65 protein-coding genes are annotated in these 43686 nt (G+C 40.0%); 50 read left to right on the forward strand and 15 right to left on the reverse strand.

Going from position 1 to position 43686, the window contains the following annotated elements:
• The 9 genes from BGC07_RS20945 to BGC07_RS17375 form a co-directional block, all read left to right on the forward strand.
• Positions 1-454, forward strand: a 454-nt coding sequence (locus tag BGC07_RS20945; RefSeq protein ID WP_158007011.1) for a hypothetical protein, incomplete at its 5' end; no start/stop codon positions are given.
• A 2-nt stretch (positions 455-456) separates the two neighbouring features.
• Positions 457-1074 carry a phage baseplate protein gene (locus BGC07_RS17340; RefSeq protein WP_069314318.1) on the forward strand — a complete coding sequence of 206 codons (618 nt, stop codon included), beginning with the start codon at positions 457-459 and terminating at the stop codon, positions 1072-1074.
• Positions 1075-1407 carry a phage baseplate plug family protein gene (locus BGC07_RS17345; RefSeq protein WP_069314319.1) on the forward strand — a complete coding sequence of 111 codons (333 nt, stop codon included), beginning with the start codon at positions 1075-1077 and terminating at the stop codon, positions 1405-1407.
• The gene (locus BGC07_RS17350) at positions 1394-2272 is read left to right on the forward strand and encodes a phage protein (RefSeq protein ID WP_069314320.1); all 879 of its coding nucleotides are present in this window, start codon (positions 1394-1396) and stop codon (positions 2270-2272) included. Before BGC07_RS17345 ends, BGC07_RS17350 begins: the two co-directional genes overlap by 14 nt.
• Positions 2259-3038, forward strand: coding sequence for a Gp138 family membrane-puncturing spike protein (locus BGC07_RS17355; RefSeq protein ID WP_069314321.1), 780 nt, complete (start codon positions 2259-2261; stop codon positions 3036-3038). Before BGC07_RS17350 ends, BGC07_RS17355 begins: the two co-directional genes overlap by 14 nt.
• Positions 3039-3161: 123 nt before the next feature.
• Positions 3162-3503 (forward strand): hypothetical protein, encoded by a 342-nt coding sequence (locus tag BGC07_RS17360; RefSeq protein WP_069314322.1) that lies wholly within the window; start codon positions 3162-3164, stop codon positions 3501-3503.
• Positions 3496-4953: a baseplate J/gp47 family protein gene (locus BGC07_RS17365; protein ID WP_069314323.1), complete on the forward strand. Its 1458-nt coding sequence runs from the start codon at positions 3496-3498 to the stop codon at positions 4951-4953. Before BGC07_RS17360 ends, BGC07_RS17365 begins: the two co-directional genes overlap by 8 nt.
• The gene (locus tag BGC07_RS17370; protein ID WP_069314324.1) at positions 4931-5488 is read left to right on the forward strand and encodes a DUF2612 domain-containing protein; all 558 of its coding nucleotides are present in this window, start codon (positions 4931-4933) and stop codon (positions 5486-5488) included. Before BGC07_RS17365 ends, BGC07_RS17370 begins: the two co-directional genes overlap by 23 nt.
• 10 nt (positions 5489-5498) lie before the next feature.
• Complete coding sequence (locus tag BGC07_RS17375) at positions 5499-7805, forward strand: pyocin knob domain-containing protein (protein WP_069314325.1); 2307 nt, start codon at positions 5499-5501, stop codon at positions 7803-7805.
• A gap of 12 nt (positions 7806-7817) precedes the next feature.
• Here BGC07_RS17375 and BGC07_RS17380 read toward each other — a convergent pair whose 3' ends face one another.
• The 9 genes from BGC07_RS17380 to BGC07_RS17420 all read right to left on the reverse strand — a co-directional run bounded on the left by BGC07_RS17380 (position 7818) and on the right by BGC07_RS17420 (position 12643).
• Complete coding sequence (locus BGC07_RS17380) at positions 7818-8705, reverse strand: ParB/RepB/Spo0J family partition protein (protein WP_069314326.1); 888 nt, start codon at positions 8703-8705, stop codon at positions 7818-7820.
• Complete coding sequence (locus BGC07_RS17385; RefSeq protein WP_069314327.1) at positions 8650-9363, reverse strand: AAA family ATPase; 714 nt, start codon at positions 9361-9363, stop codon at positions 8650-8652. The genes BGC07_RS17380 and BGC07_RS17385 overlap by 56 nt, the downstream gene beginning before the upstream one ends.
• Positions 9364-9482: 119 nt before the next feature.
• Complete coding sequence (gene csrA / locus BGC07_RS17390) at positions 9483-9662, reverse strand: carbon storage regulator CsrA (RefSeq protein WP_069314328.1); 180 nt, start codon at positions 9660-9662, stop codon at positions 9483-9485.
• A gap of 28 nt (positions 9663-9690) precedes the next feature.
• Positions 9691-10032 carry a hypothetical protein gene (locus BGC07_RS17395; RefSeq protein WP_139121835.1) on the reverse strand — a complete coding sequence of 114 codons (342 nt, stop codon included), beginning with the start codon at positions 10030-10032 and terminating at the stop codon, positions 9691-9693.
• Between the two features lie 8 nt (positions 10033-10040).
• The gene (locus BGC07_RS17400; protein ID WP_069314330.1) at positions 10041-10289 is read right to left on the reverse strand and encodes a hypothetical protein; all 249 of its coding nucleotides are present in this window, start codon (positions 10287-10289) and stop codon (positions 10041-10043) included.
• Positions 10290-10327: 38 nt separating this feature from the next.
• On the reverse strand, positions 10328-10954 hold the full coding sequence (locus BGC07_RS17405; protein ID WP_069314331.1) for a hypothetical protein: 627 nt from the start codon (positions 10952-10954) through the stop codon (positions 10328-10330).
• 1 nt (position 10955) lies between these two features.
• Positions 10956-11927 carry a PD-(D/E)XK nuclease-like domain-containing protein gene (locus BGC07_RS17410; protein ID WP_069314332.1) on the reverse strand — a complete coding sequence of 324 codons (972 nt, stop codon included), beginning with the start codon at positions 11925-11927 and terminating at the stop codon, positions 10956-10958.
• A gap of 37 nt (positions 11928-11964) precedes the next feature.
• On the reverse strand, positions 11965-12381 hold the full coding sequence (locus BGC07_RS17415) for a hypothetical protein (protein ID WP_069314333.1): 417 nt from the start codon (positions 12379-12381) through the stop codon (positions 11965-11967).
• A gap of 52 nt (positions 12382-12433) precedes the next feature.
• Positions 12434-12643 (reverse strand): hypothetical protein, encoded by a 210-nt coding sequence (locus BGC07_RS17420; protein WP_069314334.1) that lies wholly within the window; start codon positions 12641-12643, stop codon positions 12434-12436.
• On the opposite strand from BGC07_RS17420, the gene BGC07_RS17425 reads away from it, so the two are divergent.
• The 7 genes from BGC07_RS17425 to BGC07_RS17455 all read left to right on the forward strand — a co-directional run bounded on the left by BGC07_RS17425 (position 12642) and on the right by BGC07_RS17455 (position 16984).
• Entirely contained in the window at positions 12642-13076 is a 435-nt protein-coding gene (locus BGC07_RS17425; protein WP_069314335.1) for an RNA polymerase sigma factor sigma-70 region 4 domain-containing protein, read from the forward strand. The two genes, BGC07_RS17420 and BGC07_RS17425, sit on opposite strands and share 2 nt — an antisense overlap.
• 6 nt (positions 13077-13082) lie before the next feature.
• Complete coding sequence (gene trfA / locus BGC07_RS17430; protein ID WP_077217043.1) at positions 13083-13976, forward strand: plasmid replication initiator TrfA; 894 nt, start codon at positions 13083-13085, stop codon at positions 13974-13976.
• An 886-nt stretch (positions 13977-14862) separates the two neighbouring features.
• Positions 14863-15462, forward strand: coding sequence for a hypothetical protein (locus BGC07_RS17435; RefSeq protein WP_139121836.1), 600 nt, complete (start codon positions 14863-14865; stop codon positions 15460-15462).
• A gap of 331 nt (positions 15463-15793) precedes the next feature.
• Positions 15794-16009, forward strand: a complete 216-nt coding sequence (locus BGC07_RS17440) for a hypothetical protein (protein ID WP_069314338.1) — start codon at positions 15794-15796, stop codon at positions 16007-16009.
• The gene (locus BGC07_RS17445; protein WP_069314339.1) at positions 16010-16285 is read left to right on the forward strand and encodes a hypothetical protein; all 276 of its coding nucleotides are present in this window, start codon (positions 16010-16012) and stop codon (positions 16283-16285) included.
• 46 nt (positions 16286-16331) lie between these two features.
• The gene (locus BGC07_RS17450) at positions 16332-16724 is read left to right on the forward strand and encodes a hypothetical protein (protein WP_069314340.1); all 393 of its coding nucleotides are present in this window, start codon (positions 16332-16334) and stop codon (positions 16722-16724) included.
• Positions 16724-16984, forward strand: a complete 261-nt coding sequence (locus BGC07_RS17455; RefSeq protein ID WP_069314341.1) for a hypothetical protein — start codon at positions 16724-16726, stop codon at positions 16982-16984. Before BGC07_RS17450 ends, BGC07_RS17455 begins: the two co-directional genes overlap by 1 nt.
• A 37-nt stretch (positions 16985-17021) precedes the next feature.
• Here the strand turns inward: BGC07_RS17455 and BGC07_RS17460 are convergent, their stop codons facing one another.
• A complete protein-coding gene (locus BGC07_RS17460) occupies positions 17022-17264 on the reverse strand; it encodes a hypothetical protein (RefSeq protein ID WP_069314342.1) in 243 nt (80 codons plus the stop codon).
• 67 nt (positions 17265-17331) lie between these two features.
• Between BGC07_RS17460 and BGC07_RS17465 the strand changes: the two genes are divergently transcribed.
• On the forward strand, positions 17332-17748 hold the full coding sequence (locus tag BGC07_RS17465) for an NUDIX hydrolase (RefSeq protein WP_069314343.1): 417 nt from the start codon (positions 17332-17334) through the stop codon (positions 17746-17748).
• On the opposite strand, the gene BGC07_RS17470 is transcribed toward BGC07_RS17465, so the two are convergent.
• Positions 17735-18694 (reverse strand): L-rhamnose/proton symporter RhaT, encoded by a 960-nt coding sequence (locus BGC07_RS17470; RefSeq protein WP_069314344.1) that lies wholly within the window; start codon positions 18692-18694, stop codon positions 17735-17737. The genes BGC07_RS17465 and BGC07_RS17470 overlap by 14 nt on opposite strands.
• Positions 18695-18818: 124 nt before the next feature.
• Here BGC07_RS17470 and BGC07_RS17475 point away from each other — a divergent pair, with 124 nt between their 5' ends.
• On the forward strand, positions 18819-19460 hold the full coding sequence (locus BGC07_RS17475; RefSeq protein ID WP_069314345.1) for a TauD/TfdA family dioxygenase: 642 nt from the start codon (positions 18819-18821) through the stop codon (positions 19458-19460).
• Positions 19461-19467: 7 nt separating this feature from the next.
• On the forward strand, positions 19468-20088 hold the full coding sequence (locus tag BGC07_RS17480) for an HAD family hydrolase (protein ID WP_158007012.1): 621 nt from the start codon (positions 19468-19470) through the stop codon (positions 20086-20088).
• On the opposite strand, the gene BGC07_RS17485 is transcribed toward BGC07_RS17480, so the two are convergent.
• A complete protein-coding gene (locus tag BGC07_RS17485; RefSeq protein WP_069314347.1) occupies positions 20041-21168 on the reverse strand; it encodes a hypothetical protein in 1128 nt (375 codons plus the stop codon). The genes BGC07_RS17480 and BGC07_RS17485 overlap by 48 nt on opposite strands.
• Before the next feature lie 512 nt (positions 21169-21680).
• Here BGC07_RS17485 and BGC07_RS17495 point away from each other — a divergent pair.
• The 17 genes from BGC07_RS17495 (at position 21681) to BGC07_RS17570 (ending at position 31698) form a co-directional block, all read left to right on the forward strand.
• Positions 21681-22886: a hypothetical protein gene (locus BGC07_RS17495; protein WP_069314349.1), complete on the forward strand. Its 1206-nt coding sequence runs from the start codon at positions 21681-21683 to the stop codon at positions 22884-22886.
• Positions 22855-23382 carry a hypothetical protein gene (locus BGC07_RS17500; protein ID WP_069314350.1) on the forward strand — a complete coding sequence of 176 codons (528 nt, stop codon included), beginning with the start codon at positions 22855-22857 and terminating at the stop codon, positions 23380-23382. The genes BGC07_RS17495 and BGC07_RS17500 overlap by 32 nt, the downstream gene beginning before the upstream one ends.
• 19 nt (positions 23383-23401) lie before the next feature.
• Positions 23402-23623, forward strand: a complete 222-nt coding sequence (locus BGC07_RS17505) for a hypothetical protein (protein WP_069314351.1) — start codon at positions 23402-23404, stop codon at positions 23621-23623.
• Positions 23613-23990: a hypothetical protein gene (locus BGC07_RS17510; RefSeq protein WP_069314352.1), complete on the forward strand. Its 378-nt coding sequence runs from the start codon at positions 23613-23615 to the stop codon at positions 23988-23990. Before BGC07_RS17505 ends, BGC07_RS17510 begins: the two co-directional genes overlap by 11 nt.
• Positions 23978-24460: a hypothetical protein gene (locus BGC07_RS17515; protein WP_069314353.1), complete on the forward strand. Its 483-nt coding sequence runs from the start codon at positions 23978-23980 to the stop codon at positions 24458-24460. The genes BGC07_RS17510 and BGC07_RS17515 overlap by 13 nt, the downstream gene beginning before the upstream one ends.
• A gap of 2 nt (positions 24461-24462) precedes the next feature.
• On the forward strand, positions 24463-24627 hold the full coding sequence (locus BGC07_RS20950) for a hypothetical protein (RefSeq protein ID WP_158007013.1): 165 nt from the start codon (positions 24463-24465) through the stop codon (positions 24625-24627).
• 214 nt (positions 24628-24841) lie between these two features.
• A complete protein-coding gene (locus BGC07_RS22805) occupies positions 24842-25366 on the forward strand; it encodes a hypothetical protein (protein WP_069314354.1) in 525 nt (174 codons plus the stop codon).
• Positions 25332-25796: a hypothetical protein gene (locus BGC07_RS22810; protein ID WP_235603484.1), complete on the forward strand. Its 465-nt coding sequence runs from the start codon at positions 25332-25334 to the stop codon at positions 25794-25796. The genes BGC07_RS22805 and BGC07_RS22810 overlap by 35 nt, the downstream gene beginning before the upstream one ends.
• Positions 25793-26542: a hypothetical protein gene (locus tag BGC07_RS17530; RefSeq protein ID WP_069314356.1), complete on the forward strand. Its 750-nt coding sequence runs from the start codon at positions 25793-25795 to the stop codon at positions 26540-26542. Before BGC07_RS22810 ends, BGC07_RS17530 begins: the two co-directional genes overlap by 4 nt.
• 307 nt (positions 26543-26849) lie before the next feature.
• Positions 26850-27146, forward strand: a complete 297-nt coding sequence (locus tag BGC07_RS17535) for a phage holin family protein (protein WP_069314077.1) — start codon at positions 26850-26852, stop codon at positions 27144-27146.
• An 8-nt stretch (positions 27147-27154) separates the two neighbouring features.
• On the forward strand, positions 27155-27400 hold the full coding sequence (locus tag BGC07_RS17540) for a hypothetical protein (RefSeq protein WP_069314357.1): 246 nt from the start codon (positions 27155-27157) through the stop codon (positions 27398-27400).
• Positions 27401-27478: 78 nt separating this feature from the next.
• Positions 27479-27661 carry a hypothetical protein gene (locus BGC07_RS17545; protein WP_069314358.1) on the forward strand — a complete coding sequence of 61 codons (183 nt, stop codon included), beginning with the start codon at positions 27479-27481 and terminating at the stop codon, positions 27659-27661.
• A gap of 55 nt (positions 27662-27716) precedes the next feature.
• Positions 27717-28172, forward strand: coding sequence for a terminase small subunit (locus tag BGC07_RS17550; protein ID WP_069314359.1), 456 nt, complete (start codon positions 27717-27719; stop codon positions 28170-28172).
• On the forward strand, positions 28135-29526 hold the full coding sequence (locus tag BGC07_RS17555) for a DNA-packaging protein (protein WP_069314360.1): 1392 nt from the start codon (positions 28135-28137) through the stop codon (positions 29524-29526). The genes BGC07_RS17550 and BGC07_RS17555 overlap by 38 nt, the downstream gene beginning before the upstream one ends.
• A 95-nt stretch (positions 29527-29621) precedes the next feature.
• Positions 29622-30047: a hypothetical protein gene (locus BGC07_RS17560; RefSeq protein ID WP_069314361.1), complete on the forward strand. Its 426-nt coding sequence runs from the start codon at positions 29622-29624 to the stop codon at positions 30045-30047.
• Positions 30044-30508 (forward strand): hypothetical protein, encoded by a 465-nt coding sequence (locus BGC07_RS17565; protein ID WP_069314362.1) that lies wholly within the window; start codon positions 30044-30046, stop codon positions 30506-30508. The genes BGC07_RS17560 and BGC07_RS17565 overlap by 4 nt, the downstream gene beginning before the upstream one ends.
• Before the next feature lie 314 nt (positions 30509-30822).
• Positions 30823-31698 carry a hypothetical protein gene (locus tag BGC07_RS17570; RefSeq protein ID WP_158007014.1) on the forward strand — a complete coding sequence of 292 codons (876 nt, stop codon included), beginning with the start codon at positions 30823-30825 and terminating at the stop codon, positions 31696-31698.
• A 59-nt stretch (positions 31699-31757) separates the two neighbouring features.
• Here the strand turns inward: BGC07_RS17570 and BGC07_RS17575 are convergent, their stop codons facing one another.
• Entirely contained in the window at positions 31758-32105 is a 348-nt protein-coding gene (locus BGC07_RS17575) for a hypothetical protein (protein WP_069314364.1), read from the reverse strand.
• Positions 32106-32198: 93 nt separating this feature from the next.
• On the opposite strand from BGC07_RS17575, the gene BGC07_RS17580 reads away from it, so the two are divergent.
• Both BGC07_RS17580 and BGC07_RS17585 read left to right on the forward strand, forming a co-directional pair.
• The gene (locus tag BGC07_RS17580; protein ID WP_069314365.1) at positions 32199-33524 is read left to right on the forward strand and encodes a phage portal protein family protein; all 1326 of its coding nucleotides are present in this window, start codon (positions 32199-32201) and stop codon (positions 33522-33524) included.
• Positions 33514-34377 (forward strand): phage minor head protein, encoded by an 864-nt coding sequence (locus BGC07_RS17585; RefSeq protein ID WP_069314366.1) that lies wholly within the window; start codon positions 33514-33516, stop codon positions 34375-34377. The genes BGC07_RS17580 and BGC07_RS17585 overlap by 11 nt, the downstream gene beginning before the upstream one ends.
• Here the strand turns inward: BGC07_RS17585 and BGC07_RS17590 are convergent.
• A complete protein-coding gene (locus BGC07_RS17590) occupies positions 34374-34637 on the reverse strand; it encodes a hypothetical protein (RefSeq protein WP_069314367.1) in 264 nt (87 codons plus the stop codon). The two genes, BGC07_RS17585 and BGC07_RS17590, sit on opposite strands and share 4 nt — an antisense overlap.
• A gap of 105 nt (positions 34638-34742) precedes the next feature.
• Between BGC07_RS17590 and BGC07_RS17595 the strand changes: the two genes are divergently transcribed.
• The 6 genes from BGC07_RS17595 (at position 34743) to BGC07_RS17625 (ending at position 38767) form a co-directional block, all read left to right on the forward strand.
• On the forward strand, positions 34743-35882 hold the full coding sequence (locus tag BGC07_RS17595) for a head maturation protease, ClpP-related (protein ID WP_077217047.1): 1140 nt from the start codon (positions 34743-34745) through the stop codon (positions 35880-35882).
• 52 nt (positions 35883-35934) lie between these two features.
• Positions 35935-36312 (forward strand): hypothetical protein, encoded by a 378-nt coding sequence (locus BGC07_RS17600; protein ID WP_069314369.1) that lies wholly within the window; start codon positions 35935-35937, stop codon positions 36310-36312.
• 46 nt (positions 36313-36358) lie between these two features.
• A complete protein-coding gene (locus BGC07_RS17605) occupies positions 36359-37375 on the forward strand; it encodes a hypothetical protein (RefSeq protein ID WP_069314370.1) in 1017 nt (338 codons plus the stop codon).
• Between the two features lie 195 nt (positions 37376-37570).
• Positions 37571-37993 (forward strand): hypothetical protein, encoded by a 423-nt coding sequence (locus BGC07_RS17615; RefSeq protein WP_069314372.1) that lies wholly within the window; start codon positions 37571-37573, stop codon positions 37991-37993.
• Positions 37971-38438 carry a hypothetical protein gene (locus tag BGC07_RS17620; RefSeq protein WP_069314373.1) on the forward strand — a complete coding sequence of 156 codons (468 nt, stop codon included), beginning with the start codon at positions 37971-37973 and terminating at the stop codon, positions 38436-38438. The genes BGC07_RS17615 and BGC07_RS17620 overlap by 23 nt, the downstream gene beginning before the upstream one ends.
• Positions 38438-38767 carry a hypothetical protein gene (locus BGC07_RS17625; protein ID WP_069314374.1) on the forward strand — a complete coding sequence of 110 codons (330 nt, stop codon included), beginning with the start codon at positions 38438-38440 and terminating at the stop codon, positions 38765-38767. The genes BGC07_RS17620 and BGC07_RS17625 overlap by 1 nt, the downstream gene beginning before the upstream one ends.
• On the opposite strand, the gene BGC07_RS17630 is transcribed toward BGC07_RS17625, so the two are convergent.
• Positions 38756-39232 (reverse strand): hypothetical protein, encoded by a 477-nt coding sequence (locus tag BGC07_RS17630; protein WP_069314375.1) that lies wholly within the window; start codon positions 39230-39232, stop codon positions 38756-38758. The genes BGC07_RS17625 and BGC07_RS17630 overlap by 12 nt on opposite strands.
• Positions 39233-39258: 26 nt before the next feature.
• On the opposite strand from BGC07_RS17630, the gene BGC07_RS17635 reads away from it, so the two are divergent.
• The 6 genes from BGC07_RS17635 to BGC07_RS17660 all read left to right on the forward strand — a co-directional run.
• A complete protein-coding gene (locus BGC07_RS17635; protein WP_069314376.1) occupies positions 39259-39645 on the forward strand; it encodes a hypothetical protein in 387 nt (128 codons plus the stop codon).
• Positions 39635-40162 carry a phage neck terminator protein gene (locus BGC07_RS17640; protein ID WP_069314377.1) on the forward strand — a complete coding sequence of 176 codons (528 nt, stop codon included), beginning with the start codon at positions 39635-39637 and terminating at the stop codon, positions 40160-40162. Before BGC07_RS17635 ends, BGC07_RS17640 begins: the two co-directional genes overlap by 11 nt.
• The gene (locus BGC07_RS17645) at positions 40149-41174 is read left to right on the forward strand and encodes a DUF3383 family protein (protein WP_069314378.1); all 1026 of its coding nucleotides are present in this window, start codon (positions 40149-40151) and stop codon (positions 41172-41174) included. The genes BGC07_RS17640 and BGC07_RS17645 overlap by 14 nt, the downstream gene beginning before the upstream one ends.
• An 8-nt stretch (positions 41175-41182) precedes the next feature.
• Entirely contained in the window at positions 41183-41605 is a 423-nt protein-coding gene (locus tag BGC07_RS17650) for a phage structural protein (protein WP_069314379.1), read from the forward strand.
• A gap of 3 nt (positions 41606-41608) precedes the next feature.
• Positions 41609-42061, forward strand: coding sequence for a hypothetical protein (locus BGC07_RS17655; protein WP_069314380.1), 453 nt, complete (start codon positions 41609-41611; stop codon positions 42059-42061).
• Between the two features lie 108 nt (positions 42062-42169).
• Positions 42170-43686 (forward strand): tape measure protein (locus BGC07_RS17660; RefSeq protein ID WP_158007015.1); only part of this gene is annotated, 1517 nt, incomplete at its 3' end.

Here is a 43686-nt window from a genome sequence, read left to right on the forward strand (position 1 = left end):
TAAAGGTGTTGAGCTTGGCTTAGCTAGATTTCCTTTGTTCGCTCTCCCTACCGCAGGCGCAGCAATGGAGGTATCTACTGCAAGCCCAACGCCTGAAAATGTTCAACTATTTGGAGCAGGGCCACAGAGTCAAAAAATATACGATATTACAACCCCACAGCAAAGATTAAAGAAATTGCACGAGGCAGCATTAAGTCATGTTGCACACCTTCAACAAAATGCTGTTTCATTAAGTACGCCTCGTTTATTACAACAAACAACATCCCACAATACACACTCAACTCAAGCCATTAGCTTAGCACCGCAAAACACGTTTAATTTTAGCTTCAATGTTGCTGCAGGAACGACACAAGAGCAATCAAGGTCAATGGCTGAAATAATAGAGGACACTGTGAATCAAATGCAGAACAAGCAACACTCACAATTATTATCACGATATACAAATAAGGAGTAACGATGGGGGCGACATTACTTTTAGATAAGAAATCAATTTACATTGACTTTCTAGATTCCAAGCACAAAAAATATCGAAATAAGGTGACAAAGTTTCCTGTTGAGGACGGTTCGCCGATCACCGATGATATTATCAATGAAAACCCAGTGATTAATATCAAAGGGATTGTATCAGCCTCTCCAATCACCTTTTTATCTAGTCTAGCCCCTTATTCAATCGACATTACCAGCAGCCTTAAGAAAGGTGAAGTTGTCACACATAAATACACATCACCACAAGATGCTGAAAAAATACTCGTCGATTTTTGGGAAAGCCGAAAAACAGTCACTCTTGCAATCAATAATGAGCAAAAAGTACATAATGCAGCCATTGCCGACTTAGATATTAAAAGTGACTCAGAGACAGGCGACAGCTTATTTGTTGAGTTAAAACTTGAGATCATTAAAAAGGTTGTTAGTAAGACCACAACGGTTCCCGATAATATCGCCGACCAAAAGACTAAAGATGACAATTCGAAAAAAGCAGACTTAGGTCATGTAGCTGCAAAGCCTGTTGAAAAAGGAACATTTGAATATCAACTCGGTACAAAAGCAATAAGCTTTACTAAAGGTCTATTTTAAATGATAGAAATACCTCTAAGCAGCAAATTACCAAACTACACACAAACAACCTCCCTTGAAGGCACCGCCTACAAGTTTGATGTCCGTTGGAACACACGGGATGAAACTTGGAGAATATCGATAGCTGACACCGACGGAAACGCCATCTTAAGCGGCCTAAAATTATTACCCTACTCGCCACTTATCCAAAGGTACAAACTCACTAATTTTATCTCTGGAGAGCTGGTCGGTATCAATACCGCAAATCAATATGAACCACCGACACGTAACAATCTCGGTACAGACTTTAAGCTTTTTTATTTAACACAAGATGAAATAAATGAAGCAGTTTAATCGAAAATGGTCCTTAAAAATCGGCGAAGCTGGTAAAACGGGCATAGAAATCACCGAACTGAATATCAAGTTTGATATTACTAAAACCGATGAAAGCTCAGATCAAAACAAAGCAAATATAACCGTCTACAATCTGAACGACTCAGACATTAGCAAGCTAAAAAAAGGCTTAGCGTTGATATTGTCTGTTGCTTACGATGATCAGCCCCTTGTCACATTATTCGCTGGCCAAGTGAGCGGCTTTGATACCCACAGAGAACAAGCAAGTCGCGCAACACTCATCCAGTGTAGTGATGGCTACATGCCCTTAAAAGAAACGTTTTCTTTTTCGACATTCCCATCGGGCACCAATGCCTTACAAGTGGCTCAAAGCTTAATTAAAGATTTAACGGCTGATGGTAGTATTTCCAAAAGCGAAATTACAGACCAAGACACGTTAACCCGTCACATTTTCTCTAACGGTTATTATGTGGCTGGCTTAACACGTGATGCGCTTCAAACGCTACTAGGCAGCTTATTTATGAAGTTCTCAATACAAGATGGCGTGATTTATATCAGCTCGGCACTGAGAACCAACACACAAAGACAGGCGCTTTTATTAACGCCAGACACGGGTTTAATTGACTCGCCACGCATCACTGCATTTAATCCGAACGGCTTAGAGCGTGAAAACATACCGAATAACGGCCTGCAAATTACAAGCTTGGTCAATCCTCGCATTGTGCCGCACTCGATTGTCAAAGTTGAAACGCAATATATCAATAGCTTTTATCGAGTCAGCAAAATCAACCACAGAGGGGAAACCCTTGGCAAAAACTGGAAAACATTAGCAACATTAGAGGCAATCAACAATGAACACGCTTGAACAGGTCTTGCACGCCGCTTTAGAGTCTCGCCTTTGTGATGTGCATACCTCCATTCCTGGCCGTATTGCCTCCTATGACGCGGCAACACAAAAAGCAAACATTCAGCCAGTCATTAAGAAAAAACTCCGTGACGGGCGTTCTTTTTCGATGCCAGTAATAACCGATATTCCTGTCATGTTTCCAAGCGCAGGCGGTGGGCTTTTATCTTTCCCAGCTAAGCAAGGCGACACCGGACTGTTATTTTTTTGCGAACGATCTATCGATCAGTGGATGACAGGTAACAATGACGAAGCGGAGCCATTAGGGAACCATAAGCACAACTATACGGATGCTGTGTTTATTCCTGGTTTATACCCATATAGCAAAACTCTTGACGCTGATCCCGTTAACACGGAACTTAAATTCTCTGGCAATCAGATTATTTTAAAACCCGATGGCAGTATCGTGATTAATGCACCTAAGCAAATCACAATCAATACAATCAACGCAAATATTAACGCAAGCCAACAACTCACGGTGACAGCACCACTCAGCCAATTTAAAGGCAACGTAGCAATTACGGGTAATTTAACCACGCCAGCATTAACCGCAAGCGCAGGCTCGAAAGCCTCGAGCTTTTCAGGCGATGTTCACAGCTCAGGAAATATTAACAGTGATAAAACCATCACCGGCACAACGGATGTTATTGCGGGTGGTATTAGCGGTAAATCTCATACTCACGGTGGGGTTGAGCCAGGCGGAGGGAAAACCAGCAAACCTGAATAAGTTTAATCCATACCACGAAAACAGCTTAATACCGACCACGCCAAAACAACGCCTTTTAGTCGCCCAATATATTTGCAAAAAATCACACAAACTCGGCTTACCGTGTAAGCCTAAGGCTTTACTATGACCGACTTTTTACTTAATGATGATCACGATATTGATTTTAGTTCTCTGTCATTACATTTAACTGACAGCCTAGCCCAACGCCTCAGCATTAAATTAAACACATTTCAGGGCGAATGGTTTTTAGATGACACCGCAGGCATTCCCTACTTTCAAAATATCCTCGGTAATAAAGTTACCGCTGATGTTATCGATTCAATATTCAAAAAAGCCATTTTAGAAGAGAGTGAGGTGAGCACAATTTTAGAGTTCACATCATCCATTGATAATGCAAAACGCAAGTACACCTACACCGCTCGCATTCTTGCAAGTGATAATACGGAGGTAACAGTGAGTGGCTAATAGCAGCTATTTAACTGACACGGGCCTGACACTGCCGACACAAGACGATCTAGTTTCTAGCATGGTAACAGACGCACAGTCCTTGTGGGGTTCAGGGGTGCAAGCTGAAACCTATACAGTGCTAGGTCAGCTTTTTAACATTGTTTCAGCACAGCTCTACCAAATCTACCAACTCGGCGCTGCAACTTACGATGCTCAAAATGCGTATACAGCCCAAGATAAAAATCTCACTGATTGCTGTGCCCGTGTCGGCATTCAACGCCTTGGAGCGAATAAGTCCAATGCAAAATGTATTCTAACCGGTAACACGGGCGTGAGCATTCCAAAAAGCTCGCAAATCGCCGTAGAAAACACAGCAAAGCTTTTTGAACTCACCAACGATCAAACGATTGGCTATAACAATGCGACCTTTCTGCAGGTTCTCGTAGCAACGCACATCCCAGGCAATAATTACTATCTCAATATTGATCAAGTCGAATACAGCTACATCGCAAAAGAAAACGATACGGTCGATGACATTGCAGGAAAACTTGCAGCACAAATAAATACCACCTCCGATAAACTAACCGCATTATTTAAAGGCTCAGGTGTTTTTACGGTTGAAGCCAATGGCACACTCTCGACGTTCTCAACCGAACCCAGCGCAGGACTCAGCATTGAAAAATGCAGCATCATCGCCACAGTTGAAGCATTAGATTACGGCGTTATCAGCGCACCAGAAAACAGCCTGACTGAAATTAAAACCCCCGTGTATGGCTGGGATAGCTCCACTAACCCAAGCGCGGCTATCCTAGGTCGTGAGAAAGAATCTGACACGGAAATTCTTTTAAGGCGAAATAGCAGTTTAAAGATTTTAGGTTCGGGTTCTGTCGATGCAATATCCGCTGCCGTTCGACAACTAGAAGGAGTCACAAACGCTTATGTGTTTCAAAACACCACAGACCAGACCGATGCAAATAATTTACCCCCTCACAGCATTAGCGCCATTGTATTAGGCGGAAATGAACAAGAAATTGCACAAACGATCTTTAACGAAAAATCGGGCGGTATTCCTACTTACGGCAGCATCGAATTGAAAGTCACCGACTCAAACGGCGATACCCAGCTTAGCCGTTTCTCACGACCAACAGAAATACCAATCTACATTGATATTATTTTCGCTAAAGAAGATAAAGAGGCCATGCCTGCCGACATCAACTTAGCTATTCTGAATGCAGCTCTAGCTTACGGCAATACCTTAACTGTTAATGTTGATGTTATTCCCCAGCGTTTCGTGGCAGCGATTTATAAATCAATTCCCGAAGGCATCGAATATATCGACCTCACTATGAAAACCGATATTGAGCAACCTTGGAGCAAAAAGAAAATACCGATTGACCGCGTTTCGATTGCAGTTTTTAAATCAGCCAATATCACGGTAAAAGAAGATGACGACGATCACCCAAATTGATCACAATGCACTGGCTTTAAGCCGTACCCTCGAACAATTCAAAGGCAAAGACAACTATACAAAACTAGTCCAGGTTTTAACCAACGCATTGCAGAGTTCAGAACAAACATTTATCGACCTTCTGACCAAACGCTACATTGATAATGCAACAGGCAAGCAGCTTGACGATGTCGGCTATGATGTGGGCTGCCAACGCAACGGCTTAAAAGATGACAATTACCGCCGTGCAATTTATTTGCAGATTGCAATTAACACAAGTCAGGGCCGCGAGCGAGATATCTCTTTCGTTGCAAAACAAATCACGGCCTCTTCTGTCATCCAATTTCGAGAAAACAACCACGGACCAGCCCAGGTGCAAGTCTTTTTCGACGGCGAAAACGCAACGCCTAGCAATATGCAACTTGTCGCGCAAGTCATCGGGGGCGGGATTCAATATTATGGGCTCACCACTCAAGGCGGCAGCCCCTTCGGCTTCGACGATATTTCAAGCGGCTTTGATGAGGGCCGTGTTACCGCAGAATTTTTACTTAATTAATAGGAACACTATGAGCTTAGAACGCCCAACCACTTACCCCGATTTTGCAATGAAAGATTGCACTGACCCGATTAGCGGCCAGCCCAACGTTGAAGAAATTCCACAAAAGCTTATCGACTACGGCTATGCATTCAGAGATAAGCCAGAGTTTAATAAATTCAATTATATTTTTAGAAGTGTGGCACAGTGGATTCGTTACGTTGATGAAGTCACGCAGTCGTTTGGCTATTTACCGTTTAACTTCGGCAAGGATGCAACGACAACAACAGGCCTCATTTTTGGTTATCTGCAAGGCTCAGTGACACAGAACAATGAATCAATCACAGTGCCAGCCGGAACCGTTGCACTCACCGCGAATAAAACAAATATCGTCTATGTTGATTTAACTGATACCAAAGTCAAAGCAACAACCTCACCGCTTTCTGACGATGCAAATGATGTTGAACTCTACGACATTACTACAGACGCGACCCAAATCACTAACATCGTCGATAAGCGAACTTGGATAAACGAAACAGCCTCGCATCAAATTAATTGGGGGAACTCCTCAGTTGCGGTTAAAAGTCAAAACGGCGAGGTTGATGTTAATGTTGCTGGCTCTACGGTATTTAAAGCAACCAACTCTCAAGTTATTTCTAACAATCCGTTTAAAGTACAATCAGGTTTAGTTTTTGCTGATAACACCACACAACAAAGCGCGTCATTTCCTTTAGTTCAATACAACGGCAAACCACTTAACGCCGCAAGCTCTGATGCAAACACAATCAAAAAAACCGGTATTTACTGCGCGACGAAAACAGGTATGAAAAACGTCCCTCAATATGGTTATGGCTGGCTCACTGTTCTCGAATACACCGACAACAATAGCGTATTGCAGACATGGACCACCTACGCAGAAAGTAGCAGCACAGGGCACAGCACATGGTCGCGTCTTATTTCCAGCGATGGAACTGTTGGCGATTGGCGTAGAGTAGACTCCCCCGTTGTTGCCAAGGATTATAACAACGTGACGTGTGGCATTTTAGTCGATGATTTAGGCGATTGGAATCTAGTCAATAGTACCGGCTTTTTTGTCTGCAAAAACACCTCCATGAAAAACGGGCCAAGCTTAGGATCAACCCAAGGTCATTGGTGGACGTGTCATGTTATTAGAGTGCCTGATTCTGATGATTTAACGCAAACCATTACCAGCCTTGCTACAGATAACACCGCTCCTACTTTTGTGCGTCAATACACCACAGGGAAAGGCTGGACTTCTTGGCAGCGCATCGATTATTCAATGGTCGCGAACGATGCTCGAACAATCGAGATTGCAAATGGTGATGCAAACAGCTTTAAGGATAAAGCAGCGCATTATTCTGGCACGGGCTACGGCTGGAAAAACACACCTTCAAGCTTGGGTATTTTGTCTGTCTATCCATACAGTGACAACCCAGGGTGTTACCAGGAATTTGTTGGCTTTGAAGATGGCAGCTACTCAAGTCATAACAAATATTGCCGGATGCTATCACGCGATGGCAAAACCTGGTCAGATTGGATTTTAATCACGCCGCAACTTGTCACTAAAGAACAATACTGCAACAACATATACAACTGGAATGGCGCAACTAAAACTCAATTCATACGCTCATACAGCGCACAAAATCAGCCAGTTGGAGGGAATGTATTCTTTACAGGTATTAACCTTTTCCTTGATGACAAACAACACAAGGTCACAGGCCAGCTTGCAATCAGAGACAACGGAGAAACCTTTACACGCGCTCAAGTTATTTCTAGCTCAGATAATCCAGCAGATAAACCCTACAAGCCGTGGATACGCAACGATAACTCACCCACAGGAATTAAAAGCGATACTTTAAACCGTACACAAAACTCAGACGGAAGCCTCAAAGTAGAAGTAGACCTTAATCAACTTCACCCTGTCGGTGCTCTCTGGATTACCTTCAACGATAAAGCAATTCCCCCTTACCAAGGCAAAGGCATAACCTGGAAAAAAATAACCGACATAGACGCGGACCATGCAGGTCGTTTACTTGCTATCGCTGGCTCAAATAACTTTGCAGTCGGCGCAGGAGCAAAAGCAGGAACCACAGCAACAAATGATCACACGCTCACAATCGATGAAATGCCAGAACATAATCACGGCATTCCGAACGACTCAAACATCCAGCGTGGAGGTAGTGATGTTGGTGTTGTTAAGCCGACAACCGCCAATAAAAGCGATGACTACACTTTCAACACTGGTGGAGGCAAACCGCACTCTCATGGTCTCGACCCTGCGCGGTCTGGTGTAATTGTGTGGGAAAGGACAGCGTAAGTAACGCCGCCCCTAGGACCCATTAAGAAAACTTTTCAAGCAATCCCTCAAGCTCTTGCTGAAACGCCTTGTATTTTTTTGATTCATTTTCTTTTTAATCGTGACAGAGTAACCCGTTTCAGTGGGCTTGATGTTCCCTATTTCCTTGTCCTTAGCCTTGAAAACATAACGCTCTATTTTCTTTTTTGGTTGCCTCTCAGGAGGGTTAACCTTACGGTCTACTTTTGCAAGAAAAGCCTTCCAAGTGATAGGTGTCTCAATTTGAGACAGTAGTGGAGCAAGCGCCACAAACACATCCTCATAGTAGCTATTTTCCTTAATTCTACTAGCTATTTCTTCAAACTGGGATGCACTCATATCTACCATAGGAAAAACCGATTCAACAGAGCTAGGTATCTTTTCAAGCTTAAAAAGGCGATTAACATAATTTCTATCTAGATTATGCTTTTCTGCAAATGCTCGAATACTTAAGCTGCCTTTACAATCAAGATAAAACAAAGCCTTTTCATAATCACACAAGTCTTCCCGTTTCTCATTTTCAGAAATAATTGTTGCAATTGCCTCTTCATCAGACCAGTCTACAACTCGAACCAATAGCTTAATGTTGATACTTTTAGCCGCTCTATATCGACACTCTCCAGCTATAACCTCATACTTGCCTTCATACTCTCTAGCGACAACTGCATTAATCTGTCGTTTTTTCAAGTCCTCTGCAAGTCCTGCAATATATTCTGGACTAATATTTTTTCTATCTGTTTTTAACGGGGAAAGAAAACAATCCTCAACATCAGCCCACAGCTCAGACTTTAAACCGTTATGACTTTCAACGAAGTCATCAATATCTTTAACTAACTTTTTTTGCTTTGGTTTTCTTCTTATTTGAATTGCTCTTGATGCCATATTTCTTACCCTTAAATTGTTTCAACACTTCGGCCGCTAAAGCTTCAAACTCAACGTTAGCTTTTTTATCTTTGATCTCAGTTACACCACGACCATCACTTGCTGTCTGAATGTATGCATCACGCTGACACAAATGATTTTTACACAAAACGATTTCATCTATCTCATCAAGCGCCGTTCTTATCTCAAGAAGCTTTTTGCTTTTTGCTACAGGACTCACAGCATTTAGTACATATAATGCTCTTAAATTAGGGTTTGCAACTTCTTGAGCATCTTCAATAAGGTCTATCATCGTTGCGACCGTATTTACATCGTGCTGGCTTGGTCTTAGCGGAACTAGAACTAAATCACACAAGGTAAGAGACTGCCTTAACTCCGATGAGCTATCATGCCCACCAGTATCAACAATAATAAAGTCATATTCATCACGTAAGTCTTGCAGAGTCGTTTTTATACGTCCTACCTTTTGGACGTGCTTTATTTTTGGCAATTTCTCATCTTCATCGCGAACATCAGCCCAATCACTTGCTGAGAATTGACTATCGCAATCAACAAGAATAGTTTTATAGCCTTTAGCTTGAAGGGCAACGACTAAGCTTGTTGCAATTGTTGACTTACCAACACCGCCCTTACTACACGCTATGGATATAATAGGCATTTATTTCCCCCAACAATCAAAATTTCTACTAATAGTATCAGACATTTTCAACCAAAAAATTAACGCAGGTTAAAATATTTTCTCAATCAAGACAACAAAAAGGGGCGCAAGCCCCTAAATCACACCGCCACCTTAATTGGTTTAGGCCGTTTATTTTTAATATCGTCTCGATGAATTTGCACTTCTTGCGGCGCGTCGATGCCGATTCTTACTTGGTTGCCTAATACTGACAACACCTTAACCGTGATGTCCTTACCGATGAAAATTGCTTGATCTTCTTTGCGCGTCAAAACTAACATATCTATCTCCTCATACATAACAATCACCTCAATTAATCGGCCAAGCAAGGCATGTAGTATCAATTTGCGTGCTTAACCTTAAATTGTATTCATGGCCTGACTGCGCCAGCACTTGCGAAATAGCAGAGAATAAAATGTGCTTAGACCGTTCGCCTTCGCTTTCATCGTCGATGTTGTCACACGTCTTGAAGCCAGCAGAAACAACAGAGCGAACCAGCTCTTGAACCAAAGTAAGCATACAAGTCAACTTATCATTGTCACTTTGAAGCTCCTCATACATAGACTCAGAAATATTTTGCAAATCCTTTACCGCCTTACCGTGGGCTTTCCAAATAATAGGCCCGAGCATTTCAAAATCTTGTTTTGACATTTTCATCATTACACTCCCGCTTTTCTTTTTTCCAGTTCATACCCAATTGGCAAGTAAAATTTACCTCTCTTGCCTAGAGCGTCCTTAATGTCAGGCATTACATTTTCAGAAAACTCAGCGTCAAAAAAGTTACCTTCGATAAGAGCCATTTGATTAAAGTCAATCTCATTGGCTATTTGAAATAAAAGCTCTTGCACGCGCCTGATATAATTCTCAAGGCAAACGATATAAGCCTTTTGTCTTAAGTCTTCACTCATGATCTCTCCAAAGCCCCAATTAAGGGGCATTAAAATTACTAAGCTTGACCTTCAAGAATTAAATTAAGGTCGGTGACGTTGCTTTGTTGAGGCTCTACTTGAGGTGTAGAAACCTGAGCGGTGGGGGTGGAGTTCACGTCTTTGATTTCATAATCCTCAACCTCTTCTCTAGGCATAAACCCACACAACGCATCTGCAAATACATCACGTAACGCCCAAGAACGTGCCCTCATTTGCAGCATTCTTCGTGTGTATTGTTTCCAAGGTCCACGACCTAAAAGCCCAGCCTGTTCTGCATCTTGCATTGAAAAATAGCGCACTTGCTCATCTTGGCCTTTTCTTTTCACCTTGCACCAGCAAAGTTTTTTCGATTCGTCGTAACCCTCTTTGATTGATTCACAATCTGGATGAGAACGAACAATTGCCATTAACGCATCACCGTACACCGTAGGCTTACCATTGATCACTGCAATGTTTTGTATTGCTTGCATTGGCTGCAACCCTATTTCTGCACCCATTTGCATCGCAATAAACACATCGTTCGTTTTACCCTTGTAATTTGTAGGGCACAAGCCAGACTGTGCAATCATTTCAGCAAACTGTAATGCGCCTTCAAAACTAGTTGGCGCAAGAGAAAAAGGCTTATTTTGAGTTTGTAATTCCATTTTATTTCCCCATAACTTTGTTTAATTCGTATTTAGGCACTTGAAGGTCAGTAATTCGGGCACCGTAAGCAAACTCTTCTAAACTCTTATCACCTGCTTGCCATTGCTTATAACGCTCTAATGCATTTCTGCAGAGTTGAAGGCCATAACTGTGAGCCTCAGAACCCCATTCGATTTTGTGATAAGCGACATAACCCGTTGCCTTATGGATTGCACAGAATGCAAAAGGTCGTTGTACTCCTGTCTGTTGTGCGATGACGTGCATATAGAGCGCCGCGCTCAGGTAATACCCCATATCAACGGCCACCTTAGAAAATCGCTCAACAGAAACTTCGTCACGACAGGTTTTAATATCCACAATCGCGGTAGGGTGCAAATAGTCAGCCCTGACACGTACAGGAACGCCCTCTAATTCGCCGAAAACGCTCAACTCAGGCTTACCCCCTGCTAAAAGCCTTTGACTCATTAGATGGCCGTTTCTGATGGAGTCAGCAAGAAACTGTGCTTGCTCCATCATTGCAGGGGTCACGAACTCTTTACCTGCGTGTTGACGTTCATACTTCTCTTGCATCAAACACAACACTGGCGCATCTTGATCTTGTTCTTTGAGCAGTTCCAGCAACTCATCTTTTTTCAACTTAGATGGGTGATTGTGAAGCTCTTTATCTCGGATATAAGCCCTTATATCGTCAACTTTGCTTAAAGCATTTTTAGGAGCCATAAAAGGCTCAGCATAGCGCTTTTTAACTTCCTCCGGCTCTAGTACTAAAGCATGAACCAAATTACCTAGGCACATACAATCGGTGGCTTCTTTTAGGCTCTCTTGATCATCGCGCCAGTGTCGAATTGATTTATTAATTAACTTAAGCTGGCTACTACTAAGCTCTGGCCGCGCGTGGTATTCATCAATCGGCATACTCTCAATAACCTTTGCGCCAGCCCAATCAATTTGCTCTTCTTTTGTTGCGTACATTTTAAATCCTCCCTAGAAGGGGCCGAAGCCCCACAAATTAAGCGGCTGTTGCAAGGATTGCAGCGGTTTCGATCATATCCACCGCATGCTCTGCATCTTCACAATGTTTGCACTGGTAATAACGCTTAAATAAATCGCCGTATTCTTCTAAGCCTTCTTTAATTAATTCCAATTCAACTAGTGTATTTTCAGAGCCGAAGTGTTGAGTTTTAGGCAGAGGAGCATTGATACAAGAAACAACCTCATAATCCAACTCATAAAACACTGCGTTAAATGAAGCACGAAAATCAAAAGCCTCATCTTTCGCAGCTTCAAAGTCGATGTTGATACAATTTCCAGCGTGATCTAAAAGCTGCTTTAGCATGCTGTCTACTGTGTCTAGTTCAATCGTAAAAGTGCGATCTGGTTGGCTTACGAACTCGATGACTGCTTGCGCTTTATTTTCTTTAGACATGACTTATCCCTCAAAAATGAATTTGTAAAACTAAAAACTGAAAAGTAAGTGATTAATTCAGGCGGACGCTCTTAGCTGAACTAAGACCCGTTTTTACGATTCGATATTGAGAAATAGGAGTATCTAGTTTTTTTAGAATGCGGCTGATTGCAGGGATAGATTGACCGATATGACTCTCAAGCATGCCGAGCATAACCTCAAGGTCGCGAATGTCAGTAGAGTCTAATTGAAAGTAAGCAGAGTTTTGTATATCATTACTCATGATTGATTTCCTTGTTAGGGTTTTTAATCGCCGCCCCTTATGTGTGCCAGCACTAAGGGGCTTTTTTTTTGCTACCAGTCTTGCCTGGCTTAAGTTTAATATATCTAAAAAATGGGTGTATGTAAACCCTTTTCTTGTAAAAAAATTGCATTTTTATCTTCTTTCAATTATTGTACAAATAACGAAAAATAAAACGATGATAACTAAAACTATGAAAGAGCTAATAGAAACAAAGTATGGGTTTAATAATGCGCAAGTTGTTGTGATTAAGGCTATACATAACCTGAGCACTGAGGAAATTGCTGAAATAACAGGGTATAGCTCTCGATCTGTTAGTAACTGGTTATGTAGGCCAGACAGTAATAACCATAGAAGAGCGCCAGATAAAGCAGTGAAAAAACTGCGTGGAATATATTCTTTAGAATTTAGATAAGGACCGATGATGAACTCTGCCGCAAGTGTAGCAAAAAGAATAGCAAAAATTAAAAGTAAATCCGGTGAGCAAATCAGCATATTCAATAATCCAATTGCTGAGGAAGTTCAGTCTAAGAAGTTGAGTGAAGGTAAAATATGGACACCTGAACACTTTAATGACGACATGTGGATTGCTCCCTATTGCGTTCTTCGATCCGCCCTGTTTTCAGTGGTTAAACGAGGTAAGCGAAAAGAATACAAACAAAACGCAAAAACATATGAAGGTGAAAAAATAGCCTCATGGAATGGTTATGAAATTACTATGTCCGGATTCCAGCTTGATCAAGCAGACTTTGACTGTTTACTAGCGTGTATAGAAGCTTGTAAAGCTCAAGGGTTTGGTGATTCTGTAGTAGTTACTAAAAAACAACTTCTTCAGCTAATGAAAAGAACAGTAAGCAAAGACTCATATTTGTGGCTCGATAAGAGTATTACTAGGCTAGTTAGTGCAAAAATTGGTGTTTTATCTAAAAAGCGCAAAGTTCGTTTTTTTGGTTCATTCTTATCATCATTCATTGAGGACGAGCAAAGCTCTAAATTTGCTCTAAAAATTAATTATGACCTATCAAAACTATTTGTTGACGGTACATCTTATCTAGAAAAGAAAGTAAGGCTATCTATCAGTGGAGATTTAGATAAATGGCTCTACAGCTACATCTACAGTCATGACACCAGCATAAAACCGCATGTAGTTAGCTTAGAAAAGTTAAGAGAATTATGTGGGTCGGGTTCAGATTCTAGACGATTCAGATTTAAAGCTAAAGAAGCTCTAGAGCGCCTTGAAAGCAAAAAACTCATAGCTTTTGAAATCAAAGGAAAAGCAGACTCCTCAATATTATACGCTTCAAGATTGAAATAACTGAGACATTTTATTGAAATAACTGGGACAATTATTGAAATAACTGGGACAAATAGCAGTCCCAGGTTGAAATAACTGGGACAAATTGTTGAAATAACTGGGACATTTTTCTATAACTCATTGAAATAACTGGGACATTTCGGCTATAAAATTGAAATAACTGAGACAAATCATTGAAATAACTGAGACAAAATAAACAAAAAAAATACTAAGAATGCGTTGATATAGCTTACATAAGCGGCTACAGGCAATATCTTATAAGACTATTAATAAAGGAGTTTATTATATAAACACTAAACATCTAAAACTTAATCGTTGATTATTTGTAATAACTGGGACATGCGTCATTAACAAGCGTTGTAATAACTAGGACATTTCTATCACTAACACCAATTGAAATAACTGGGACATTTTAGGGACTACCCCTTTTACCCTACAATTCACACAACACTCATGTACCGCGTCGAGTACAACGGTCGCACCATCCTCATTCAGTCATTCTGTCTTTGTTTTAAGCTTACAAACCTGTAAAGTACAGACATTAGAACTAAAAGTGATCTAGAAATACAGGATGATAACTCTTTTCACAATATTGGCTCTTCTTCTCGTTGTAGTCCTATTTATTAAAGCAAACAAACCCAGCAAGCAAATCAATTTAAAGATAATAAAGGTTGAGTCATTAAGGGGGCTGTCTAAACTTCATGAAGATAACAGCAAAGCAATACCAGCTCATTGGCCAAGATTGACTGAAATTGGAAATGAAGAACCTTTATGCCCCTACTGCGGCTATCGATTTGAAAGCATGCCTCAGAGGAAAAGCAAATGCCCCTCTTGCAATAATTACTTTCGATCACGAAAAAGGCCCCTTGATCAAAAGAAAGTTTTATTGAAAGAAGAAGATCTTGAGCAGCTTTGTATTGAATGGATAGTATTTGAAGGAGAGTATGAAGGATACCTGAAAAGGAAAAAGGAGTTTGAAGATGAAAGGCATAGGATCAGTGCTTCAAGAGGTGGAGGCAAAGTTTCCGATGCTGATGTACATTGGGGCTTATGGAACAAAGGGCTACTAGAAAGTGCAGCTTTATGGAATTGGGGAGAATATGCACAGATAAAGCAAAGAATGGCAAATCAGCTTAAAAAGGAAGGCAAGCTAAACTATGCATTAAACATGTATTTGGAAGCATTCTATTGGGAAATTAATGGACCGGTTAATAAACAAGGTTACCTCGACCTTGAATCGGACCCTGCATTTAAACCTAAAGAACTTGGTATCCCCATTCCTGCGCTAACGAGGAATATTCATCGTTTAGCAGGAAAACTAAATATTGAAGATCAAGAGCTTCAAAAACTTTTTATTAAGCAAGCAGCAACAATTCACTCAAACTACAAACTGCCTCTCCTACCGGAAGATGCTTGGTTATGTGTAATTGAAGCAATTAATGAAATGCAAGAGCTAATGGCTAGGTTAAAGAAAAAGAAAGCCTGACACCTCTTAAAACCATCCTTAAAGCCTCGTTCTCGCCTAACTTGATGAAAGGTATGGGTTTTTCATTTTGTCGGCTTATAGGCGTAGAAAAGGCGATTTAGGCAATATGTTGTATTTGATCAAAATTTGTACAGTTTTGGTTTGCATTAGTGCTCAGTGACGTTTTTTAGGTTGTCCACATAGTTACCCACACGCTATGCACCGAAATTGTGGGTTAGTTTTTGGGGGTGATTGTTGATATTAGTGCGGCGAAGTATAATGTAAATGATAAAAGGTGATTAGCTAGAGTTTTAAGCAATGTTGCTGACGATGTAATCAAAGGAGAATAACAATGGTCCCTAAAGAGTTTAAAAAAGTAGAAATGGACCTTGACCCAAACACGCTCAAGCAGATTGAGTATTTGACTCAACAACTGAAGTTAAAAAATGGTGCGCAAGCCATAGGCTCTGCTGTAAGACTTATGAATGAATTGATTAACATGAAAAGTGTTACTGTTGAAGACCAGGATGGAATTACTAGACAGCTTAAATTTTCAGAGGCTCGATGAATGAGCACTATTAACTTAGGCGCGAGTGAGCCACAAGAAGAAGAATCTTTTAACCTTGATGTGGTTAAAGAGCAGAACAAGCATGAGTTGAGCAAAGTCCGACTTACATTTGCGAAATATGTTTTGATAGTCGCCTTTCTTACTTTGCTTGGAATGGTTGCTGTTGAAATTTGGTTGCCCGGTACACCAGCAACAATTACAGGACCTATCATATTGCTTGCAAGTAACGTCATAACTCTAGTTTTAGGTTATTACTTTGGTAAAGGCGGCGACTGACAAAAAATAAAGCTTGTGAAAAATTATTTTTATGTTGAGGTAAGCAATGGAAGATGCACCAAAGAAAAATAAACAGCAAAGGCTAAGAAAACGTGTTGTTAAAAAAGCAGCAGCGAAAAAGATTGGAGGGTCTAAAAAAGCAGCGGCTAGGAAAGCGGGTAAGTTTAAGCCAACAGCACTTCAAGAATTATTAAGTAAGTCAAAAGAAAAAGTCACTGTCCAAGAAAATCAATCTGTTAAAATCGACATGAGTGCTAAAACTGTTCAGCAATTACAAGGAATACAAGAATTACTTAAGGCCGAAAATGGTGCTGATGCTTTACGTCAAGTTGTTGAGGCTATGGCTTCGATTTTGGTCCTAAGTGGCAAGAAAGGTTCTATTGAAATTGAAAGTAAGAGTGGTAGGCGCGTCAAGCTTAATATACCTGGATGGAACTAATGGCTAATAGCATTAACTATGATGATATAGAAAAAACTAATATACCATTGGAAGTGATGACACCAAATGAGGAGATTACCCCTAAACATAAAGCAAGTATGGCAATAGGCTTTTCTCTTGGTATTGCACTCCTATTTTTAATCTGCATTGTTCTCTATGCTTGGCGACCAGACAAAAATGGTCCCATATTAGAAATAGCGAAAATTGGTCTACTGCCATTAGTTGCGAGTATTGTCGCTTATTATTTTAGTCGCAACTAAGAATAGGAGCTATGGAAAATATGTGAAAACTAGAGTATCACCACTCAAACTCTAACTGCCGAGACTCAAACAAATCTAATTGGTTTTTAGAGCCTGTATCGAGCTGATAGTGGTAATAGCCCTTCTTTCCCTTCCATGAGCGGATGCTGTAGCCTTCTTTGCGTAATTGGCATATGAAGGTAGGTAGGCAGTGGCCGAAACCTAATTCGTAAGCCTTGGGGCGTGTCAGCTCTTCGCCTGATTGGAGGAGTTCGAGAATTTTGTGGGTTGTTGAGGGCATTGGTATACTTAGCATTTGAAACTTACTATAAATTTACTTTTTTCTTTAGAGAGTGTCAAAATCAAATATGATTAAACCTAGTGATAATGCTGCTTATAGATACCCTGTATCCGTTAAGGGGGTGGTTTGTGTTGATGGAAAAATCCCTTTATTGAAAAATGAGCGTGATGAGTTTGAGCTTCCTGGCGGAAAGCTTGAGCTAGATGAGCAACCTAATGTGTGTGTTGGGCGAGAGATAAAAGAAGAGCTTAATATTGATGTTGAAGTGATTGGTATTATTGACTCATGGCTGTACCATATTGATGGTGATACACATGTTCTTATTGTCACCTACGCATGCAGGACTAACAATAAAACCTCCGACCTTAAATATAGCTCAGAACATAAAGAGTTAGGTGTGTTTGAACTTGATGAAATTAAGGACTTGGTTATGCCGGAGGGCTACAAGTCCTCGATAGAAAAGTATAGAGCTAGTTTGTGCTAGCGATGCCGAACAAGATAATAGAAAAAATGAGCATGAAAATAGCTGTGTAATTAATAACCATCCCCTTCTTACTGGAGTTAATCCACTCACCTTTTACATATGAGCAAACGGTTGAGGCGATGACAATGCAAGACATGAAGCTAATCCATAGAAACTCTTCACTAAACTTTAGAGTCATTGCATTTGCCCAATTGTATAAAACAACGGAACCAAAATACATTGCTGACATAATTCCGGCGACTTTCACAGATTTTTTATCTTTTGAAAAGTAATCTATTTTCACTTTGTTGTTTTTTGCGTCCTTTATTTGTGACAATATAAAAACAATCCCACAACTAATAAATATTAATGACCAAGGGATGAGCAGTGAAGTAAAGTGATTTGGATAAGACTTTAGATAATCGGAATAATAGCCAATTGCCGCCCCTTGAGATGCACATAAAATGCCAGAGGCCAATGCTAGAGAAAGCCCTTTCACCCAATTGATGTTTTTTTGAGAGTCGCGAATTGAAAGTGAATATGCATAAAGGGCTATAGCAATGATAAAAATAGCATAACTCAATGTTATTAATTTATCCTCTGAGAAAAGATAATATTTGCCATTTATGAAAATTGAAAAAAGAGAGCCGGATAATGTCCCGAGAGAAATATTTATTGCAAAAGGCACCCCTAAACCGATGTATCTCACGCTTTTTGTGAATACAAACATCCCAATCCCGAAGAATATTCCGACTAATAATATTATTAAACTGTGTTTTAGTGTTAAATAGAAGCTTCCTGACAGTGTTGAGTAAATAAAAATAAGGCTTGGTATTGCGAGAAAAGTGATTGCGGCAAATCGTATCCAAACAAGGTTAATATCTTTCTGATTGTTTTCAATTGGATAGATGTAGGAGCCATTCGCTAACCCTGCAAATATAGAGATAAATAGTGCAAATATGGACATAAAATTCCTTCTAAGTTATTATAGTTGAAAGTCAATAATGAATACAAGATATTATCATATTTGATTTTTAATTTCAAAAACTAGTAGTAAAATTCTAATGTCTATGCCATGTCGGGGAGTATTTATGCATTGTTACGAAGGGAGAAATGAATCTAATATATTCAATAAACAGGTAAGCCTGTTCAAAAATGTTAGAACCAAAGAGGAGTTTGTTTCTATATGTAAAAATTTTGGTTCGATTTTGCATCAAAAAGATGATTTTGATAATTCTGGTTCCGTTGAAATTTCCACTCGATTAAATTTAGATAAATTGGCCTACCAGAATGTCGAGTTATTTCCTCATACTGATAGAAGTAGTACAGATAATCCTCCTGACTTTGTTGCAATGTGGTTTGAAAAGACTGCCAAGAAAGGAGGAGAAACAACTTTATTTTTTCCTGATGATCATTTGTTAAAAGATATTGATAATTTAAATTTTTGTGCTAAATTTAGCTCTGAAAATGACAGTAATAACAAATACTTGCCATTTTATGATCATTCACGTGATTTTTTTAGATTTCGGAATGATGACCATATTAGTGTTAAGAAAGAAGATGAAGAAAAATTTAATGAGGTTACTAACATTATTCGGGAAAACACAGTAAAGGTAAAAACACAATGCGGCGATTGTCTCATATTGAGCAATAAATCTGTTTTCCATGGTAGATCTAGTTTTATTGGTGATCGGGTTATCCACAGAGTTTTGATAAGGAATTATGATGAGTAAGCACATTTTGTTTGATCTTGGAGGGGTTATCGAAAAAATATACCCTTCTAGGGTTGTTAAGTCTTTTGATGGGTTGGGAATGGATAAGCCAGAAAATCTATTTACAATTTACGGGCAATCTGAAATTTGTAATAAATTTGAGACTGGGAGCATAGAGGAAAAGGAATTTATTGAATCTGTTAGAGGGGTATTTAATATTGATGCAAGTGACGATGAGATTATCGCCGCTTGGAACTCAAACCAGGGAGGGGTTTCTTCGGAAACTTTCAATACTCTTGTTGACCTTAAGAAAAATGATTTTTCATTGTCTGTTTTATCCAATACGAACCCTACGCACTTCAAGCTGATTCAAAATCAATTTTTTAGAAACCACGGCGTTCATATGAACTATATGTTTGATAATATCATTCTTTCGTATGAGGTTGGGCTGAGGAAGCCTGAAGGTGAGATTTTTTCTTTAGCCAAAGAGACTATTGCTGATAAAGATGACAAAATTCTTTTTATTGATGATCTTAAAGATAACTGTGTTAGTGCTGAGGCATGCAATATGAGCGTAATGCCTCATGTCACTAATGAAGAGTTAATTGCTGACAAAGTCATTCAGCATGCTCATGCCGTGAGTTTTTAATAATTCTTCTCTTGCCTTGGTAGGTTCGTATATACGTTCTTGAGGCAAGAGGTCCTCATATAAATATGAAACATCACCGGATAAGCAGATAGGCATCTTTTGCTTGGTTATTTTGTCAATTTCAGAGATTTTTCTGAAAATCTTATCAAAACCATTTTTGACGATACTTTTGGCGATTGGTTCTTGTCTGTATAGCATTTCTTTTAATGTAGATGATGCTTCTATGTAAATTCTATTCGGTGATTTTGATATTTCTTCGGACATTTCAGAAAGGTCTGAGTTAAACATGGCAAGTATTTTATTCGACAGTTTGGTTGGCTTTACAACACCTTCTTTTGCTTCTATAGAATGCCTAATTGCTTGCCAGCCTAGCCATAAGTTACCGCCTTCATCTGCTATCGGAAAGCCTAAGCCTTGTGTTTTTTTAATGGTTTCACCTTGGTTAGTGCTATGACTAATTGAAAGACCATCATTTATAGTAACACATATTCCGTTTCGTCCTTTAAAGTGGGCTAGATAATCGCTTTTCCAATCGGCTTCTATAATTGCATAGCAAAACTCGTTATTGGCTATTTTCTTTAATTCTTCTCTCTGTTTTCTAAACTCGTATTCCTGGATAGAAATAAAAACAGCAACATCTTGCATGTCGATATTTTCATCTATAGATGTTATAGCTGATTTAAGATTATCAATAATCTCAAATGGGTCATGACTACAGCTTATAGTAAATTCTGAGGTTGATTTACTGCATCTTTTATTTCCTTTTTTTAGTAATGAGCAAAATGTAACACTACTGGTTGAAATAAAGGTGGCTAAATACTTAGCATCATTAAGTGTTTTTTCTAATTTTGGCGGAGCATAGGTTTTGTTTAGTATTTCTGCAGGGGTTGTATTTAGAGCTTCGGATATTTGTATAAGTTTAGTAACTCCAAAGTCTCTTTTTCCTTGGAGTATAGGGGTTAATGTAGGATAACTAACTTTAGATTTATCTGCTAGATTTTGCTTGGACATTGGGGGGGAGCAATTATTCATTAAAAAAACTATATTATCGGCAATTCGCTTTAATTGTCTTTTTGTCATTTGTCCTATTATCCTCTCTTGTTTATGATTGACATAGAATATCATCCATGTAAAATTATATGAGAGGAATAATTATATATGATTATTTGAGTCATATCAACAAACTTCACAAGCAGCATGGAAATAAGAAAAATAATGAACAACCAGTTAAATAACCAGAGCAATAAAGGCTTAGAGCTACATTGCATAGTTTTTATCTTTTATGATTATGCTGATGAAGCATGCAAAAAATATCAGCACTTCTATCACAAATTATCCCTTTAATTTTTTGTCGAGCTATTTATTTTTATCTTTGATATTAGGGGGTGGAGTTGTGTTACACCAATTAAAAAGTTCAATTGTTCCGTTTGTATCTGCGCTTGATTATCATGGCGATATTTTTTGTCATTCGTGGAAACATCATTTGAAAAAAATTAACTTCTAAGGGAGTAGAGAAGGTTGATCAAGAATCTGGTCTTGTATTGGCTTCAATTGTTTATCTTTATCGAGCTGTTCGTTCAGAAGATGGATTAATGCTACAACATTTCGAGGGAGATATTCTTAAGACGAGTTATTCGTTTTTATCAAATCGAATAGGGCTGTCTATTGATTCAGTTAAGGCGGCAACAAAACGATTAGAAGTTGATCATCAAGTTATTAAAAGACACATTAAAAAAGTTAAGGGCGAAGATGGAGGGTTTAAAAGCTCAGAGCTTTATATTGAAATTAACCCCGAACGTCTTGCTGAAATTACTATCACCGACCCTTATCAATCCACCGACCCTGGAAAATTACAGGGTCGGCTAGAAAAAGTGTTAAAAGCTGGAAAGCCGCATGATACGGGCGATTGCGCCGAACCGGTAAAATTACGGGGTCGGTCAAATTTGTCACCGACCCTGGAAAATTACGCGGTTAATAAAGATATTAATAATAATAAAATTATTAATATCCCCCCTATAGTCCCCCCAAGGGTGGACGAGTTGTTGAGTCGATCAGATGAGTTACTTGAGTTGATCAAGGAGCACGATATTCAACACTGTGGTCTTAGGCTTGAAGCCGAAGCGTTTTTAACTCACTACACCTCAAAGCCTAACGACATTACTGACTGGCATGCAAAGTTCAGAGGTTGGTTTGTTAACAAAGCAATGAAGCAGGTTGAGGAAAAACAGAGAGCTAGTTCTGCAACGTGTCAGCAAGAGAACACAGTTGAAGATGTAGACAAGGCTAATCCCCAAGAGAAAGGCGCTCAGAATCAAAAATGCGAGATGTCAGGGGGTGATGAAACTACAAGCAAGAAGGAAAGAGCAAAACCAGTTCCCAAGCCAGAGATATTTAAACGGTTCTTTGCTGAATATCCAGCTACGCGCAGAGGTGGGACTGATGCATGGGCTTGGAAAAAATGGAAGAGCTTAAAAATTGATGAGGAAACAGGGCAGAAAATGCTTGCTGATGTGATAGCGCGCAAACAGCGCGACAGGCTTTGGTTAGAAGGCAAGATTTTTGGAATTACTCGATATTTGAAAGAAAAAATATGGTTAACCCCAATTGATGAAGGAATTAATCAAAATGCAAACAGCACCAGAAATTTGTCAACAGCTGACCTTTACGAGCAGCAAGTCTATGCAGCCGCCGCCGCAGAGCCAGCCCGACCCATCCCTAACCAAGAGGGCGGACCTGGTTTTTGCAAAGCTGACGGCTCTATATTCGATGTTCAGCAAACAAGTGACGGTGGTTGGTGATAAAGCTGGAAGCAAGCTAAAAACGGATAACTTAAAAGCAGAGTGGGAAGAGATTTTGACTGAGTTCACACGCAAAGAAGTCGAAATTGCGCTAGGAAAATGCAAGAAGCGTTTTCATTATCCTCCATCGATGAAACAATTTTATGAGCTATGTCAGGAGTTGCAGCCGGAAGATTTAGGGCTTCACTCTGAAAGAGGGGCGTACCGCATTGCTTACGAGTTAATGATTGTGCCGGAGAGAAGCAAACTCACCGCATGGCCTAATCCCATACTGTACGCAGCAGCAAAAGCAACGCCTTGGGGTGGTTCCTATGGGGTAAGTAGTCATCAGGTGTTTGTAGAAAACTATAAGGCGAATATTAAAAAATATTTAGCTGGCCAAAAGTTTAAAGATGCTCCAAAGGTGTGCAAAACAATTACTCAGAAAGGCCCAAGGACCAGCAAAGCCGCACTTTCGCAATTAGCAAAAATGAGAGCAAAACTACGAGTTCATTGATAAAGGAGAGTAAGGGAAGATGCCAGGGGTAGAAATAGAATCAATCGATGCTTTAGACGAAAGAGGTAAAAACGTTATTAGAGCAGTTGATAATTATCTTGATGGTTTTAATCAAGACATTAGCAGTATATCAATTAATCTCAGTGATCATCATAAAATTACGAAGACGCTAGGCTTAGAGCCATGCACAGAAATAAGTCGCCAGGGTGTAGTTTTGGTGGGGGTTTGTGATGAGGCTTAACCCAATATCAGCACCATTTCAAAAATTAAAGCCATTTAGATCAAAAGAGCTTAGAGAAGCATCCAGAGGGCGGCCATGTATTCGATGTGGGAATAACGATGGCTCTACTGTCTATGCACATTATACCGGATTAAGACAGCAGGCTTTTGGAAAAGGAACGGCGACAAAATGCCATGACATTCATGGCGCTGACTTGTGCATGCGGTGTCACAATTATTTTGATCAGTACCAGGGCTGTAATGGTAGCCAAGAAAGCAAAGTCAGTTTAAGTGAAGAGTTTCTGTATTGTGTCTCTAAGACGCAAGAGCGAAATATTAACGAAGGTGTTCTGGTTGTGTCTAAGGGGAGGCAAAAATGTCAGGGCTGAAAAAAGAAGAGCGATTAAAGCGGATCAAGTTTATTTCTGAGAATTACGACTCTTTAACGTTGACGGGTTTAGCCGAGATGTGGGGAGTGAAGCCTTTTAATGTTTACCGCTTTATTAAGAGAAATAATTTACCGCGAGTTTCAACTGGTGGGTGTTATCAGGGTGAAAGTAGAAAACGTTTTAAGGGCAAAAAAGAAAACAGTCCATCATTTTTTATTGAAGAGCGCAGTAAAGCGCGTATTAATTATGTGCTTAAGAATAAAGACAGTCTTTCATTAGAAGAGCTTGCAGAGCGTTGGGAGATTGGCATTTATGGTGTGTCAGCGTTTTTGTTTTCAAATGATTTGCCAGTGCTGCCGACTAGAAAAGCAGATGTTAAAAGGCGAGGCGTTCGTGTAGATGACAGCGATAAGCTCTATATGGGGAAATATCGGAATATTAACGATTTTGTGGCAATGGCGAGGTGGTGATTATGAATAAGAAAATCAAGGCGACCGGAGCGATTAGAAGCGCGGCACGTGCGGCAAGAATGGGTAAAAGTCAGCCCGCATGGAGTGATAATTTTTTAGAAAAGTTTCATATCGAATCAGAAGCAAGGAAAACCGATAAGTTAAAGGCAATGCGCTACAATAGATGAAATATACCATTGTCTTTGATGTTTGTTTTTTTAAAGGTCGAAAACTAGGTGTTTAGGATTGTGTGCGAAGAAGGATTTAAGAGCAAAAAAAAGAGCCTACTTGAAGGAAGACTCTTAGTTGATCAGTGCAAACATCGTGATAGTTAGGAAGTACCGCGATTTATGAATTTTATCTTAACAGAGATAGTTTGATAAATGAAGAAGGTCGCTGCATATGAAAAAATTTATTACTTATCCGAGTTCTGGTATGTTTCCAGAGCATGAGCCTCAGCCAATTGTTGTGGAAGTTGGTTATTCTAGAGTCAGGTTTATTCCAACCTCACCTCAGGCAATAGAGTTTATTGAAAGTCAGAAAATTACATGCCCCCACTGCAATAGCAAATTAAAATTAACTTACAAAGAAGATAGCTTTGAAATTGATTGCTCTATTGGCGAGGTTGAGGGCAGCTTCAATGGTGAGTTGCCGCTTAAAGAGCTTTTTGCTTTGTCATTGTTTTTTGATGTTGATTTTTTCTCGTGCTTATCTTGCCGTGAAGACTTCACCATTAAGCTTGATACTTTAGGTTCTACTCTGGTTGTAGGAACGGATTTTGGAAAGGAATATTACCAGAATGAAAAGGAGTGCCAGAAGATACAAGCCGAATTGGAGAAGCGGTTACAACCTCAAACAGTGGCACGCCAGGGTATTGAGGAACATGCATCTTTTGAGAAAAGTCATTATGCTCCCAATAATCAATAGCAAGCTGTTTAGGCTCCTTTCCAGCAACAGGTGGACTGTCTTTAGTTGGTGGGAGACAACAGTAATTACCGATGTGAAGTTCTTTATCTGTTTGGCATATTGCGGCTTCATAAATGTATTGATATTGATCAAAACAATTGAGTCGGAGATACAGAAGCATTTCTGGTATTGTTCTACAAAGGAAGCAGCAGTTAAGCCTACTTGGTTTCTCAGGATAGTTAATTTTTCTAATTTCTTCGAGCAGCATTTCACGTTCAAACAGTGGGTGGTTTCTGCCGTGATGCTGGATGATGTTTCCATAATTGCCGGGAAGTATGGTGCTGCCAATTTCCAGTGGAGTAGGAGAGGAATGATAAAAGACTTCGTCCATAAAATTGTCCGTGTGAATACAGTTAAGTTAAGAATATTATCAAAGGGCGGTAAGCAATGAAAGCAGAGACAGTAGTAACAGCATTTTATGAGAAAACTAGTAAGTTAGATGGTATGCCTTTTCACAAGGCGCACAATGGAATTACTCGCCCCGAGATTGGCGCATCACTGGCATTTGCTGAGCGCATGGCATCGCTGGCGTTTCAAGTGAGGTATTTGAATGAGCATCGCTATATTCCAGAGTTAAAAAGGCGGTTATTGTCTGCTATTCACAAAATGTTCAATCTTAGGGAAGAAACCGCTAGGAAGTACGCAGCACTGGCGATTCAGGAAGTGTGTTTAAGTGATATGTGTAAGAAGTGTGAAGGGAGAGGAGTTGTGCCGAGTCAATACAAGGTTAGGAAAATCGCTAAAGTAAAAGAAGCGGATGAGCTGTGGCGTGCTATTGAAATTGAGTATAAGAAATACGCACATAACGATAAGCTAAGCGGTGATTTAGTTTCCTATGGCAAGAAGGTTAAACATTTAGCTAGTAAATACAGTGTGACGAGTGGAGAGATATTGCGAAAGGTTCAGGGATGGATAGAAGGTAAACCAAGTGTAGAGAAGAAACCTAAGCTTATTGCAATGAATTATGATCGTGAGTGTAGTGCGTGTAATGGTACTGGTTATGGTCGGATGTTAGATAAAGAGAGAGCAGAGTTTTTAGAGGTAGCAGGTCCAACTTTCAAAATTAAACATAAAGAGCGTTATGGCAAGGTATATCTGAGGTTGAGGGACTCATTGCAGAGTATAAAGTGTCATTAATATTTAGGGGGTGGAAAAAAAGATTTGCAAAGGGCTAATTTTTGCGTTAAATTTAGAGCCTAAATTGATAGTATAGACATACTGCACTTCAAAGAAGACCAGCCATTCAGAGCTGGTTTTTTTATGCCTAAAATTTATTCAAGGAGTAAACGTGTATATTGATGAGGAAATAGATAAATTTCAAAGAAAAATGATATTTTCCAGTGCTGTAGTGATTGTATGTAGCAGTATATCGCTTGTGTGCAACCTGGGTCTTTTGTTTTTTAGCTGAAGTTTTTAGGGGGCGGATTAGCCCATTTAAAAAATTATGATTGATAATGACCATATCTTAAAGTGGTTTGGTCTGTTGGTTCTGTGCTGGTTCGGCGCAATTGCTCATTACATTAAATATTTAAGCGAAACGAAAGAGAAATTTGCGGCAATCGATTTTATTGCTCGCTTGCTTTGCTCTGCCTTCGCTGGCGTTATAACGCATTATTTTTGTGCGGCAATTAATTTGAACGATGCAATGACCGCAGGCTTGATCGGATTGTCGGGCTATATGGGCGCTGAGTCGATGCAGCTTATATCGAATATTGTTAAGAGTTATTTTGCTCGTAAATAGGAAAATAGATGAGTGCTTCATTTATTAAATTTTTGATTCAGATTGTCGGAAAAGTATTTGTATTCTTTTTTGCTATGCTGCGACGGCAAAAGTTAGAACAGGATAGAAAGAAGGAACAAGCGGAATATGACGACCTTCAAAAAGATACTCTTAGTTGGTGGAGCAAGCATTTTAATCGTGGGATGCAGCCCCGTGACAAGTACAATGCCATTGAAACCAGTCAAGCCAATGCTACAGCCGATAGGAAACAGTAGCGGCGGTGTTTGTTTTGACAGAGCCGACAGCGTGAAGCTCGGCAGATATATTTTAGATTTAGAAAGTGGATATAACTAATGGAACTCTCAGCAGAACAAAAAGTAAAAAATAATATGCTCAACTTATCGTTTGATTTGAAAGTACAGTTTGACGCGCTTAAAGAGTTTTATCCCGATCACTGCCAAAAATTAGGTAAGGCCAATCGCTTACTGAATGCGGCTTTAGACATGGCTATTGAAGTTTTTTCTCAAAAAATTTGAAAAAACGCCAAGAAATTTCAAAAAAACACGAAAAAATGATTATTTTTGATGAAAAATGGGTAAATTATCGCCAAAAAAAGAGCGTTTTGTTGAAGAATATTTAATTGACCTTAATGCGACTCAAGCGGCTATTCGTGCAGGGTACAGCGAAAAAGGAGCGAGGCAGCAAGCACACAAATTGCTGACAAAAGTTGACATAAAAAAAGAAATCGCCGAAAGAACCAAAAAGGTTAACAAAAAATATGCCATTGATCATGACAGTATTCGCCAAGAGTTAGCGAGCCTCGCCTTTATTTCTGTGTCCCGACTAGGTGATAAAGAAACAGGCATCAAAGCCCAAGACAAGATAAAAGCTTTAGACTGCTTGGCGAAAATGGAAGGCATGTATATTCAGAAGGCAGAAACCGAAATCACCCTCAACCCACAAACAGCGATGGAGAAGCTGACAGAGCAACTCTTTAAGGCAAAGGAAAATGACAAGCAAAATAGCGACGATAACGAGACCGCCTAATACGGGCCAAAGCTGGCTAGAGTATTTAAAATCATTATCGCCAGATTTAAGAAGGCGATTTTTAGAGCCACTGACCGAAGCGCAAGCCGAGTTCTTTTTAAATAGCTGGGTATTTAACGCCCGAGAAAAACAGTTCGCTCCTGATGGTTTGTGGGATACCTGGTTTATTCTCGCCGGTCGTGGATTTGGCAAGACACGCTCCGGTGCCGAGTGGGTGCTGGATGGCATTACCAATGATGAGGCTGAACGAATTGCGCTGGTAGGGTCCACTAGAGAAGATGTCAGGGCCACTATGATTGAGGGCGAGAGTGGTATTTTAGTTCGTGCCGAAGCTCGCAAGATTAAGTTCGATTATAATAAGAGTCGGCTTGAAATTAAGTTTCCCGATTACAATGCACTCTGTGCTGGCTTCTCTGCGGAAAAACCCGAGCGCTTGCGTGGTCCTCAGTTTCACTGGGCGTGGTGTGATGAATTAGCCGCCTGGGCGCGAGATAAAGACACCTGGGACATGCTGCAAATGTGTACCCGTTTAGGGGAGAATAACCGCGTTTTAGTGACGACGACACCGAAGCCTAGACCACTCATTAAGCAGCTTGTGAAAGACCCTAAAACGGTGATTAGTAAGGGTTCTACCTTTGAAAACTCGAACAACCTATCGTCTGCCTTTGCTGAGAAAATGCGTGAGAAATACGAAGGGACGCGCTTAGGTCGCCAAGAGTTAGAGGCCGAGATACTGGATGATAGCGCTGGGGCGTTGTGGACGTATGGCCTCATAGAAAATCAACGAACACATGAACGGCCTGAATATTTCCAACGTATCGTTGTTGCGATTGACCCCTCTGTCACTGCCACAGAAGAGAGTGACGAGTGCGGTTTGGTTGTGGCAGGTATTGACCGTGAGGGTAAAGGATATCTGCTTGAGGATGCCTCAGAAGTGATGTCACCGCTAGAGTGGTGCCAGAAGGCCGTGGACCTTTATAAGAAATGGAGTGCTGATCTTATTGTGGCCGAAGTAAATAATGGCGGCGACTTGGTGGAAAGTATGGTGCGCTCGATTGATAAGAATATCTCCTATAAAAAGGTGCATGCGACCAGAGGTAAGGTGATAAGGGCTGAGCCAATAGCGAATTTATACACACAAGGTAAGTGCTATCACCTGGGTTGTTTTCCTGTGTTGGAAGATCAGCTTTGTACCTGGACTCCCGATGACCCGGATTCGCCAGATCGATTGGATGCGTTGGTTTGGGCTTTTACTGAACTGATGATCGACAGCATGGATGTGCCCGATTTGGGTGGGATTAACTTTAAAAGCTTGGCTGAGAAAAGTTATAGGAAGAATCCGTTTGGGTTTTGAGTGACTTTCAGTGGTATTACAGTTATGGAGTGGGTGGATTATATATAAAGTAATAATTGTTTTGTTAGTTTTTTGTTAACAACGGAGTTAAGTAAATGCCAAATGTAAATGAAATGAGAGAAAAATTACTCCATATATTAGAAAGAAAATATTCTTATCCTGATATTCTTAGTGAAGATTGTGTTTCCAGTTTTACAGATGAGCAGATAGAAATTCTTCTTAATGCAGTTGAACTAGGAGTTATAAGTAATGAAGTAGAAAAAAAGGTTCCAGATAATCTTTTTATAACAACAAACGAATTGGAGCTCAGGAAATTCTTGTCCAGGAGTCTCTTTGCAAATCTACGAAATGATACTCACTTGTTCGATAAAATTAAAACCGCTGTGGACGAGGCCAAGGCCAAGGCCAAGGCCGGATTTGAATCAAATGCTTCTTCAATAGGAAAAACTAGTGATGGAGATACAGATGGCTCATATAGTGTAGAGTTATCTGCAGTAGAGGATCCTGCCATAAAAAAATGAAAGAAGCACTCAATAATATTGAAGACTCTTTAAATAAGCTAAAAAATTATAAAAATAATCTTGAAGGAATACATCAAGCCGAAATGGAAAGGAACCGTAAAACTAACGCCAGGATGTTTATTGACTCTGATCCTAAAATAAAAGCGATAGAAAAAGTGGTAGAATATACAGAGGGTAAAATTAGTGAATTCAGAGCAGGCAATACTTCAGCCTTTAAAAATTTTAAAATTGATCCTGAAGTGAAGAGAACTTTGGAATCAGACAAAACTACGGCTAAGTTGGTTCGTGCTATTGCAATCAATGTGGTTACTTTAGGTGCTGCTGCAGTATGCACTCGAATTAATACTAGAAAGGATGCAAAGAGCTTTTTGCCATTCTATAATTCTGAATTTTCTAAAAAAGTAGCATCGCTAGAAAGTAATTCAGCGAAGGTGGCAACTGCAGCTCGTTCTCTGGGATAATAAGAAATCTCATATTTTGTGCGTTACTTTCGATAACGGATCTTATCGAAAGTAACTTTATAAAGGAAATATAAAGGAATTCACCGCTTATTTGTCTTTCGGGATAAAAGGGTATGAACCTGAGAGTCATCAACAGGTTCAGCCAAAAGTGCTATCAAATCAAAATTCAGTAAATTTACCTAATATTGGTGACAAATTGACAATTTTGAGCGTCTAAAACTGGAGTTTTCATCATTTTCAGAAGTAATGCGGTTACTAATTTTTTTTAAATTGTTTCCAATAAAACTGAATCATAAATTTGGGGGATGAAAGCAATGGCTGGTGAAAATAATTTTGAAAGAATGAAAGAGGCTTTAAGTTATGAGAATTTTAAATTCTTTTTAGATAACTTTTCTAAACATTACTCTTTCCATGAACACTTTCAGTTTATTACTGATGTATCTAAATTGACAGAAGGGGATATGAAAAACCCGAAAGTAATGGATAATCTAAAAAGAAAGTATTTTCCAGACGACTCTGATTCGAACTCTAGGCTTCCAGATGATGTAACGCCATTAAGTGATATTGATGACAGAATTTATCAAGAAATAAGGACTTGCGAAGACTGTGAAAGATTCTTCAATATGCTAACAGTCGCAGCTGAACAGTCTTCTGATTTTCTTATTAAGCAAATTAATAATTCAGAGTATAAATTGTACGATGGTTATGTTGCAAACAATGACCAAGTAAGTCACATTGATACATCAAAACCTGAAGGAAAAAAATTTAAGAGAGTATGCAGAGGCGCTCAAATTGAATGCGCCAACTGTATCTTAGATGATAAAGAAAATAAAGAAAATAAACAGGCTGCAGATGAATGTTTAGAAGAGATAAAAGCAATAGTTATTAATACTGAAAAAGGTAGGAAGAAAGAAATCGAAGAAATCAAGAAAAGTGCAGAGCAAAACCCATTTTGTTTGAAAAGATTTAGTAAGGTTTTATTAAAAGTTTGTGCAGCTGCAGTTGTGGTTGCTGCTGGTGTTGCTATCGGGGGACCAGTAGGCGTTGTTATCGGGGGGGCTGGTGGAGCGTTATTATTAGCTAGTGCGGTTGCTGATTTTAAATGCCCTACTACGCCTTTCTTTAATAAAAAATCTGCAGATAATACAGAGCCGACCCCTAGTGCTTCACATACAGTGTCTCCTCGATAAAACCTATTTGGCACTTCTTTCAAATTGGAAGAAGTGAACAAATGAAAGATTGGTCATCTTCAATGTAGAACTGAATTATTTAATTCAGCTTTTATAATGTATTTTTTGTTAGGTTTATCCGCACTATTTAGCTTTGCTATACTCTTAATTTGAGATGACATAGATTTATAAATCTTGTTTTTTATCTCTGGTGCTGTTTCGCAAGAAAAAAAATCTTCACACACATCCATACTGCTTTTAAAGCATGAAATAATGAGCGTCTGCAAAACAGATGCCATATAAAAAGCTTTGTCATCTTTTGTTTCTAGAGATGCAAGCCTTAATTGAGAGTTTTCCAATAAAAACTCAGAAACCTCACTTATCGTTTCGCTAACTAACCTCAAAATCTTATCTTGTTTCTGACTCACTATAATAAAACCTTTAATTAAATTGATATTGACGATGAAATAAATGATTCAGTCTGTATTTTAACGTAATTAATATCTTTATTGGAATTAAGAATGAATTTTTTCTCCAAGCTAAAAAGCACCCTGACACCTAACAAAATCGACGCTAAGCCACAAACTCCCCCAGCGCCTCAAGGGTTTACAGGGCTTAGAGAAGTCGGCGGCAGAGTGACAGAAGAGTTTTTAACACAGCTCCAATTTCCCGATGGTATTACTATATATAAGGAGATGCGTGATAACGATGACACCGTAGGCGCGGCACTTTTAGCAATTGAGCTTCTGATTCGCAAAGTAAAATGGAAAGTCATCGCTGCCGGAGTTAGTGCTCAAGACGAAGCAAGGGCAAATTTCCTCGAAGAATGTAGAGGCGATTTGTGCAAGCCCTGGGCTGAGGTGATCAGTGAAATACTCGACTTCTTGCCTTTTGGTTTCAGTATTCATGAGCCAGTCTATAAGGTCCGCCAAGGCCGTAGAGGAAAACGACCCTCACAATACAACGACAATAAAATTGGCTGGCACGACTTAGAAACACGTTCACAGGATACAATAATAGAGTGGATTTTTAACGAAGACACCGAAGAGTTACAAGGCTTCTTGCAGATGTCACCGACCTCTGGCAAGCAGTGTGAAGTCGATATTAACCGCGTTTTATTGTTTCGGACCACGAGCAAAAAAGGTAATCCCGAAGGCCGTAGCATCCTTAGAAATGCCTATCAGCCTTGGTTTTATAAGAAGAACCTAGAAAATCTTGAGGCCATTGCAGTCGAACGTAATTTTGTGGGGTTGATGAAATTCGAGCTACCGCCTGAATATTTGAGCTATGATGCGTCACCGGATCAGAAAGCAGTTGTTGACCATTTACAAACGTTGGGTGCGAACATCAGACAAAATGAATCATCTTATTTGATCATGCCGCAGCAATATGATCGTGATGGTAATAAATTATTTAACGCCGAACTTATGACGTGCCAGGGCACTAGCAATGTTGATCTATCCGGGCCGATTAATCGTTACGCTTATTCTATTTCTCAAACCATGATGACTGAGTTCCAGCAAATCGGTAAAACCGCCGTTGGAACTTCAAGCCATGCTGAAAATAAGATCGAGCTATTAAAGGATAGTATCTCTGCTTATCTCGATATGATCAAAGGCGTGTTTAATTCGCATGCAATACCGCGCTTGTTTGATTTAAATGGTGATCTTGCCGAAGAACTGCCAACACTGGACTATGAAGAGGTCAAAGATATAGATGTCGCTGAGCTTTCGACTGCGCTATCTCAGCTTGTGCCGATTGGTGTGATCTCGCCCGATGAAAGTCTAGAGGAAACCGTGAGAGAATCGTTAAATTTGCCAGCCTCAAAAGAAATTGATGGAAAATAAAGCTCTTTCTACAAATGCACTGATAGATCAGACTAAACCCAGCTTTAAAGAAGCGTTCTTATCAGCAGTCACCGCCGCACATATACACACTAGTGCCAGCGCTTTAAATAAGGCCATTAAAAAAGGCGATTTACAGCAGGTACTTGATGCGGTCGGCTACAGCTATTTAGTAGCTGAATTATCCACTCTCTATAGTGTGGAGCAAAGCGCAGTGAAAGCAGGGGCAGATAATGCGCGGTTTGCCTTACCGGAATATTTAGAAAAGAAAACACCGCCGCTTAATATGCTTGATGACTATGTACAGCAAATTATTAAAGACCGCACAGCCGAACTTGTAACGCTTGTATCGTACGATACAAAAGAGGCAATCGCCGCCCAAGTCAGTGAAGGATTTAGCGAAGGCGAGCATGTCAGGGTGATGTCAGCGCGGATTAAAAGCCTCGTCGGGTTAAATCGGCCGCAGCAAGGCGCGATGAATAAATTCATTGATAATTTGCTAGAGAAAGAGATAAAGCCCGATGTTTTAGACAAGATGATTCTTACCGAATACAACAAAAAGCTTAACTATCGCTCGCTTATGATTGCACGCACTGAATCAAGTTTTGCTATTCATGCAGGCAGAGAAGCGATGTGGCAAGACATGGTACACAAGGGAATTATCAGCCCTCAAAGCAAAAAGCAGTGGCTTACCTGCGATGACTCAAGGGTTTCTAAGTTTATTTGCAGGCCGATGAACAAGCAAACCGTTTTAGTTGGCCAACCGTTTACTACAGGGGACGGTCGGGCGGTTTATCATCCGCCTGAGACACATCCGAATTGTCGGTGTACGGTTGTTTTGAAGCCTGTATCTTAATGCATTATTCGTATTTTTATTTCCGAGTGGCTTAACTCTATATATTCATTTTTAGAAACTAGAGTTTCGTTTGATTTCTTAAATGCTGCTGTAAGGCTTTCACTCGCACAAAAAGCAAAAGGATCTTTTAAAAAGAGTCTTGTTAGGTCAGCGATATATTGATCTATACTGGAAAAATCCTCTTTAGATAAAGCCAAAGCAACTGCTCTAACATGGTGAACAAATATATCGACATCAACTTTTTCATATAATCTTTGCATTTCGTAGTCGTTAGAACTCTCAAATTTTAAAACCACTGTTCTATCATAATTTCAATGTTATTAACACATTCGCCGACGCGGCATATTTCTAATTGAGTAAAATCTATGAGTACAAACTTCAACTTCCTCGCCAAATCAAACAAACAAACCGATGTCATGCTCTATGGCAACATCGGATCCGGCAACGCTAAAGACTTTATCCAAAAGATAAAATCCATACCCAAAGATCATAAAGTTAATTTAATGATCAATTCCAGAGGCGGCGATGTCATGGAAGGCTCTGCAATGGTTGATTGCATTAAAGAGCTTGGAGATCGTTGTGTAGCAACAGTTGAGGTTGTCGCAGCATCAATGGCAAGTCTGCTTGCGGTGTCAGCAAGTAAAACCAAAATGGCGAAGAATGCTTATTTGATGATCCACCACCCTTACACCACAAAACAAGGGAATGCGAAACACTTTAAATCATTGTCTGAAACGCTGGGAAGCCTAAGCAAAAGCATGATTAATGGCTATTGCGAGAAAACTGGCCTGCCCGAAGAAAAAGTCGATGAAATGCTAGATCGTGAGACTTGGATAGATGCAAAAGCGGCAATAGACCTCGGTTTTGCTGATGAAATTATAGAAGGCTCTAACATCCAAGCTTCAATAAACCCTGACGAGTTCGGATATAAAAATGTTCCACAATCCCTACTCAATCCACCTAAACAAGAGGAAACAAAACCTATGGGTAAATTTGCAGAATTTAAAGCACTACTTGAAGAATTAAAAGATGATGAGGAAACAAAGGCTTTTTTGGCTTCTATGCAACAGCCGGATATAAAACCTAAAACCGAAGAAAAGCTTGATGATGTTAGCTCTTTTAAAGCCCTTATCGAAAACCAAAGCGCAATGATTAAGCAGTTACAAGACCGTGAAAATGAGCGCAGACTCGCTACCTTTGAAGCCAAAGCCAAAGAATTCAGCGCATGCGGTCAAGAGATAGACGCTAAAACACTCATGAACTTACATGATAATCACCCTGACACCTACGCAAACACAGTGCAAGCATTAGAACTAGCTTCAAATGTCTATAAAGCAGAACAAAAAGGACTTTTCCAAGCACAGGGCTACTCAGGCGAGGCTAAGCTGTCAGGAAAAAAGGGGGAGTTCCAGGCCAAAGTGAAAGAGTCTATAGGTAGCGGTGTTAGTGAAGACGAAGCTATTATTGCCTCAATGAATGACAACTTATATACAGAACTAGATTAAATCTTACTCCTTTAGCTCTTTTTTTTCATTTATTTTTATTTTCGGAGTCTTTATGTTTTTACAAGGCTACAGTATCGGCGTGCTTCCAGCCGCCAAAGATTTAAGCGCCAACCAAGGCGCAGCAGTTTCATACACAGGAACAGGGTTTGAGTTAGCGCCTGTTGGTGGTTTATGTGATGGTGTTCTACAAAATAAACCAGGGCAAGGTGCAGTGTGCGACGTGATGCAAACGGGTATTGCAAAAATGATTGCCAGTGCAGCAATTACCGCCGGAAACTATGTAAAAGTCTCAGCCAATGGTCAAATCGCACAAGCCGGAGCAGGTGATACGGCAATCGGTAAAGCCATTGATTCAGCAGGAACAACAAACGATATTATCGGCGTAATGCTTATCCCAAACGGCTACGCCATTCCTAAACCTGCATCATAACTTTTAGTTTCTGAACATTTTTTAAATCTAATATAAAGGTAAATATATGAGAACAGTTGAATCTGATACCCATTATAGTTCCATTTTAACATCCGCCAGCGTTTGTGCTGTTAATAAAAATCAAAAGTATGTCCATGCTAATGTGTCGCCTATTCTGCCAGTTAACCACATGTCAGATAAATATATGAGCTATGAGTTAGCAAGTTGGTATCGTTCTCAAATGCAAAAGCGAGCGCCCGGCAACTTATCGGCAGAAGCAGATATTGCATACAACTTGGATAATAGCTACATATGCGAGCAATATGGTCTACGTGTTCGTATCCCTGATGAGATTAAGCGAAATGCTGACAGCATTTTTCAACTTCATCGGGATTATACTGATTTTTTAACAATGCAAATGCTTCTTTTTAAAGAAAAGATGGCAGCCGACTATTATTTCAAAACCGGAGTTTGGGAAACTGAGCTACAAGGTGTAGCAAAAACACCCGGAGACAATCAATTCATACAATTTGATCAAGCTGACTCAAAGCCAATTGAAATAATTAATGATCTTTTGGATGATATGGAGGAAAAATCTGGCGGTTTTCGTCCTAATTCATTAACAATACCTCGAAGAGTTTTCACCAAAATTAAAAACAATGAAGAGATTGTCGATCGTGTAAAATACAGTGGAGCTTCGACAAAAGGCGGTGCAGCTTATGTCACTGCTGAAGCAATTGCCGCATTACTTGAAATCGATGAAGTCAATGTGATGAGTGCCACTGAAAACATCAAGGCTGAAAGTGCTAATAAACAAACAGATTTGAGTTTGAAGTTCATCAATCAGAACTCAATGCTGCTTCAATATAAAGCTAACCCTTCAACAAATGCAGCGATGGCAACAGCTTGTCGGACGTTCCAATGGAAAGGACTACCAGGGGCTAAAAAAGGTCACGCTGTTCTTAAGTACCGAGACATTAACGGCAAAGACTCAGATATTATAGAAATCCGCTCATGGTTTGATAATAAAATTACATGCCCTCAAATGGGTGCGCTCTTAACTAACTGCATTAGATCATCTTAAAATTATGCTTAAACATTATTCTGAATTTAACCAGGCGCTAGAGTTTTGCGCCTCTTCTGCTTTTGGCTTGCTACTTGGTGGCAAGCATTACAAACGAGGTGAGAAAATTAAAAAGGAGCTGCTTACACGAAGGCAGCTCAGATGCTTATTTATGGCTGGAAAAATTGACTACTACAAGAAAAAAGGCGGTAAAAAATGAGTTGGTCATATGATGTTACTCAACTGCAAGCATCAAGTCTTTTTCAAGTGCGTTATTTAATCGGCGACACAAGCGAAAAAGAGCAACTGCTTCAAGATGAAGAAATAAACTTTACTCTTGATCAATACAAAAGCACAGAGCAAGCGGCGGCGGCATGCTGTGAAGGTATCGCGGCTAGGTTCTCGCGCCAATCAGATCAAAGCGCTGGCAAGGTCAGCGATGATCTTTCGCAAAAGTCAGAGCAATATTTAAAGCTCGCTGAAAAAATTAGAAGCCGTGCAAGCTCTAGCCTTGGCGTTGGGGCTTTTTATGCTGGTGGAGTTAATAAAGCCGATGATGTGAAATATCGCTCTGACTCGACGATTAATCAACCCAGATTCATTCGAGGGATGTTTAATGACCGCCAAGCTGGATATTAAAATCAATGATAAATTGCTTAAGAATCTGGAAAAGGCCCTAAAAGGAGCAATAAATACACGGGCTTTAAAAGTTGGCTTTTTTGGCGGTGAGAAAAACGACGATAAAGAGAACAGCCCAACCATTGCCGCGGTTGCAAGAGCCAATGAGTTCGGTGTACCTGAACGCAATATTCCGGCGCGTCCTTTTATGCAGCAAACCCTTGAAGCTCACGGCTTTTATAAGCGGTCGCTTGCCATTCGTTTAGGGCGAGTGATACGCGGCACACGAACCTTTGACGGGCAACTAGTCGCTATCGGTGAAAAGATGGCCAGCGATATAAAAACCACGATAACCAACGGGAATTTTGCAGCAAATGCACCGAGCACGATTGCTAAAAAAGGCTCAGATAAGCCGCTTATTGATTTAGGAAATTTGAGAGCCAACGTAAGCCACAGGATAGATTAATGCGATACCTTCCGAAAAAAACAATCACAATCACACGCTATAAACCGGAGCAAGAAATTATCGACGGCGTTGTTAAGGACGTAATTGACAAAACTTTCAATGTTGATGCTGTTGTCTTGCCTTATAGCGACCATTTAAAACACGACTCAACCGCTTTTAATCGAAAGACAGCGATAGAAATATTTTCAGAACAAGAAATCTATGGGGCTGACATCGGCACAAATCGACCTGCTGACCGAGTTCTTTTTAATGATAAGCAATTTGATGTTGTCGATGTAAAACCTTATAGCACGCACTGGGAGGTTATTTGTATGCAACTAGAGATGTAAATGGTTTATCAGCTGGGAAGTTCCTGTAGTTGCAAGAGTGCTTAAAGCAGCAGAACTTAATGAAACCATCGCTTTTTTTCCGCCCGAAGCTACAGCATTTATCAATTTATCTCCAATACTTTTCTTTTCCTCTTTATTTGGAAAAACATTGACTTTTAAAGCTTCAAGTGAAACTGGTGATAAGACCATTTTTGCAGCAGAGCCGAAATGCAGATGCTCACTTTTAGAAAGTATATAGCCAACACTCAGTAACCACTTTAATGTTGCCAACATAACCATTTCTTTATGGTCTGTTTGCTTCCATTGTTCTATTTCAATAATGCGCGCCCTAACGTCCTCAACACCTAAAAGCACCAAAGCATTTATAGGAACAGCAATGGGGAAGTTTTTATACAGTTCAGCAAAAATAATTGAAACACATTCATGAAAAAGCTCAATATTTGACTCTTCGACCACTAAGTCCATTTAACCCTCAAAACAAGGCAATAAAAATGAAAGCAGATTATACAACAAAAATACACAGTTCGTTAGGCGAAAGCTTCCACACGATTTACAAAAGCAACCAAGGGCACAATTACTTATTTCGTTGCAAAGATGCACCAGAACACACGCAAAAACTTAAAATAGGTGTTGGTGGGTATTGCATCGATGGTGTTCATATCGTTGACTTACTATCTGCATGCATTGACCGACTTTCATCACCAAAAAGCCACAAGATACTATCAGAAGCCATTGCTCAGCTTTACCAAGTGCAAGACTTGTTAACAACGTGTGAAGGTGAAGCAGCATTAAAAGCTGAGGAGAAGCAAAGCGTTGAGAGTTTAAAGGATTGTGTATTTAGATTGTACAAGGAGCTTGGCATAGAAAGTGAACGTTAATAATCTTCAAACCTTCCTACTTAATACACTTAAGGAAAACACTAACGAAACCCTCATACTTGGCTATCAAAAAAACCTAAGACTCGATCAATTCGCCTCACTGCGTTATTACAATTCAAAAATGGTTGGCCAACCCAATGAATCCCCATGCGATGAAGGTGTGCAAGTCACACAACTGTATGAGCTCATATTTTTAATCGAAGCTTTAGGCCCAGATTCAGAAACACGAGCAACGCAACTGGCCTCAACTTTTCGACTGGCCAGCCAGAAAAATAAACTTGCTGGCCAAGGGCTGAAATTTTTTAAATGTGGCCATCTACAAGATGCAACAACGTTTTTATCAACTGATTACAACTCACGAACCAGATTTACCGTGCATTTCTACGCACAAGATGTACAAATCGACGCAACGGGCTTCATTGAGGATTACAGCCTAGAGCTGATTGCTGAAAACCAAGAAGAAAAAATAATCTCAGACGACACAATTAATACAGGAGATAATAATGGCGAGTCTTAACTCGATTATTAATATTACAGTGATTGATGAAACGGGAGCAGTCGCACAAACCGGTTTCGGTGTGCCGATTTTCATCGCAACGCACAGCGCATGGCAAGATCGCATCCGCTTTTATACTGATTTAAAAAGTGTGGCCGCTGATGGCTTTGAGAGCACTTCTAAAGCTTATCTAGCCGCACAATCTTACTTCTCACAAACACCTTGCCCTCCTAAAATTGCGATAGGGCGCAAAGATGCAGAAGATAAAACGTGGTCTGATACAATCAACGCAATTGCTGAGGTCGATGATAGCTGGTACGCCGTTGCAACTGATGATCACACAGCAGACTCAATTGTCGCGGTGTCTGATGCCGTCAATGCCATGACTAAAATCTATGGTTATTCGACCAACGACCCTGATGCAAAAGACCCAACTAAAACAACAGACGCTTTTAGCCAGCTTAAAGCAAAAGCGGCTAAACGCTCTTTTGGTCTTTGGAGTGCTGGGGCAGATTCAACCTTTCCAGAATGCGGATGGATGGGCGGCCAGTTACCACAACAACCTGGCTCGATTACGTGGGCTTATAAGCAAATCAATGGCTCTAGTGTCGATGCTATTTCATCGAGTGCCGAAACAGCTCTAGATCAAAAATATGCGAACTACTACAAAACAATCGCAGGTAAAAATCTGACGATTAACGGCATGGTCGCCAATGGTGAATTTATTGATATTATTCGCGGCATCGATTGGCTCAAAGCGCGGCTGCAAGAAGAGCAATTTTCATTGCTGGCCAACACGCCAAAAATCCCATTTACCGATGCAGGCATCGCGATGATAGAAAATGCCTGTGTCAGTGTTCTAAAAGAAGCACAGCGCCTTGACGTTATCGACCAGTACACCATCGAAGTACCAAAAGTCGCCGACACACTCACGAATGACCGAGCAAACCGCAAACTAACCAACATCAAAATAACTGTACGCATGACGGGCGCAATTCACGAAGTTGATGAAACACTTTATGTCCAAGTCTAGGAGAAACAATGGCCGAATTTTTTACCTATAGTGCCGAAGATGTCATTGTCATTATCGGCGGTATTTCTGTATCAGGCTTTGCCGATGGCTCAGCCGTTAAAATTAAACGCAACACACCGACCTTTAAAAGCAAAGTGGGCATGAAAGGCGATGTAACACGCGTTAAAAGCTCAGACAGAACGGGCTTGCTAACCTTAACATTAAAGCAATCAAGCAATATCAACCAAGCCTTTAGCGCCTTAGCTTTAGCAGACGAAGCAACAGGCGATGGCGTTTTTCCCATACTTGTTAAATCGCCTAACAATTTCACCATTGCCGTTGCAGAGCATGCCTATATTCAAGAATGGCCTGAAATTGATTTTTCTGATGATGAAAGCAATATCGAGTGGCAAATTGCTGTCGCAGATTTAACCCTTAATGTTGGAGCGTAACTGATGAGTGAATTTTTTAAACAATACGAATCAAAAGAAATTGAGATCGATGGTAAATCTTTCTCTATCAATAAACTTATGACAGAGTTCAGCTATGGACTCTATACCGAAGCTATGAACATTATGGGCGCAGTAATGAATAAAGGAGCGAGTGATTTTTCTGAGGTCATCAACTCGATTACAAACGCACTAACTTATAAAAAGGCATTGCTTTATGTTTCTAAAGGCGTGACGTATAGAGGCAAGGCTCTTGATGAGCAAACAATTAACTCACTAGGCGCACCCGTTTTAATTGAGTTACTGATGCATGTCATTAACCATAATATTGTTGATACGCTGGGAAAGCTCGATTTAGAGGGAATCCTGACGCGGCTATTTCCTCAAGCAAAAGACGCGATCAAGTCAGCTCTTCCCTCGACTTCCCCATCCAGTACATCGCCTATGAATACAAACTAGACCCTATAGTCATTTATCAAACATGGACGCTTGACCGCCTGTTTGATGCCATCGAATACCTCGACATAAAACGCCACTACGAAAAGCTAGCCATAGAGGAACAACAGAATGAGCACAGGTAGCATGCTCGCGGATTTCTTTGCGAAATTTTCCATCAAAATCGATGAAAAATCAGTCGAAGAAATGAACAAAAAAACAGAGCAAGCAAAAAACGCCTTAAAGCGAATGGCCGTTGCGACTCGTGAAGAGGCGGCAGCATTAACCTCAATGCACCAAGCCGCCGAAGGTTTAAATAAATCACTCGAAACACTAAAAACCTTCGGTGGGATGTTTGCCATTTTTGAAATGGGCCGAAGTGTCTATGATACTGTCGTTGAGTATCAAGCAGCCTCTAACCAACTTGAAAATGTTTCTGGCTCGATGAGTCAAGCCACTTCACAAATGAAAGATATGTACAACTTTAGCTATAAGCTAGGGTTGAGCATAAAAACAACGAGTGAATATTACGGCCAGTTTCTTCTCCAAATGAAGAACATGGGCTACTCATCATCCAAAGGCACCGTAATTTATAAAGACCTCTTGAAAGCATTTGCAGGGCATCACCTCACGCAAAACTTTCAAGATATGATTATGCGTGACCTTCTCAATGATATGGCTGGCTTACCTAAGTTGCAGTTAGGTATGCTCAAGCGTCTTGAGATTAATAAAATGTTTAACGTTACCCAGCTTGGTGCAAAAGCAATGGGGATGAGCGTTGAAAAATTTGAAAAGGAGGCTCGCCAAGGATTAATTAAAACCTCTCAATTCTTACCTCTGTACGTTCACCAAATGTTCAAAGAGTACGAAAAAGGATTAACTGGTTATCAAAGAAGCTTACAAGCCTCATACAAAAGACTGAGCGATTCATGGTGGCATTTTCTCAATACGCTTGGAGACAATGGAGGGATTAACCTTTTAACATCATTGTTTAAAGGCTTAGACATTGCATTACAAACACTTTCAAAAACGATCAAGATCGATGCAAAATTATTAAGGCAGCTCAACGATGAAGCTCCAACACTAACAACGCTCGCTAAAGGACTAACAGCATTATATATTGCAACCAAAGCGTTTAACCTTTTAAAACGCAGCCCGTTATTTCTTTTGCTCACGACCCTTCAAATGATTGCCTTTGCGATTGATGATATCGAGGGACATCTTGACGGCAAAAAATCAATCACCGGCTCATTAATTAAATGGTTCGGAGATTTATCAGAACTTAAAAAAATTGCTTTAGAGTTAACAGGAGTTGCTGCCTTTTTAGGTGCTGTTTATCTTGCTTATAAGAAAGTAAGTAAGCTTAGCGGTGCTTTTAAAGGCTGGGCTGCTAATAAATTGGGAAAAGGCAAAGCTGGCGGCCTTGAAAACATGGCAACTCGCCTTGTTAACATTGAGGCTGGCGTGGTTAATGTTTTTTCTAAAAACGGAAAAGGTGCTTTAGGGGATGGAGCAAGCATTGACAGAAGAGAAAGAAAAGGCGGCACAGTCGAGCGAAGAACCAACCCTCGCAGCTCGATAAAAGAAGGTGCACCAAAAAGTAAATTTGGTAATTTTAAAAGTGTCACTAATCTTTTTAAAAGCCTTTC

The organism is Piscirickettsia litoralis, assembly GCF_001720395.1.
Lineage (GTDB): Bacteria > Pseudomonadota > Gammaproteobacteria > Piscirickettsiales > Piscirickettsiaceae > Piscirickettsia > Piscirickettsia litoralis.

Excerpts from the sequence above, each read along its gene's own strand:
- BGC07_RS17340 (WP_069314318.1), top strand. The coding sequence starts at position 457 with ATGGGGGCGACATTACTTTTAGATAAGAAATCAATTTACATTGACTTT.
- BGC07_RS17345 (WP_069314319.1), top strand. The coding sequence starts at position 1,075 with ATGATAGAAATACCTCTAAGCAGCAAATTACCAAACTACACACAAACA.
- BGC07_RS17350 (WP_069314320.1), top strand. The coding sequence starts at position 1,394 with ATGAAGCAGTTTAATCGAAAATGGTCCTTAAAAATCGGCGAAGCTGGT.
- BGC07_RS17355 (WP_069314321.1), top strand. The coding sequence starts at position 2,259 with ATGAACACGCTTGAACAGGTCTTGCACGCCGCTTTAGAGTCTCGCCTT.
- BGC07_RS17360 (WP_069314322.1), top strand. The coding sequence starts at position 3,162 with ATGACCGACTTTTTACTTAATGATGATCACGATATTGATTTTAGTTCT.
- BGC07_RS17370 (WP_069314324.1), top strand. The coding sequence starts at position 4,931 with ATGACGACGATCACCCAAATTGATCACAATGCACTGGCTTTAAGCCGT.
- BGC07_RS17375 (WP_069314325.1), top strand. The coding sequence starts at position 5,499 with ATGAGCTTAGAACGCCCAACCACTTACCCCGATTTTGCAATGAAAGAT.
- BGC07_RS17380 (WP_069314326.1), bottom strand. The coding sequence starts at position 8,705 with ATGGCATCAAGAGCAATTCAAATAAGAAGAAAACCAAAGCAAAAAAAG.
- BGC07_RS17385 (WP_069314327.1), bottom strand. The coding sequence starts at position 9,363 with ATGCCTATTATATCCATAGCGTGTAGTAAGGGCGGTGTTGGTAAGTCA.
- csrA (WP_069314328.1), bottom strand. The coding sequence starts at position 9,662 with ATGTTAGTTTTGACGCGCAAAGAAGATCAAGCAATTTTCATCGGTAAG.
- BGC07_RS17395 (WP_139121835.1), bottom strand. The coding sequence starts at position 10,032 with ATGTCAAAACAAGATTTTGAAATGCTCGGGCCTATTATTTGGAAAGCC.
- BGC07_RS17400 (WP_069314330.1), bottom strand. The coding sequence starts at position 10,289 with ATGAGTGAAGACTTAAGACAAAAGGCTTATATCGTTTGCCTTGAGAAT.
- BGC07_RS17405 (WP_069314331.1), bottom strand. The coding sequence starts at position 10,954 with ATGGAATTACAAACTCAAAATAAGCCTTTTTCTCTTGCGCCAACTAGT.
- BGC07_RS17410 (WP_069314332.1), bottom strand. The coding sequence starts at position 11,927 with ATGTACGCAACAAAAGAAGAGCAAATTGATTGGGCTGGCGCAAAGGTT.
- BGC07_RS17415 (WP_069314333.1), bottom strand. The coding sequence starts at position 12,381 with ATGTCTAAAGAAAATAAAGCGCAAGCAGTCATCGAGTTCGTAAGCCAA.
- BGC07_RS17425 (WP_069314335.1), top strand. The coding sequence starts at position 12,642 with ATGATTGATTTCCTTGTTAGGGTTTTTAATCGCCGCCCCTTATGTGTG.
- BGC07_RS17420 (WP_069314334.1), bottom strand. The coding sequence starts at position 12,643 with ATGAGTAATGATATACAAAACTCTGCTTACTTTCAATTAGACTCTACT.
- trfA (WP_077217043.1), top strand. The coding sequence starts at position 13,083 with ATGATGAACTCTGCCGCAAGTGTAGCAAAAAGAATAGCAAAAATTAAA.
- BGC07_RS17440 (WP_069314338.1), top strand. The coding sequence starts at position 15,794 with ATGGTCCCTAAAGAGTTTAAAAAAGTAGAAATGGACCTTGACCCAAAC.
- BGC07_RS17445 (WP_069314339.1), top strand. The coding sequence starts at position 16,010 with ATGAGCACTATTAACTTAGGCGCGAGTGAGCCACAAGAAGAAGAATCT.
- BGC07_RS17450 (WP_069314340.1), top strand. The coding sequence starts at position 16,332 with ATGGAAGATGCACCAAAGAAAAATAAACAGCAAAGGCTAAGAAAACGT.
- BGC07_RS17455 (WP_069314341.1), top strand. The coding sequence starts at position 16,724 with ATGGCTAATAGCATTAACTATGATGATATAGAAAAAACTAATATACCA.
- BGC07_RS17460 (WP_069314342.1), bottom strand. The coding sequence starts at position 17,264 with ATGCCCTCAACAACCCACAAAATTCTCGAACTCCTCCAATCAGGCGAA.
- BGC07_RS17465 (WP_069314343.1), top strand. The coding sequence starts at position 17,332 with ATGATTAAACCTAGTGATAATGCTGCTTATAGATACCCTGTATCCGTT.
- BGC07_RS17470 (WP_069314344.1), bottom strand. The coding sequence starts at position 18,694 with ATGTCCATATTTGCACTATTTATCTCTATATTTGCAGGGTTAGCGAAT.
- BGC07_RS17475 (WP_069314345.1), top strand. The coding sequence starts at position 18,819 with ATGCATTGTTACGAAGGGAGAAATGAATCTAATATATTCAATAAACAG.
- BGC07_RS17485 (WP_069314347.1), bottom strand. The coding sequence starts at position 21,168 with ATGACAAAAAGACAATTAAAGCGAATTGCCGATAATATAGTTTTTTTA.
- BGC07_RS17495 (WP_069314349.1), top strand. The coding sequence starts at position 21,681 with ATGCTACAACATTTCGAGGGAGATATTCTTAAGACGAGTTATTCGTTT.
- BGC07_RS17500 (WP_069314350.1), top strand. The coding sequence starts at position 22,855 with ATGTTCAGCAAACAAGTGACGGTGGTTGGTGATAAAGCTGGAAGCAAG.
- BGC07_RS17505 (WP_069314351.1), top strand. The coding sequence starts at position 23,402 with ATGCCAGGGGTAGAAATAGAATCAATCGATGCTTTAGACGAAAGAGGT.
- BGC07_RS17510 (WP_069314352.1), top strand. The coding sequence starts at position 23,613 with ATGAGGCTTAACCCAATATCAGCACCATTTCAAAAATTAAAGCCATTT.
- BGC07_RS17515 (WP_069314353.1), top strand. The coding sequence starts at position 23,978 with ATGTCAGGGCTGAAAAAAGAAGAGCGATTAAAGCGGATCAAGTTTATT.
- BGC07_RS20950 (WP_158007013.1), top strand. The coding sequence starts at position 24,463 with ATGAATAAGAAAATCAAGGCGACCGGAGCGATTAGAAGCGCGGCACGT.
- BGC07_RS22805 (WP_069314354.1), top strand. The coding sequence starts at position 24,842 with ATGAAAAAATTTATTACTTATCCGAGTTCTGGTATGTTTCCAGAGCAT.
- BGC07_RS17530 (WP_069314356.1), top strand. The coding sequence starts at position 25,793 with ATGAAAGCAGAGACAGTAGTAACAGCATTTTATGAGAAAACTAGTAAG.
- BGC07_RS17535 (WP_069314077.1), top strand. The coding sequence starts at position 26,850 with ATGATTGATAATGACCATATCTTAAAGTGGTTTGGTCTGTTGGTTCTG.
- BGC07_RS17540 (WP_069314357.1), top strand. The coding sequence starts at position 27,155 with ATGAGTGCTTCATTTATTAAATTTTTGATTCAGATTGTCGGAAAAGTA.
- BGC07_RS17545 (WP_069314358.1), top strand. The coding sequence starts at position 27,479 with ATGGAACTCTCAGCAGAACAAAAAGTAAAAAATAATATGCTCAACTTA.
- BGC07_RS17550 (WP_069314359.1), top strand. The coding sequence starts at position 27,717 with ATGGGTAAATTATCGCCAAAAAAAGAGCGTTTTGTTGAAGAATATTTA.
- BGC07_RS17555 (WP_069314360.1), top strand. The coding sequence starts at position 28,135 with ATGACAAGCAAAATAGCGACGATAACGAGACCGCCTAATACGGGCCAA.
- BGC07_RS17560 (WP_069314361.1), top strand. The coding sequence starts at position 29,622 with ATGCCAAATGTAAATGAAATGAGAGAAAAATTACTCCATATATTAGAA.
- BGC07_RS17565 (WP_069314362.1), top strand. The coding sequence starts at position 30,044 with ATGAAAGAAGCACTCAATAATATTGAAGACTCTTTAAATAAGCTAAAA.
- BGC07_RS17570 (WP_158007014.1), top strand. The coding sequence starts at position 30,823 with ATGGCTGGTGAAAATAATTTTGAAAGAATGAAAGAGGCTTTAAGTTAT.
- BGC07_RS17580 (WP_069314365.1), top strand. The coding sequence starts at position 32,199 with ATGAATTTTTTCTCCAAGCTAAAAAGCACCCTGACACCTAACAAAATC.
- BGC07_RS17585 (WP_069314366.1), top strand. The coding sequence starts at position 33,514 with ATGGAAAATAAAGCTCTTTCTACAAATGCACTGATAGATCAGACTAAA.
- BGC07_RS17590 (WP_069314367.1), bottom strand. The coding sequence starts at position 34,637 with ATGCAAAGATTATATGAAAAAGTTGATGTCGATATATTTGTTCACCAT.
- BGC07_RS17595 (WP_077217047.1), top strand. The coding sequence starts at position 34,743 with ATGAGTACAAACTTCAACTTCCTCGCCAAATCAAACAAACAAACCGAT.
- BGC07_RS17600 (WP_069314369.1), top strand. The coding sequence starts at position 35,935 with ATGTTTTTACAAGGCTACAGTATCGGCGTGCTTCCAGCCGCCAAAGAT.
- BGC07_RS17605 (WP_069314370.1), top strand. The coding sequence starts at position 36,359 with ATGAGAACAGTTGAATCTGATACCCATTATAGTTCCATTTTAACATCC.
- BGC07_RS17615 (WP_069314372.1), top strand. The coding sequence starts at position 37,571 with ATGAGTTGGTCATATGATGTTACTCAACTGCAAGCATCAAGTCTTTTT.
- BGC07_RS17620 (WP_069314373.1), top strand. The coding sequence starts at position 37,971 with ATGACCGCCAAGCTGGATATTAAAATCAATGATAAATTGCTTAAGAAT.
- BGC07_RS17625 (WP_069314374.1), top strand. The coding sequence starts at position 38,438 with ATGCGATACCTTCCGAAAAAAACAATCACAATCACACGCTATAAACCG.
- BGC07_RS17630 (WP_069314375.1), bottom strand. The coding sequence starts at position 39,232 with ATGGACTTAGTGGTCGAAGAGTCAAATATTGAGCTTTTTCATGAATGT.
- BGC07_RS17635 (WP_069314376.1), top strand. The coding sequence starts at position 39,259 with ATGAAAGCAGATTATACAACAAAAATACACAGTTCGTTAGGCGAAAGC.
- BGC07_RS17645 (WP_069314378.1), top strand. The coding sequence starts at position 40,149 with ATGGCGAGTCTTAACTCGATTATTAATATTACAGTGATTGATGAAACG.
- BGC07_RS17650 (WP_069314379.1), top strand. The coding sequence starts at position 41,183 with ATGGCCGAATTTTTTACCTATAGTGCCGAAGATGTCATTGTCATTATC.
- BGC07_RS17655 (WP_069314380.1), top strand. The coding sequence starts at position 41,609 with ATGAGTGAATTTTTTAAACAATACGAATCAAAAGAAATTGAGATCGAT.